The sequence below is a fragment of the Synechococcus sp. NB0720_010 genome (assembly GCF_023078835.1).
Classification (GTDB): Bacteria; Cyanobacteriota; Cyanobacteriia; order PCC-6307; family Cyanobiaceae; genus Vulcanococcus.
The window spans coordinates 1,329,912-1,386,324 of the sequence record NZ_CP090898.1; the positions used below are offsets into that span (position 1 = coordinate 1,329,912).

Consider the following 56,413-nt stretch of genomic DNA (forward strand, 5'->3'; position numbering starts at 1 on the left):
TCTATCGCTCCTCACCAGCCGACTGCCGCCGCTGGCAGCTGCTGGCGCTGAAAGAACTGGCGGAGATGGCCTGAGTTAGATCGGCTCCGGCAGGGTCATACAGATGTTGGCCTGCTCAACGCACTGCTCGATCAGATCAGCCAGCAGCAGGGCCCGCGACGCCTGAGGGCCGTCAACGGCGGGCTTCTCCTCACCGCGAACGCACTGGAGGAAGTGCTCCAGCTCAGCGACAAGGGGGTCCACCGGCGAGGTGCTGACCTCTTCGATGAATCCGTCGTTGCGATACAGCAATTCACCGTGGTCAGCGCTGAAGGACTGGTGGGTCCGCCGGTGAATCTGCAGGCTGCGGTTGAGGAAATCGGTCTCCACCAGGGCGCTGCGGCAGTGAGCAGAAAGGCTGCGGATCTTGCGATGCGCCATCTTGCTGGCGGTCAGGCTGGCGACCACACCATTGGCAAAGCCCAAGGTGGCATTGACGTAATCGATCGGTCCGTCGGCGCTGCGGCCGCCGGCGGCTGCAAGGCGAATGACGGGAGCCTGCGCCAGTTCCAGTACCAAATCGATGTCATGGATCATGAGGTCCAGCACCACCGAGACGTCATTGGCGCGGTCCGGATTGGGGCTATGGCGGCGAGCCTCCAGCACCACCACCTCCTCGCCAGCCACCACCTTGACCAACTCGCGGAAGGCCGGGTTAAAGCGCTCGATGTGCCCCACCTGCAGCAGACGGCCGGAGGATTTCGCCGCTCGAATCAGATCGGAGGCCTCATCTTGGGTGGCTGCGATCGGCTTCTCGATCAGGACGTGGACGCCCGCGTCAAAGCAGGCCATGCCGACGCGGTGGTGCAGGAGCGTCGGTACCGCGATGCAAACCGCCTCGACTTCCTTCAGCAGCTCGGTGTAATCCCCAAACCAGCGGCAGCCAAACTGCTCGACCGCAAGCTGACCGCGATGGGGGTCGGGATCAGCTACCCCGACAAGCTCTGCATCCTTGAGCAGGCTGAGCACCCGGGCGTGGTGCCAGCCCATGTTTCCGATTCCGATGACCCCAACGCGGACTGGCTTCATGGCGTTGGTGTTCCGGCGCAGTAATTATCAGGGATCAAAGGTCGTCATCGCTGACGGGCTCTGCCAAACGGCGACTGATCTCTACACGGTCAATCCGGGGACCATCCATCGCGAGGACCTCAAATTGATGCCCCTTCCAGAACACACTTTCTCCGGGTGAAGGGATGTGCTGCAGGCGCTCCAAGAGAAAGCCGGCGAGGGTGTGATGTTCGTCGGATTCAGGCAACTGGAGGTTGAGCTCCCGGTTCAGCTCATAAATCTCCAGATCTCCGGCCACCAACCAGCTGTCGTCCTGGAGCTGCTGGAGATCCTCCTCGGGATTTTCGGGATCCTCCTCTTCGCCGACGATCTCGCTGGTGAAGTCGGAGATCGTGACCAGACCCTCGGTGCCTCCGTGCTCATCCACCACCAGCAGTAGCGGTTGACCACTGCGAATCAAGGGCAGCAATTCAGCGACTGGCGTGGTCTCTTGAACCTTGGTGACAGGGGTGACATAGGGAGCCAACGGTGTGTCGCGCTGGAGAAGTCCCTTGGCAATGGGTTCCGCCAAACGCCTGAGGTCCAGCACCCCGCGCACGTCATCGAGGGAGCTGCCCAAGACAGGGAAGCGGGCGTGGTGGGTCGTATGGACGGCCTCCATCAGCTCACCAAAGCGCACCTCCAAAGACAGGGTGACCATGCCCGAGCGGGGGACCATCACCTCCCGAACCTGGGTATCGCGCAGAGAAAAGAGACCCTCCAACATGTCGCGCTCATCGGGCATCAAGCCGGTGACGCTGTTGGACTCAATCAGGGTTTCGAGCTCACCCGCTGAGAGGGCCGGCACCAACTGATCCCAGTTGCGCGGCAAACCCAGTAGGCGCAGCACCCCATCACCCAGACGCTCCACCACCGCCAAAAACGGCGCCAGGGTCCGAATCAGGTTCTCCAACACCGGCGCCAGCCGCAGTGCGGTGGCTTCCGGGCGATGCAAGACCCAGGCCTTCGGCACCAAGCCGCCCAAAAGAGTGGCCAAGAGCACGAGGACCGCAAACACAGCGATGTCCCACCAGACCTGCTGACCGGAGGCAGCGGAGAGCCGTTCCGCCAGGGCGCGGCCACTCCAGCCCAGCGCCAACAGGGCCATGGCCATGCCGAGCTGCGTCGCCACCAGGGCCCGGCGCAAACGCCGCTGCAGGCGTGCCACCGCGGTCGCGCCGGCGTGGCCGTCCTCCTCGAGCAACTGCACCCGGGTCGGGCGCAGGCGAATCAGGGAAAATTCGGAGGCGGCGAAAAAGGCCAGCAGGATCAGCAGTGCCGCCGGAGCCAGAAATCGCATCGCCAAAGAATGGGGGTCGCGAGGATCGAACTCGCCTAAGGCGGATTATGAGTCCGCTGCATTCACCAGATTGCTAGACCCCCAGCGGGTGTGGTTTACCACAGGCCCCGCACGGGAGCAGAGAGGTTGCTGCAGCCGCCCTGGGGCAACCCTTGGCAGAAGCCATTCGAGACATCGGCCGTGCGCCAAGGCAGGGGGGTGCTCTGCTGATCCAGCAGCACTTGATAGGTGTTCTCGACCGCCGAGCCGTCCCAGACGATCGTCTGATCGGGGAAGCCCAAGCCCATCACCCGGTTGCCCTCGCGGCCGCCCATGGCAATGCCGAGAACATCGGTGATCTGATTCACGACGCTGACTCCACGGGCATAGGGCGCGGTGTAGCTGAAGAAGCGCTGCTCCATCAGCTCAGCCGTGGTCGTCACTGGCCCGCAGCGACTCACCTCCACCAGCGGAGAACCATCGAGGGGCGCCTCGATGCTGGTGCGACAGACAACGGGGCCCGCTGACGCAGCAGGGATCAGTGATCCCGCCGCAGCGGCAGCGATGGCGAGTGAGCGGAGCAGCTGCATCCCTTAGGGCTCTGGGCTCTAGGCGCAAACTAGACAAACCGAGAGCTCGACGCCAGCGGAGTGACTACCACCGTTTCCCTGCCTTCCACCAGCACCGAACAGCGGCAACTGCTGCTGGAGCTGCTGGCCACGCGGGCCTACCGCCACGGCAACTTCACCCTGGCCTCCGGTCGCACCAGCTCTCACTACGTCAACTGCAAGCCCGTCAGCCTCAGCGGATTGGGCCTGGCGCTGCTGTCGGCCCAAATGCTGGAACTCGTCGAGCCCGGCGCCGTGGCCGTCGCGGGCCTCACCCTCGGCGCCGACCCCCTGGTCAGCGGCGTAGCCCAAGCCGCGGCCTTGGCCGGTCAAGCCCTGGATGCCCTGATCGTCCGCAAGGAAGCCAAAGGCCATGGCACCGGTGCCTGGCTGGAAGGGCCCCTGCCGGAAGCGGGCAGCCGGATCACCGTGCTCGAGGACGTGGTCACCACCGGTGGCTCCTCCCTCAAAGCGGTCAAGCAGTTACGGGAAGCGGGGTATGTGGTCGAGCGCGTCGTGACGATCGTTGATCGCCAGGAAGGCGGCCTGGCTGCCATGCAGGAGGCCGGCCTGGAGCTGCGCAGCCTGTTCCAGCTGGATGAAATCGCAGCCGCACATCAGGCATGAGCGCAGCCAGCCGCTGGGGCACTCCCGTCAGCTTGATCCGCCTGGAGGGCAGCGACACCCGCCGCTTTCTCCACGGCCAGAGCAGTCAGGCGATTGAACTGGCCAAACCCGGAGACTGCCTGCCGACCTGCCTGATCAGCCCTACGGCCCGAATGCGCGGCCTGGCGCTGGTCTGCGTCGATGACACAGGTGCTGACTTGATCGTCATCGCCGGCAATGGTGAGGCCATCCGCGCCGGCCTGGATCGGGTCCTTTTCCCCGCCGACAACGTGCGGCTGGGTGCGGCTGAGCCGGCCACCCTCTGGAAGTGGCAGGGCGACGCCCAAGCCGAGGACAGCGTGCAGCTACGCCCCGGCGTCGACCTCGGCAGCGGTGCCGATGCCGGCGTTGTCTTGCAGCGGTCCGGCGAAGCGCTGCAGCCTTGGCTCGCTGACCTGCCGGAATGGTCTGACGACCAAGTGGAAGCCAACCGCCTGCGCCATGGCCTGCCCGCCGAACCGAGCGAACTCAACGACGACACCAATCCCTTTGAACTAGGGCTGGCGAACTGGGTGAGCCTGAACAAGGGTTGCTACGTGGGCCAGGAGACCCTGGCAAAACTCGCCACCTATGACGGGGTCAAGCAACAGCTGCGCTACTGGGAAAGCAGCAGCGCCCTCGAGCCCGGCACAACCCTGAATAGCGCCGGCGGCGAGCGCGCAGGAGTGGTGACCTCCTCTCAGGGTTGCCGGGGGCTGGCGCTGATCCGCCGCTCTCAGCTCGAGGCCCGCACCCTGCAGGCAGGCGGCACCGAGCTGACCATCAGCACACCCCTGGCCTTTATCGCTCCTCCGATCGGCGCTGGCGGTCAGGGCTGATCGAGAAGCCAACGGGCGACCACCCAGGTCGCCAGGGCATCGTCGTGGTTGTAGCGGAAGATCCGGCGCAGGTTCTGGCGGGAGCCACGGCCATCGGCGCCGGCTCCGCCGAGGCGCCATCGGCGCCACCAGAGCAGAGCCCGAGCCCCATCGACACCCTGCTGGCTCCAACGGAAGCCGAGCCAACTGGCCACCGCCTTGAGCCCGTAGCTGTTGGTGGGCATCCACCAGTGCTGGCGCAGGCGCTGGTGCACATCCAGCATCCGGGCCCGCAAAGCCTTGAGCTCCCGCTCTCGCACGCCCAAGCGCTGGCCCATCTTCACCAGGGCCAAGACCTCCGTTTCGCCGAAGTGCAACACCGGCCAATCGGGATAGGCCTCGAGCAGACGCATCAGGCGCTGCCAGAGCCGCTCTTCACCGTGTTCCAGCAGGGCCAAAACCGGGTGGTAAGGCGCAGCGGAGGCCTGGGCTAGATCCGGCCAAGTGCCGTCGGGATTGCGCGGCAGCCGCACAAAGCCATGCAGGAAATCGTCCCGGGCATCGGGATCCGATTCGATGTCGTAGATGAGCACCCCAGGTGCCTTCGCCAACTCCGGCAGGGCCGCCAGAGGGTCGCGCCGCAGCGGTTCGCCCCTGGCCTGCACCTGGGCTTGGGTGACCAGCTGCGGCGCAATCTCGGCGTGCTGCTCGCCATAGGTCATCAGGCGATCCGCCAGGTCGTCTGGATCGGCCTCAGCCAAGGAACCGAGACGATCGATCCCCAGCTCCATCAACATGTCGCGCCGCTTGGCGCCGATCCCACTGACTTCGCTGAGGTGTCCCTCGGCCGCGGCCACTTGGTCACAGCTGGCCTTCCAGCTGCAGAGCACGCACTTCTTGCGATCGGCCACCAAAGGAGGCGGCGTGGGCCGGCGCAGATCCTCGGCCAGGCGCTCCAGCGCCTCATCCAGCTGTCGCGGCAGGCTGCCGGCCAAGGGGACGGTCTCCTGCTGCAACCCCCGACCTGATCCCGAGAGCACCAAGGCGGTTCGAACCGGTGCCTGTTGCGCCTCCGCCAGCAACCGCCCCCAGAGGGCCAGGACGTAGCGGTGCTCGCGCGTCGTCCGCCGGCCCGGCCGAAACAACACCGGCCGATAGCTGTGAGGCCCCCAACGGCTTTCGCCTTTGACCTTCTGGAGCAGGGGCGGGTGGGCCTCGACGCCTTCACCCTTCAGCCGCAGGCCCACCACCGCCGGCGCTCCGGCCTGGGCTGCCGCCTCACCATGGCCGGGGCGGTCAGGGAACAAGGTCGCGAAACTGCGGCGCTGCTCATCGAGCTGCAGTTCACGGTGGGATGTCCAGAGCCGCTGGTCGCTATCGCCATGGCAATCCAGCCAGGCGCGGCGCTTGCAGCGCAACCAACTGCGCAAGAGCCGGTCGTTGAGCAGGATCTGAGCTGGCACCCCCTGACGCTAGGTGGCCGCCGCAGGCTGCTAGCACGTGGATGTCGCCCCTACCCTGCTCCGATGGCTTCAGCGCCCCTGCCCCTGGAGGCCAGCCCCATTGCCTTCGGCACCGACGGTTGGCGCGGCATCCTCGGCGTGGACATCACGGTCGAGAGGCTCCTGCCGGTTGCTGCCGCGTCCGCCCGGGAACTGGAGGCCTCAGCACCCGCAGGACTGAACAGCCGCGAGATTGTGATCGGCTATGACCGCCGCTTCCTCGCGCCGGAACTCGCTGAAGCGATCTGCAGCGCGGTGCGCGGCGCCGATTTGGTGCCGGTGTTGGCGGAAGCGCCCATCCCCACTCCAGCCGCCAGCTGGGCCGTGGTGGAACGCCAGGCCCTCGGTGCATTGGTGATCACCGCCAGCCACAACCCCCCGGAATGGCTGGGCCTGAAGATCAAAGGCCCCTTTGGTGGGTCGGTGGAAGGGGACTTCACCAAGCGGGTGGAGCAGCGGCTGCAGGCCGGCGGCATCTCCGTGCCGATCCAAGGCGAGACCCTGCGCTTTGACGCCATGGGGACCTACCTCGCGGGCCTCAAAGCCAAGGTGGACACCGCAGCTCTAAGCGCCGGACTCGAGCGCCTAGGCCTGCAGGTGATCGTCGATCCGATGCATGGCTCCGCGGCCGGTGGACTGAGCCGCCTACTCGAAGGTGCCGCGAAAAGCGATCACCTGCGCGAAATCCGCTCCAACCGCGATCCTCTCTTCGGCGGCAACCCGCCCGAACCCCTGGCCCCCTACCTGCAGCAACTGATCGCAGAGGTGCGGGCCTCGACCCTGGCCGGCCGGCCGGCCGTGGGCATCGTCTTTGACGGTGATGGCGATCGCATTGCCGCGGTGGATGAACACGGACGCTTCTGCAGCACCCAGCTGCTGATGCCCCTGTTCATTGATCACTTGGCCCGGTCCAAGGGGATGAGCGGTTCGGTGGTGAAAACCGTGAGCGGATCTGATCTGATGCAACTGGTGGCCGAAGACCTTGGCCGGCCGGTGCTCGAGAAGGCGGTGGGCTTCAAATACATCGCCGCTGAGATGCTCAGCAGTGACGTGCTGGTGGGCGGCGAGGAATCAGGCGGTGTTGGCTTCGGAAGCCACCTGCCGGAGCGCGATGCCCTCTACGCGGCCTTGCTCTTAATCGAGGCGCTGGTGGAGGGGAGCCAACCCTTGGGCGTTCGCGTCAGTGCCTTGCAGGAGCGCTGCGGCGGTGCCGCGGCCTACGACCGCCTGGACCTACGCCTCAAAGACATGGCCACCCGGCAGCGGCTGGAGGACTTCTTAGCCAGCACCCCGCCAAAGGAGGTCGCCGGATCCCCTGTTCAAGAGGTGATCACCACCGACGGAGTGAAACTGCGCCTCGGCCCCAGCCACTGGCTGATGCTGCGCTTCTCCGGCACCGAACCCCTACTGCGGCTCTATTGCGAAGCCCCGAGCGAGGCGCGTGTCGCTGAAGTTCTCGCCTGGGCCCGCCAACTGGCCGAAGCAATCTGATGACTACTCTGGTGATCGCCAGCGGCAACGCCGGCAAGGTGCGTGAGTTCGCTCAACTCCTGGAGGACCTGGGCCTCGACACCCAAGCCCAGCCCGAGGGAATTGAGGTGGAGGAGACCGGCAACACGTTTGCGGCCAACGCCCGCCTCAAGGCCGAGGCCGTGGCACAAGCGACAGGTCAGTGGGCCCTGGCCGACGATTCCGGCCTCAGCGTCGATGCCCTCGGCGGCGTCCCCGGAGTGCACTCAGCCCGCTACGCCGCCACCGATGCAGCACGCATTGAACGGCTCCTACAGGAGCTGAATGAAGCGGGCGCCATCGACCCGGAGGCCCGTTCCGCACGCTTCACCGCCGCCTTGGCCCTCGCTGACCCCAGTGGTCGAGTGGTCCTTGAAGTGGAAGGTCACTGCCCAGGCCAAATCCTGATGGCATGCCGAGGCGATGGCGGCTTTGGTTACGACCCCGTCTTCTATGTGCCGGAAGTACAGCTCAGCTTTGCGGAGATGCCCAAAGCGCTCAAGGCCGAAGTGGGGCATCGGGGCCGCGCCTTCGCAGCCCTAAAACCCCAACTGCAGGCCCTGCTGGCTCAAGAGAGGCAGTAATCCAACGCCAGGCTTACCGAATTGTGAGGAGCCGGGGCTTCCTCTGGGTTGAAGCTGGCCGAGAGGGCGCGGTTGTAGGGCATCGGCCTTGGCCCATAGCCGCCACGCTGATTAATCCGCAGCAACTGAACCCTGCGCAGCCCAAGGGCATCGGCCGTGGCCTGGGCCTGGCGCTTGCCGTCGGCCAAGGCCTGGCGCATCAACTGAGCCTGCACTGTTTCCGCACTACCGCTCGCAGCCAGTGACGTGAAGCCACGCAGGCTCACCCCAGGCAACGTGCCTGCTGCCTTGATCAGGGCGTCATAGTTCGCCTTGCTGACCTCTCCCGAAACACTGGTGCTGGCCCGCTGCCGCCGAGGTCCAGCGCTGCCGCCGCCAATCGCGTAGGTGCGCGGTGCAGGAATCGTCATCCGCCCACTCACCAGTGGAGTCAAGGCTTTGCGCAGCTGCTCGAGTCGGGCACTCATCTGCGCCATCGCCTCGGCCTTCGTGGCTGCCTCGGCATCGAGGCCGAGGTTGAAGCGAAAACGGTCAAAGGCGGTGGTGCCGCTTTGGCTGACCTGCAGTTGATAAACGGTGCCGCCGCAGCGATCACCGCCCCCGGCCTGGGCGGGTTGGATCAGCGCCAGGGGCGAGAGGGCAGGAACCAGGCAGAAGCCCAGGGCGGCGGATCGAAGGCTGAACATGGCTCAGAGGGCTAATCACTCCTGTCTACGGGCAATCCAAGAGGCAGCAACAACCGGATCAAGCCACACCTGCGACCAAATCCAACTGGCCGCTCAGATCACCCCCAGATCACCCACCGCAGGACGCCATTGCTGCAGGGTCCACTCCACCCCGCCACTGAGCACCATCGGGTCCTGCTGAATCAACGCTTCGGCTTCGCTGTAGTCACCGGCCTGCAGCAGCAACATCCCGCCGCCGCCGGGCTGACCCTCGCCATCCACCAAGTAGCCGCTGCTGAGCACCTGACCTTCGCCACGCAGCTGCTCGATCCAACGACGATGGGCCTCGAGATGGGGCTTCATCTCGACGTAGGACCGCAGGAAGCGCTCGGTTTTGACAAACCAAGGCATCAGGCCTGGGCCCAACTCCCATGCAGGCCGTGGGGCACCGCCAGCGGGAGCTCCAGCACAGCCACCTCCGCCAAGCTGGTTGCATCAAGGATCACCAGATCACTGGCACAGCGGGCGCCGTTCCAGACCAGGCAGAGCACCCAGCCGTCGTCCTCGGCCGTGGCACCGGGGCGGGGCACCATCAATGGCTCGCTGACAAAGCCACGGGGCGCCGCGCTCCAGACCCGGCCCGCTCCGGTGCTGAGATCCAGCTTCTTGATCGCCTGCAGCGGATCATTGCCGCACTCCCGCTCCGCCACGGCCATCCAGCAATAGCGGGCCTCCAGGCCCTGCCGCTCGGGGTTGACCATCGCGAACTCGCAGGTGCGCGATTCGAGTACTTCGGTGCTGACAGCACCGCTCTCGAGATGGATACGGCAACGCACCAGTTGCCCCTCTGGAATCGACTCAAAATCGACCTGGCGGAAGTCCACATCCGGACCGATCGAGGGGAAGTCGTCGTAGTAGATCGAATCCACCACCAGCTCCTCGCCGTCTTCAAAGGCATTGAGGTGGTGGAAGACAAAGCCCTCAGGAGCAGGGATCTGCAGCGGTTTGCCCTCTCCGCTGCGGGGAATCAGCCAAAACTGCCCTTTTTCGCCAGGCTTTGAGCTGAGGCACTGGGCGGCACCCTTCTGGCCGATGACAAAGCCCGTCGGGTTGAAGGCGACGGCGTTCTGCAGGAAGACCGCCCAGTTCGGGGTGATCGCGAAGTCATGCAGAAAAGCAAAGCCCTTGAAGCTGTGGCGGCTATCGGCCAGGAGCGCTCCGGTGCTGGAGAACTCCATCAGCCGAATCGTGCTGCGGGGACCGGCCTTCACGCCAAAGGTCACCATCCGAGGCTCGCCATGGTGGCCTGGGTCAAAGCGGGGATGGGCACTGAAGGCCTCACCGGGCTTGAGCAACCCATCCAGCCGGCTTAGGCCGCGGGTTTCCAGGGTCTCAGGGTCCAGCGCATGGGGTTCGGCTGCCTCCCACAGAGCCAATAGCTGATCCCCCAGCCGCACCACATGGGTGTTGCCGATGTTTTTCAGACGCAGGTCAAAGGCATTGGCGGCAATGCCGCCGGGCTTCTGGGTGCCAAAGACACCTCGGTAGAGGAATTTGTCCGCCTGCTCCTCGGCCTCAAAGCCCTCGGTGCGCACAAAGCGATTGCGCAGCTGGACCTGACCTCCCTCAAACCGCAGGGCGGTGATCATGCCGTCCCCGTCAAAGGGGTGATGCACCCACTGACCACCCCGCTCCAACCGACCGGGACCATTCCGATACAAGGTGCCCTCGAGCTCAGCTGGAATCGCGCCCCGGGCTGCGGTCAGCGCGACGCCATCAAGCTCGACGCCAACATTGCGGAAGGCGCTGGCCCAATCGGAGCGGTCGTAGCCGAGAGCGGGGGCGACGGTCATGGGCAAAGACGCTGAGCGACGCCGCCATCATCGCGTAACGGAGTGTTAAGCGGGCCTAGGCGCCCGCGCGCTCCAGCACGCCCTTGCTGCTGGGCACCGCTCCGGCGCGGCGCGGATCCACCTCCGTGGCCTGGCGCAGCGCCCTTGCAAACGCCTTGAAGCAGGCCTCAACGATGTGGTGTGAATTCACCCCATCCAGCTGCCGGATGTGCAGGGTGAGGCCGGAGTTATTCACCACGGCCACAAAGAACTCTTTAACCAGCTCGGTGTCGTAGCTGCCGATCTTCTGAGCGGGGATCTGCAGGCCAAAGCTCAGGTGCGGGCGGCCGCTGCAATCGAGGGCCACCTGCACCAAGGCCTCATCCAGGGGCGCCACAAAGTGACCGAAGCGATGAATCCCACGCCGGTCACCGAGGGCCTTGGCCAGGGCCTGACCCACGGCGATCCCCACGTCCTCATTGGTGTGGTGATCGTCGATGTGGGTGTCACCCACGGCATTGATCTCCAGATCCACCAGCCCGTGGCTGCTGATCTGATGAAGCATGTGATCGAGGAAGGGCACGCCCGTGCTGGCGCTGCACTGGCCCGTGCCATCGAGGTTCAACTTGACGCGCACATCGGTTTCACCGGTGACGCGATGGATCTCGCCCGTGCGCATGGTCATGCCCTCCTCAGCTCAGTCTGCCGCTCACATGCCGGTGATGCAGTACCCGGCGTCGACATAGATGGTCTGGCCGGTGATGCCGGAGGCCAGGTTGCTGGCGAGGAAAGCCGCGGTCCCGCCCACTTCGTCCTGGGTGACGGTGCGGTGCAGGGGAGCCTTCTCTTCGACGTTGTGGATCATGTCGAGGATGCCGCCGATGGCCGAGCTGGCCAGGGTGCGGATCGGGCCGGCGCTGATGGCGTTCACGCGCACCTGCTTCTCGCCCAGCTCAGCGGCCAGGTAGCGCACTGAGGCTTCCAGGGCGGCCTTGGCCACGCCCATGACGTTGTAGTTGGGGATCGCGCGCTCAGCACCGAGGTAGCTGAGGGTGATCACACTGCCGCCTTCGCTGAAGAGAGGCTTGGCGTGCTTACACAGCGGTGCCAGGGAGTAGGCGCTGACTTCCAGGGCACGGGCAAAGCCCTCGGGAGAGATGTTCGAGTAGTCACCGATCAGCTCGTCCTTACCGGCGAAGGCCAGGCAGTGCACCAGGACATCGATCTGGCCCCACTGCTCCTTGACCTTGGCGAAGACCGCTTCGATCTGAGCGGGGTCCTGCACGTTCAGGGGCTCGAACAGGGTGGGGGCCAGGGGAGCGGTCAGCTCACGCACCTTGCCTTCAAAGCGCCCCTTGTCATCAGGCAGATAAGTGACCCCGAGCTCGGCGCCTGCGGCGTGCAGCTGCTGGGCGATGCCCCAGGCGATCGACTTGTTATTGGCGATGCCGGTGACCAGGGCCTTCTTACCGCGCAGATCGAGGAGCATGAAACGGGCGCTTGCGTTGCGGTGATTCTCACCCAGAAGGCGCCAGACGCCAGGATCACTGGACCCCAAGTCGCCGCCGTTGGCCAGCCCCACCCCATGCGGAGTGCCCCTGAACTGGGAGGAGCACCCCGGCGATCTCCCCCGCAAATTCAGCGACCGCAGCGCGCTTGAGCACACGCTGCAGCAGCTCTTCCCCGAGGCCAGCGGCAGCCTCAGCCCGATCCAGGGCGGACGCAGCCAGGCGGATGCTCTCCTGAACAAGGTCCAACCCGAGCGCTACGCCAAGGCCCGCAACTTCCTCAGCGGCCCCGTCACCCGGCTCTCGCCCTACATCCGCCACGGGGCCATCAGCCTGGCGGAGGTGCGCGATGCCGTTTTCGCCCGCACCAAGCAGCGGCAGGCCAGCGAGAAGCTGATCAATGAGCTGGGCTGGCGGGACTACTGGCAGCGGCTCTGGGAGCAACTGGGCGATGGGATCTGGAGCGACCAGGAACCGCTCAAGACCGGCCATCACCCCGGGGCCTATGCACCGGAACTCCCCGCCGACATCACCGAAGGCCGCACGGGGCTGGCCTGCATGGATGGCTTCAGCCAGGAGCTGCAGCAGACGGGCTGGCTGCACAACCACGCCCGGATGTGGCTGGCGGCCTACGTCGTCCACTGGCGGCGCATCCGCTGGCAGGCGGGCGCCCAGTGGTTCCTGCGCCACCTGCTGGATGGGGACCCGGCCAGCAACAACCTCAGTTGGCAATGGGTGGCTAGCAGCTTCAGCCACAAGCCCTACTTCTTCAACCGCTCCAACCTGGAGCGCTACAGCGATGGCCGCTACTGCCAGGACTGCAGCCTGAGCGCCAAAGGCTGTCCGTTTGAAGCCAGCTACGAGCAGCTCGAGCAGCGCCTGTTCCAGCAACCACCCGCGATCCGCGAGACGGGTGATCGCACGAGCCGCAGACAGCGCCCCTCGAGCTCCAAAGCCTCCGCCTTCAGCCGCCCTGCCAAGCCCAACCGATGAAGAACCCGATCCTTTGGCTACACGGGGACGCCCTGGGCCCCAGCAACCCTGCCCTGTTGGCCCACCCCGGCCAGCCGGCGGTGTTCGTCTTCGACCGAGAACTGCTGCGGGGCAACAGTCCCACCACCGCCGATCCCCAGGGGACGGCCGAGCCGGTCAGCCTCAAACGCATCGGCTTTCTGTATGAGTGCCTGCTGGAGCTGCCCGTGACCCTGCGCCAGGGGGATGTGGCCAGCGAGGTGCTGCGCTTTGCCCAAGCCCATGGCGCCGATGGCATCGTCACCAGCTCCAGCGTGGATCCCCGCGTGGGAAGCATCTGCCGCACGCTCGAGCAATCCCTGCCGGTGGTACAGCTCGAACCCACAGCCTTCGTCGAGCTGGAGGAGGGAGTGAATCTGGGGCGCTTTAGCCGCTACTGGCGGCAAGCCGAACGGGAGGTCTGGGCCGACTGGGCGCCGCAGGCTTAAGAAGCTGCGTTCTCCTCTGGGGGACTGAGCAGGTCCCGCTCCTCGAGCATCGGGAAGGTTGGAGCCGAGACCTCAGCGGCGCTGCGGGGCGGGGCCACCCACTGCCAGCGGGCCTTGGGAGCGCGCTGACGGCAGAGCGCTTTCAGCTCCTGCCGCAGGGCCCGCTGCACGTCCTGGCGGTTGGCCGCTTCAAAAAACTCCTGACGGCTCGCCAGGCCCGTGCTGAAGGGCCTGCTGCCATTGCCGTTAAACAATCGAGCCGGATCCACCAGCCAGCGGGGTTTGCAGACACCGGCCTCACGGGTGTCGGTGGAGAGCCAGATGTGCAGCCCATAGCCGTCGGGCTGATTCACCACCGCCAAGCCGTCATGGGGCTGGGAGCGCTGCAGGGGATAGATCGTCCAGGTGGCGCTGCGGTGGGCGGGCACACAACCCAGGAGAGCCAGGGACAGGAGAGCCGCTGCGGGACGGGGCCAACCCAAGGCAGTTCAGGGCACAATCAGCCCCATTCTGGTGGCGTTGTCATGGTGCTCACCCCGTCTGAAATGTTGCCCCTGGGAACGCCCCTGCCGGCGTTCGCGCTGGAGCGGGCCGCAGGCGGCAGCTGGAGCACAGCATCGCTGGAAGCCCAACCGGTGTTGGTGCTGTTCATCTGCGCCCACTGCCCCTACGTGATCCACATCGAGCCGGAACTGGGCCGCCTGGAGCGCGACTACGGCCAGCAGCTGCAGATCGTGGCGATCTCCAGCAACAGCACCATCACCCACCCCCAGGACGGCCCCCAAGGCTTAAGCGCGCAGGCCCAACGACAAGGCTGGGGCTTCCCCTATCTCTTTGATGCCAGCCAAGCGGTCGCCAAGGCCTTCCAGGCGGCCTGCACCCCCGATCTCTTCCTGTTCGATAGCGAGCACCAGCTCGTCTATCGCGGCCAGCTCGATGCCAGCCGCCCCGGCAACGACCAACCGCTCAATGGCGCCGACCTAAGGGCGGCCATCGACGCCCTGTTGAGCGGTCAAGCGATCAGCCTCGAGCAAATGCCATCGATCGGCTGCAACATCAAGTGGCACCCGCAGGAGCCCTAGAGGGCCGAGAACCGAGTGGGGGCCTTAAGGTTCCCTTCATGCAGGTGCCCCCCTTCAGCCTCACGGAACAGCTGGCGCAGCTCGGACCTGAGCTGGATGCAGCGGTTTTGGAGGTTCTCCGTAGCGGTCAATACATCGGTGGCGGGGTCATCGCTGCTTTCGAGAAGGCCTTTGCCGAGAGCGTGCAGAGCCCCTTTGCCGTGGGCTGCAACAGCGGCACCGACGCGCTGATCCTGGCCCTGCGTGGCCTGGGCATCGGTCCAGGTGATGAGGTCATCACCGCCTCCTTCAGCTTCTTTGCCACCGCAGAAGCGATCAGCGCCGTGGGCGCCACACCGGTCTTCGTTGATGTCGAGGAGAGCTCCTATCTGATCGACCTGGATCAGGTGGAAGCCGCGATCACCCCGTCAACTAAAGCGCTGATTCCGGTCCACCTGTTCGGCCGGCCAGTGGACATGGAGCGCGTCTGCACCGTCGCCACGCGCCACAACCTCAAGGTGGTCGAGGACTGCGCCCAGGCCAGTGGCGCCAGCTGGGCTGGAGTCCCCGTGGGCAGCTGGGGCGATGTGGGCTGCTTCAGCTTCTTCCCCACCAAAAATCTCGGTGGCGCCGGTGACGGCGGTGCCGTGACCTGCAAAGACGAGGCGCTGGCCCAACGGATGCGGGAGCTGGCGGTGCACGGGATGCCCCGCCGCTACCTCCACAGCGAGCTCGGCTACAACAGCCGCCTCGATGCGATCCAGGCCGCCGTTCTGGGCGTCAAGCTGCCGCACCTGAGCAGCTGGGTGGAGAAGCGCACGGCCATCGCGCAGCGCTATCGCACCGAACTCTCAGGCACTAACGGCTTCGCCTTGCCCGAGGCCGGTCCCTCGGGCCACAGCTGGAACCAGTTCGTCGTACGCGTCCCCGCCTGCAGTCCCACGCCGGCCTGCGGCTCAAGCTGCACCCCGTCCGCTGACAGCGCCAACTTCGGCCTCCCGGAAGCCTGCTGCCGCGACTGGCTGAAACAGCAGCTCCAGGAGGCCGGCGTCACAACGATCATCTACTACCCGATTCCAATCCACCGCCAGCCGGCTTATGCCCACCTGAACTACGGGCCCGGCTCGCTGCCCATCACCGAGCGCCTCTGCTCCGAAGTCCTCAGCCTTCCGATCTTCCCGGAACTCAGCACTGAGCAGCAGAGCCGAGTTATCGAGGTGCTGCAGCAGGTGACGGCCAAAACACCTGCATCGGTTGCGGCCTAGGCCTTCGGCAGCGAGGCATAGAGCGCCTTGAAATGGGCCTGCTGCTTCTTGTGACTCACGATTGGCGCGGGGTAGCCGCGGCGCTCCATCGGGGTGATCTCGCCACTCAACAAGTCTTTGGTGTTGACGTGACTGAGCTCCGGTAGCCAGCGGCGGATGTAATCACCCTCCGGATCAAACTTGCTGGCCTGGGTGGCTGGATTAAAGATCCGCAGGGGCTTGGGGTCCATCCCGCTACTAGCACTCCACTGCCAACCGCCGTTGTTAGCTGCCAGATCACCATCCACCAGGCGGGCCATGAAAGCGGTCTCGCCTAGGCGCCAATCGCAGATCAGGTCCTTCACTAAATAGGAGGCGACGATCATGCGGCAGCGGTTGTGCATCCAGCCGCTCTCATTGAGTTGGCGCATCGCCGCATCAATGATCGGCATGCCTGTCAGCCCATCGCACCAGGCCTGGTAGCGATCAGGGTCGTTCTCCCAGGGGAAGAGCTTCCACTGGGGCCGATACGGACCATCGGCGAGTTCCGGGAAGTGAAAAAGCGCCTGTTGATAGAACTCCCGCCAAGCCAGCTCCTGCTCCCAGACCTGAATCGACTCGCGCTGCTCATCGCTGCGCGCCAGGGCCTTGGCCTGCTGCGCCGCATCCCAGGCCTGGCGCGGGCTGAGGGTCCCAAACTTCAACGCTGCCGAAAGGCTCGATGTCCCCGCCTCTCCCGGCATGTTCCGGCCGGGCTCATAGGCCAAGAGCGGACCGCCATCACAGAAGGCCTCCAGCTGCTGCTTGGCCGCGGCCTCTCCTGGACGGCAGGGACAGACGTCTGCACCTGAGAAGGTTTTACCGAGGGACTCCAGGCTGGGCAGCTCGGCGAGAACTGGCAGCTCGCCGTCATAGGCCAGCAAGCCCTGGGGGGCAGGTCTCAGAGCCAGCTCTCCGGCATCAGCCCTCCGCTCTACCTGGCCGAACCAGTTGCGCTTAAACGGTCCGTACACCCTGTACGGATCTCCGCCGCCGGTCTTGAGAGCCTCTGGAGCCACCAGGAGCTGATCCCAGTCCACTAGGACCTTTTGGCCCTGGGCCTGCAGCGCCGCGGCCACCCGGCGATCACGCTCGCGTCCGTAGGGCTCAACATCACGGTTCCAGGCGACCACGCCCGCTCCGATGGCCTTGGCCAGCTGCGGCAAGACCTCAGCGGGATCCCCCTGGAGCAGCAGCAACTGACTGCCGGCCTTGCGCCAGCTGGCCTGGAGTTCCTTCAGGCTCTCGAGCAGAAACCAGACCCGCGCCGGAGCCATATCCGCCGCCGAGAGGATCACCGGATCCAGCACGAACACCCCCGTGACCGCCGGGGTCGCTGCAGCGGCGGCCGCCAGACCCAGGTTGTCGACCAGACGCAGATCTCGGCGATGCCAAAACAGCCAACGCTCCGCTGCCATCAGATCCCCAGCACCTGCTTGGCGCGGAACCAGGCCGTCACGCTCTTGGCATCGAGGTACTCATCGCCGCTGGCGATCAGCTGATCGAGTGCCGCCGGCGTCATCAGGACCACCTCCAGGTCCTCATCGTCATCCCCTGGCGGACGCTCGCTCAGCTCCGTGAGATCACGGGCCAAGAAAAGGTGAATCACCTCATCGGAATAGCCCGGGCAGGGCAACAGCGATCCGAGTTCGTCCCAACGGGTGGCCGAGTAGCCGGCTTCTTCTTGCAGTTCCCGCTGCATCGTGCTCAGCGGGGTCTCGCCTGGATCCAGGGTCCCGGCCGGGAACTCCAGCAACCGGGTCGCCACAGCAAAGCGGTATTGGCGCAGGACCACCACCCGGCCATCGGCAAGCACCGGCACCGCCAGGGATGCGCCCGGGTGCTTGACCATCCCGAAGGTGCCCTCGACACCCATCGGCAACAGCATGCGATTGACCTCGAAGCGCAGCTTGCGCACATCCAGGCTGGCGGTGGTCTCAAGCTGGCGCGCGGGCTCGGGAGAGGGCAGTGGCGCCATGGAATCTGATCACCGATCGATGGCAATCAGCATGGCAGTTGCAACTACTCAAGCCATCCGGCCCTAGGCGCCAACCGCAACGGCGGCGGCTGTCCAGCCAAGACCTGCCGGAGTTCCAGCTCGAAGCGTGCATCCAAAGCGGCCAAGGGCGCCAAGACAAAGGCCCGTTCCGCCCAACGGGGGTGGGGGAGCTCCAACTCGGAGCTCTGGAGCTGCAATGTCCCCCACCAGAGCAGATCCAGATCCAACGTCCGCGGCCCCCAGCGCTCCTTGCGCAGGCGGCCGAATTGCGACTCCAGAGCCTGCAGCCGTCGCAACAGCTCCATCGCCGCAGCAGCAGTGGGCTCAGGTGGCTGATCCAAGACCACCACAGCATTGATGTAGTCCGGCTGATCCGGCGGGCCGCCAACGGGAGCCGTTCGAAAGAGCGGGGACCAGCGCAGCTCAGCTGCGCCCAAACAAACCTGAAGTTCTGGCCGCAGAGCGATCAGGGTCTCAATCGGACCGCCCACTGCGCTGGGCAAATTGGCCCCAAGCCCAATTGCCAGGCCCTGATCAGCGAGACTGGCGCCCACGACAAACTTCTCCGGCGTTTCCATGGTTGCAAGTGGTACAGCCGCTCGGGCCTTCCCCCTTGCCGCCATCACCGGCCACGGAACCCTGAAGCTGGCCCTGCTGTTGGCAGCCGTCGACCCCGGCCTGGGTGGTGTGGTGATCGCCGGCGGGCGCGGCACTGGCAAATCCGTTCTGGCACGGGGTCTGCATGCCCTGCTGCCGCCGATCGACGTCCTCGATGTCGGCGGCCATGGCCTCAACACCGACCCCCAGGCACCGGAAGACTGGGATGCGCCGACGCGGGCGCGGCTGACGGAACTCGGGGCGGACCCCACAGGCGCCGACAAGCAAGCCCTACTGCCCACCAAGGTCATCCCGGCACCGTTTGTGCAGGTCCCACTGGGCATCACCGAAGACCGCCTGGTGGGCTCGGTCGATGTCACGGCATCCCTCGCCAGCGGTGAAGCGGTCTTTCAACCGGGCCTGCTAGCCGAGGCCCACCGCGGCGTGCTCTACGTCGATGAGCTGAACCTGCTCGATGACAACGTCACCAACCTGCTGCTGGCCGCCATTGGCAGCGGTGAGAACCGGGTCGAGCGGGAGGGCCTGAGCCTCTCGCACCCCTGCCGCTGCCTGCTGATCGCCACCTACAACCCCGAAGAGGGGGCCATCCGCGATCACCTGCTGGATCGCTTCGCCATTGCTCTCTCGGCCAACCAGGTCCTGGAGCTCGATCAACGGGTCGAGATCACCCGCAGTGCCATCGGCCACGCCGAATCCAGCGAAGCCTTCCGCCAGCGCTGGCAAGAGGAAACAGACGCCCTCTCCACCCAGCTGCTGCTGGCCCGCCAGTGGCTGCCCGATGTCCAGATCACGCGGGAGCAGATCGCCTATCTGGTGAACGAGGCCCTGCGCGGCGGCGTGGAAGGCCACCGCAGCGAGCTCTATGCCGTGCGGGTTGCCCGCGCCCATGCCGCCCTCAGTGGCCGTGACCGGGTGGAAGCCGAGGACCTGCAGGTCGCAGTGCGGCTGGTGATCGCGCCGCGGGCCATGCAACTGCCGCCCCAGGATCCCGACCAACAGATGGATCCCCCTCCGCCGCCACCGCCGCCGCAGGGAGAAGACAACCAAGAGCAAGAACCGGAGGAGCCCGAGGACAACGAAAACGACAAGGAGGACGAACAGGACGAAGAAGACACCCCGGAAGATCAGGCGCCGCCCTCGATCCCCGAGGAGTTCATGCTCGATCCAGAGGCGATCGCCATCGACCCAGACCTGCTGCTCTTCAACGCCGGCAAGGCCAAGAGCGGCGGCAGCGGCAGCCGAGCCGTGGTCTTCAGTGACTCCCGCGGCCGCTACGTCAAACCGATGCTCCCCCGGGGCCCTGTCAAGCGCATCGCCGTTGACGCCACCCTGCGGGCCGCAGCGCCCTACCAAAAAACCCGGCGTGAGCGGGAACCGCACCGCAAGGTCGTGGTGGAAGACGGAGACCTGCGGGCCAAGCAACTGCAGCGCAAGGCCGGTGCCCTGGTGATCTTCCTGGTGGATGCCAGCGGATCGATGGCCCTCAACCGAATGCAGAGCGCCAAGGGCGCCGTGATCCGCTTGCTGACCGAGGCCTATGAGAACCGCGACGAGGTGGCGCTGATTCCCTTCCGCGGCGAGGCCGCCGAAGTGCTGCTGCCCCCGACCCGCTCGATCACCGCCGCACGGCGGCGGCTGGAGTCCATGCCCTGCGGCGGTGGCTCGCCCCTGGCCCATGGCCTCTCCCAGGCTGCTCGGGTGGGTGCCAATGCCATGGCTACCGGGGAACTGGGCCAGGTCGTGGTTGTCGCCATCACCGATGGCCGGGGCAACGTGCCCCTCAGCCGCTCCCTCGGTCAGCCCCAGTTGGACGGGGAAGAGCCTGTGGATCTCAAGGAAGAGGTCAAGCAGGTGGCCAGCAAGTACCGGTCCCTTGGCATCAAGCTGCTGGTGATCGACACCGAGCGCAAGTTCATCGGCAGCGGCATGGGCAAGGACCTGGCCGACTCCGCCGGCGGCAAATACGTCCAGCTGCCCAAGGCCAGCGATCAGGCGATTGCCGCGATCGCGATGGAAGCAATCAGCGGGGTCTGATCAGCGGTTGGCTTCGGTCTTCTCGGGGTAGACCTCATCGAAGAAGGCCCCCAGGCCAATCGCCACGCTGCGCAGGCCATCCATGAAGCGCTTGTCGGAAGTGAGCTTGTTGATGTCACCCCCCACGCGATCCAAGGTCGCGGTCAGGTCCTCCAGGTTGGCAACTGTGCCCTTGAGCTCGCTCAGGGTCTTGGGGTTATCCAGGACCCGGACGAAGTTCAGGATGTGGGCCGTGGAGTCGTTGAGGTTGTTGATCGTCGGCTGGACATCGCGAACGGTGGTCCGAAGGTCACCGATTAAGGCCTGACCGTCCTTCATGAACGCCGTTGCTTCCTTGGCCGTGGTGTCGATGCTGCTGATCGTGGTGCCGAGCTTGGGAATCAGCTTTTCCTTCTCCGCCTGATCCAGCAACTGCTGCAGCGTGGCCGTCACCTGGCTCAAGGTGGCCGCGCTCTTGCCCTGAATCACCGAGCCATTGCAGACCGTCAAGGCGCGGTTGCAGTTCATCGCTTTCGGGCCCGGAGTCCCCTTCGGCAGGGGCTTAATCGGTGCCGTGAGGGCCACAACAGCATCCCCGCCGAGCAGCGAAGCCGCCTCCACCCGCGCATCCAGAGGTTGGGGCAGCTGAAGATTGGGTTGGTTGATATCGATCTGCACTTCCACGGCCGTGGCCGTGGCGGTGACCTCCTGAACATGACCGACGGTGACCCCGCGATAGGTCACAGCCGAGCGGGGGGCCAATCCGGCGGCATCCGCAAAGTTCGCCTGGAAGCGCCAGGTGCGATTGCTCACCGAGACCCCTTTGAGCCAGAGCCAAAACAATCCAGCCGAGCTCACTGCCGCCAGCAGCGTGAAGCCGACGATCGCTTCTTTCACACTGCGGCGCATGGGGTCTAGAGCTCCGCAGGTTGCATCGGCCCGCTGAGACTAGCCGTGCGGAACTGAAGAACATAGGGATTGGTTGTGGTCCGAAAATCCTCCACAGTTCCCTGCCAGCGGAATAGGCCGTCGTAGAGCAAGACCACCCGATCGGCGGTGCGCTCAATCGTGCTCATCACGTGGCTGACCACCACAGAACTGCCGCCCGCGATTTGAGTCGTGTGAACGATCAAATCTTCAATCCGCGTGCAGGCCACTGGATCCAGGCCTGCCGTCGGCTCATCAAAGAGCAGCAAGGGGACCTTCCCCACGGGCTGACTTGGATCACTGATGACCGCGCGGGCAAAGCTGACCCGCTTCTGCATACCGCCACTGAGCTCCCCTGGATAAAGATCCTCCGTACCGGAGAGCCCCACGGCCTCCAGGGCCTCGGCCACCCGCTGGCGGATCTCCCGTTCGTTCAAGCGACTGAAGCGATCCAGCAAAAAGCCCACGTTCTGGCGCACGGTCAAGGACGCCAGAAGCGCCGGGTTCTGGAACACCGTGCGGACATCGGGGGGGTTGCGCTGATCCAGCCGCAGATAGGTCTGCTGCACCCCATGGATCTTCAAACGACCGCTGCTGGGCAAAAGCAAACCCGATAGCAGGCGGAGGATTGTCGATTTACCGGCACCCGAGGGACCTACCACCGCCAGGCGCTCGCCCGCATTCAGGGTCAAATCGACGTCGCTCAGCACGGTGTTGCGGCCCCACCGCACGCTGACGTCGTCCATCTGGACCACTGGGGTGGATTGCACCGGATCCTTCACGAATGGGGGCATCTTGGCGGTTTCTCCCTAACCTGGCCCCATGCCGGCTCGAGGACACCGCAGGGGGAATCGCTCGAGACCTCGCCCGAGCTGGGTCGGCAAGGGAGATCTGCGCCAGAAGGACCTGGTCAGCCGCTCCAAGCGCGCCGCCCGCTGGCTGCAGCCCGGGCTGGTGGTCAAGCGCTGGATGCTGACCTCCGGGATTGGTCTGTTCCTGCTGTTTCTGGGAGGAGCAGTTTGGGCCGATCTGCAGCCGATCTACTGGCTGCTGGAGTTCATCCGCTGGTCCCTGGCCAACATCACCACGGTCCTCCCCCGCGAGATCACCGGACCACTGGTGCTGGTGGTAGGCGGCGGACTGATCTGGCTCGGACAAAGCCGCAGCTTTGGGGCGATCCAGCAGGCGCTGGCCCCTGATCGGGACACCCTTCTGGTCGATGCGCTGGCCGCCAAGAGCCGCCTGAACCGCGGCCCCTCGATCGTGGCCATCGGCGGCGGTACAGGGCTCTCCACCCTGCTGAGCGGGCTGAAGCGCTACAGCAGCAACCTGACCGCGATCGTCACCGTCGCCGATGACGGCGGCAGCTCAGGGGTCCTGCGCCGCGAACTTGGGGTGCAACCCCCCGGAGACATCCGCAACTGCCTGGCGGCCCTGGCTACGGAAGAACCGCTGCTCACGCGCCTGTTCCAGTACCGCTTCCGCGCGGGCACTGGCCTGGAAGGCCATAGCTTCGGCAACCTCTTTCTCTCCGCCCTGACGGCGATCACCGGCAGCCTGGAGGGCGCGATAACCGCAAGCAGCCGGGTTCTGGCGGTGCAGGGAACAGTGGTTCCAGCCACCAACGCCGACGTCAAACTCTGGGCCGAGCTGGCCGATGGACGGCGCATCGAAGGCGAATCCCAGATCGGCCATGCCACCAGCCCGATCGTGCGGGTGGGTTGCATTCCCGAGCGACCGCCGGCTCTGCCGAAGGCCCTCGAAGCCATCGCCAATGCCGATCTGATCGTGCTCGGCCCAGGGAGCCTCTACACCTCGCTACTGCCCAATCTTCTGGTGCCCGAGCTCGTGCAGGCGATCAGCCGCAGCAAAGCGCCGCGCCTGTACATCTGCAACCTGATGACCCAGCCCGGCGAGACCGATGGATTGGATGTCGAGGGACACCTGCGGGCAATCGAATCACAGCTCGCCAGCCTTGGCATTCAGCAGCGACTCTTCTCTTCGGTCCTGGCCCAAGAGGACCTGGGGGAATCCAGCCTGCTGGAGTACTACCGCCAGCGCGGCGCGAGTCCGGTGACCTGCGACAGCCGCCACCTACGCAGCCAGGGCTACGACGTCACCATTGCCCCGCTGCAGGGAGCACGGCCCACATCAACACTGCGGCACGATCCCCGCAGTGTTGGCTTGGCGGTCATGCGCTTCTACAAAAAGCAGCGCAAAGAAAAAGAGAAGCCTTAGTAGGCGTCCTGCATCTCGTAGAAGTCCGGCTGCACGTAGTCCTTGCGCAGCGGGAAGCCCTTCCAGTCCTCTGGCATCAGCAGACGCTTGGGTTGGGGGTGGCCCTCAAAGCCGATGCCGAACATGTCGAAGGTCTCGCGCTCGGGCCAGTCGGCACCGCGATAGAGCGGATAGAGGCTGGGGATCGTCAGGTCGCCGTCGCGGGAAAGGAAGACCTTCAGGCGCACCTCCTCCGGCGGCTGGTGCTTGGAGATTGCGGATTGCTCCGCCATAGCACCCAGCTTGAGCAGGTGATAAAAGCTGACGAGACGGCCGCCCGGGCCCTCGTCATAGCCGCCCTGCACCTGCAGGTAATCGAAGCCCGAGGCCTTCAGGGCAGCGGCGATCACTGGCAGGAAGGGCCCTTCGATGCCAAGGACCTCGACTCCGAGGTGATCAGGCTCAAGCTGCTCGTGCTCAAAGCCCTGGCCGGTGAGCCACTGGCTGACGGGACCCGGCTGGGGAGCGGGGGCAACGGCGGTGTCTTCAGGCATCGAACTCAGGCTTGCTCAGCGGGAACAGAAGCTTTGGCCGTTGCAGCGACCGGAAGACCAGCGACAGCTTTCAAGGCCGCCTGCTGGGTTTCGGCGCGCAGATAGCGGCCGTCGACGATCGGCTCCACCTGCTTCATCGCATGGGAAACCGTGAAGTAACGGTGGGTCGGAAGCAGGTTGCCGCGCTCCGACAGGGCCTCATTACCCACCTTCTTGCGCAGCTTGACCACCGCATCGAAGATCGCCTCGGGCCGGGGAGGGCAGCCGGGGAGATAGAGATCAACGGGGATGAGCTTGTCGACACCGCGCACGGCGGTGGTGGAGTCCGCTGAGAACATGCCGCCGGTGATCGTGCAGGCGCCCATGGCGATGACGTACTTGGGCTCGGGCATCTGCTCATAGAGACGGACCAGGGCAGGTGCCATCTTCATGGTCACAGTGCCGGCCACGATCAGCAGGTCCGCCTGGCGCGGGCTGGAGCGGGGCACCAAGCCGAAACGGTCGAAGTCGAAACGCGAGCCAATCAGGGCGGCGAACTCGATGAAGCAGCAGGCGGTTCCGTAGAGCAGCGGCCAGAGGCTGCTCAAACGCGCCCAGTTGTGCAGGTCATCCAGGGTGGTGAGGATGACATTCTCGGAGAGATCCGAGGTCACGCTGGGGGCGCCGACCGGGTTGCAGCTGGATTCCCGCTGATCGCGGAGGGCGCTCAGGGAGAGGGCTTCAGCCATGCCAGAGGTGGCAGAGGAGGGGTTCATCTCAGATCAGCTCCACTCGAGGGCGCCCTTGCGCCAGGCATAGGCCAGGGCCACCACCAGGATGGCGATAAAGACCAAGGCTTCGATAAACGCCAACAGCCCCAGGCGGTGGAACGCCACGGCCCAGGGATAGAGAAAGACGGTCTCCACGTCGAAGATCACGAAGACCAGGGCAAACATGTAGTAGCGGATGTTGAACTGAATCCACGCCCCACCGATGGGCTCCATACCCGATTCGTAGGTGAGATCACGTTCACCAACCCGCGACTTCGGCGAGACGATCTTGTTGGTGACGAGGGCCAGTACGGGCACGGCTGCTGCGATCAGCAGAAACCCGAGGAAGGCGTCGTAACCGGAGAGAACGAACACAGGGCGAAAGCGGCCCAACCTGCGGGGCAGTCTGGCATCCGCCTCTGGGCACTGCCTGACACGCTGCAATCCCAGATGGGATTGGGGGCTCCTTAAAGTTCGGGACTGTCTGTGGGCACCCACCCCATGAGCGAGGAGACCCTTCCCGACGAGGTCCAAGAGCTGCCCGGGGTGACTGAGACACCAGTCGATGATCCCGATACACACCGCTTCGAATGCCGAAGCTGCGGCTTCGTCTATGACCCGGGCGAGGGCGTGAAAAAGCTGGCGATCGAGCCCGGCACCCCCTTCAGCGCCCTGGATCCGGTGAGCTTCCGCTGCCCGGTCTGCCGGAGCAAGACCCTGGCCTTCAAGGACATCGGCCCCCGCAACAAGCCCAGCGGCTTCGAGGAAAATCTCGGCTACGGGCTTGGAGTGAACACGCTCACGCCCGGGCAGAAAAACGTGCTGATCTTCGGCGGCTTTGCCCTGGCCATCGCCTTCTTCCTTTCTCTCTATTCCCTGCGCTGAGATCGATCGATGAAACGCCTGCTCTCTTCTCTCTGCGCGTTGCTCGCCGCTGTGGTGCTGACGGGCTGCGTCAGCACCAGCCTGCCCACGGCCCAGAGCAGCCCGTGGCAGCCCGTGGACATCCACACCAAATCCAACCCCCTGGATCTGGCCTTCACAGACAGCAGCCACGGCTTCCTGGTGGGCAGCAACCGGCTGATCCTCGAGACCAATGACGCCGGTGCCTCCTGGACCGAGATGGCCCTGGATTTGCCCGAAGAGGAAAACTTCCGCTTGATCAGCGTCGATTTCTCGGGCGACGAGGGCTGGATCGTCGGTCAACCCGGCCTACTTCTCCACAGCGAAGACGCTGGTCAGAACTGGAGCCGCCTCTTCCTCGACACCAAGCTTCCCGGTGAGCCCTACATGGTGACGGCCCTGGGCAAGCGCAGCGCTGAATTGGCCACCAACGTGGGCGCCGTCTACCGCACCAACGACGCGGGCGGCTCCTGGCAGGCCCAAGTCGAAGACGCCGTCGGCGCTGTGCGCGACCTGCGCCGCAGCCCGGAGGGCAACTACATCAGCGTCAGCAGCCTGGGCAACTTCTTTGCCACCTGGTCTCCAGGGGAGCCCCGCTGGACCCCGCACCAGCGGGAAAGCAGCCAGCGCCTGCAATCCATGGGCTTCCAACCCAATGGCAACCTCTGGATGCTGGCCCGCGGCGCCCAACTGCGCTTCAACGAGGACGCATCGACTCCTGAGGAGTGGAGCAAGCCGGTGGTGCCAATCACCAATGGCTACGGCTACCTGGACATGGCCTGGGATGCAAGCGGCACGATCTGGGCCGGCGGTGGCAGCGGCACCTTGCTTGTGAGCAGCGACAACGGCCAGAGCTGGCAGAAGGATCCGGTGGGCGAAAAGCAACCGACGAACTTCAGCCACATCGCCTTTTTCAGTGATGGCAAGGGTTTTGTGCTTGGTGAGCGGGGATCCCTGCTGCGCTGGGTGGGCTAACAACGCTCTGTAACCAAGCGGGCCGCCCGGCATCGGCGGCACAAGCCTTCCCCTTAAGATCCACAGACTGAACGCTCGCTGCTCATGGCTGCCGGCTCAACGGGTGAACGCCCGTTCTTTGAAATCATCACGAGCATCCGGTACTGGGTGATCCATGCCGTGACCCTGCCTTCGATCTTCCTGGCCGGGTTCCTGTTCGTGAACACCGGACTGGCCTACGACGCCTTCGGCACCCCCCGCCCGGACGCTTACTTCCAGGCTCAGGACGCCAAGGCTCCTGTGGTGAGCCAGCGCTATGACGCCAAGTCTTCGCTCGACCAGCGCCTGAAATAAGCCATGACCCAAGTTCCAGCTAGCACCACCCCTCGCAACTACCCGATCTTCACGGTCCGGTGGCTTGCAGTCCACGCCCTTGGCATCCCCACGGTCTTTTTCCTGGGCGCCCTGGCTGCCATGCAGTTCGTTCGCCGCTGACACCATGCAACGCTCCCCCAACCCGAACAACCTGCCGGTTGAACTGAACCGCACCAGCCTGTACCTGGGCCTGCTGTTCGTCTTCACCTGCGGGATTCTGTTCTCCAGCTACTTCTTCAACTGATCAGGAGGATCTGAGATGAGCGGCAAGAAATCCGGTCTTCCCGACGGAAGAATTCCCGACCGTCTTCCAGACGGTCGCCCTGCGGTGGCCTGGAAATCCCGTTGGACTGAAGGTGTGCTTCCCCTCTGGCTCGTTGCGACCGCTGGCGGCATGGCCGTGATCTTTGTGGTGGGCCTCTTCTTCTACGGCTCCTACACCGGTGTGGGTTCCGCCTGATCTGCTACATCGAGAATTTACTTTCACGAGCCCTGCCAACACGGCGGGGTTTTTTAGTCGTGGACGCCGCCCGCGCACTAGTACGCTCTCTAGAGAAAGACTCACCTGACAAATCCCACAAAACAGACAAAGAGAGACCAAGACTCAATCCAAGAACTGTTATGTAGCCAGCTTAAGTTGCCCAATACAGACAATTAGAGTGAGCACCACAAGACGCAGCCGCTATTATAGATATTCATCCAAGAAAGAGTTGGGCATCTTTTAAGAACTGATTGCAATTAAACGATCGAGAGATCAGGGGGAGTACGTACAGCCGATCTACTACCTGCTGCAATTCATCCGCTGGTCGCGGCAAACTATCACCCAGGTGTTGCCCCGCGAGATCACCAGGAAGCTCGTACTGCTGGTCGGCGGCGTGCTGATCTGGCTGGGCCTAAGCCGCCTGAAGCGGGGTCCCACGATCGTGGCAATCGGCAGCGGCACCGGACAGTTCACCTTGCTGAGCGGCCTGAAGCGCTACACCAGCAACATCACCGCCATCCTGACGGTGGCCGATGACGGGGGCAGCCCAGGGATGCTGCGCCGGGAGCTCGGGGTGCCGCCCCCAGGCGATATCCGCAACTGCCTGGCGGCCCTGGCCTCCAGAAAGGCTTCGGCCAGGGCTTCGCGCTGCCAGGCTGCGTTGAGCACCGCGGACTTGGCTGGGCCAAACGCCTGCTCGGCATCGAAGGCAGCCAAGAGCCGCCAAACCTGAACGAACGGAGCGAGCATGGAGCCTGCGATGCCAGATCGATGCGCCGCTCGGTGTCTGCAGAGCAGGGCGGCTCGCTTACCCAGCACCCCCCGTTAGTGACGCACCTAGGTCCTTTGCCTCGGCAACAGCAACCACGGTGGCACCAGGCCCGTTCACACCACCATCCCGCTGCCACTCCGGCACCAACCCCGCCAACACCTCAAGCGCGCAAGTCGTATCCTGCCGCTGAATCGCCACCTCGAGTGCGTCAATCTGCGGCCACAGCTCTGCCGGAGGCACCGCCCGTTCATGGGCCCGGTAGATCAACGGGTGCTCCGTGGGCTCTGATTCCGCATCAATCAGCAGCTCCTCAAAGAGCTTCTCGCCAGGCCGCAGCCCGGTGCAGACGATCTCTATGTCGCCGCCAGGGTTGCGGGCATCCCGCAGCGAGAGGCCACTGAGGCGCACCATCTGCTCAGCCAGATCTTTGATACGCACCGGTTCGCCCATATCGAGCAAAAACACATCGGCACCCTTGGCCAGCACCGCGGCCTGGAGCACCAGCTGAGCGGCCTCGGGGATGGTCATGAAATAGCGGATGATCTCCGGGTGAGTGAGGGTGATCGGTCCGCCCTCCGCGATCTGCCTGCGAAATAGAGGCACCACCGAGCCGGAGGAACCGAGCACGTTGCCAAAACGCACCATCGCCAGGCGTGTGGCGGGTTGAGAACCCCGCTCAAGGGCTCGCGCGGCCAGCTCCTGGGCCTGGGCTTGCACCACTAGTTCAGCTACGCGTTTGCTGGCGCCCATCACATTCGTAGGACGCACCGCTTTATCAGTGGAAATCAAAACCACCTCGTTCACGCAGGCGGCGGCGGCAGCGCGACACACCACACGGGTGGAGAGCACGTTGTTGGCCAAGCCCGCCAGGGGGTTGGCTTCCACCAGCGGCACGTGTTTGTAGGCGGCGGCGTGGAAGACCACAGTCACCCCCTGCTGGCGGAGCAGGCGCTCCACCAGGGCTGCATCGGTCGCGCTACCGAGCACCGGTTCTAGATCCACACCCGCCGGAAGGAGACCTTGCAACTCCTGGTGCATCGCATACAAACTTGGTTCGCTGTGCTCAAGCAACACCAGCCGGCGGGGCCGTAGCCGCAGGATCTGGCGGCACAGCTCACTGCCGATCGAACCGCCGGCGCCGGTGACGCACACGCAAGCGCCAGCGATTCCAAGGCCAAGCAAATCCGGGTTGGGAGCCACGGCATCGCGCCCGAGCAATTCCTCGATCGCGATCGGGCGCAGAGCATCGATTCGGGCGCGGCCGCTGGTGATGTCGTCCATCGAGGGCACCTGCAGCAACGGGATGCCCAGCTCCTGTAGATCGGCAGTGATGCGGCGCCGGCGGCTGCGACTCAGCGAGGGAATCGCCATCAGCACCTGATCGATCTCGGCAGCCCGCTCGCGCAGCAACTGCGGCGGCTGAATAGGTACACCGTTTATGTCGCGGCGCCAGAGATGGGGCGCATCATCCACAAACAGCTCCACAATGTGGCTACCCGCCAGGCGCAACGCGGCGGCGAGCTGAACGCCCGCAGCACCAGCGCCGTAGATCGCCACGCGGGTGAGTGCATGGCGCGGCTTGTTCTGCATGCTGAGCAACACATCGCGCAGCGCGAAGCGCACAGTACCGGTGAAGCCGGTGAGCAACACCCACAGCAACAGCCAACTACTGCGAGGCGGTAGCGGTAAGCGCAGTACCAATCCGGTGAGCGCGAGCAACAGCACCAACAGGCCGTTTCGGCCGGCGAGCCGATACAGCGCGAGGCTGCCCACATAGCGGGTGAGGCCCTTGTATTGGCCGCTGAGGGCATAGAAGGGCAAGCCGAGGAGCCATATCGCCGGCAGAAGCCACAGCCCTTCCATCAAATTGGGCGTAAACGGATCCGCCAACCGAAGCCAGAAACTAAGCCACACCGCCAACGGCAGTAGGAGCGCATCAGCGACAATCAGGAGTAGCCGGCGGTTCAGCGGACCTAGGCGCACCAGGGTTGTGGTCAAGGTGCGGAAGGCGAAGATAGATGCTGACATGACCCCCTTCATTGGTCCAGTACTTATTAGAGTGGTCAGTTGTGATCATGGTGCAGCTCCTGATTGAGCTGCACCTAGGGTTCGTATGCCGCTGGAGTGCCGAATGGGGCTTGCATGCTTTGTACTCCAAGCGCCAGCGATCAGCCACAGCAAGTGCCGCGGAACTATATCTGCAATTTGATGACCAAACGGGGCTCAGAAATGGTTTGGAGATGGAAGGCCAACTACGATCGATGGGACCGCAACTGCGAATCCTGAACGTGCAGTATAAGAACTGGGAGGAACAGCGAAAGCATACTAAGAATGTATTTTGGCAAAGGTTTATGTCCGAAAGAGTCCACGGCAGACGGAGCCGAGAGCAACCTACGTTGAGTTAATCAAGAGCGACTTGCTTCGGCAAAGGGGACAGCAAGGTGTTGATCCAGCCATAATCCAATCAAAATGATGATGGCCGAAAGGGTGCCAACCCATTGCAAGCCACCGAATAATGATGCTGAGGCGAGAACAGATGTTGCAAGGATATAGAGGCTGGAGACTCGGGCATGGGGCCAACCGGCTTGTTGTAGACGCTGGAACAAATGCAGACGATGCGCCTGGAATACTCGCTGTCCAGCTACCAGACGGCGTAGGACACAGATGAAGGCATCGCCTAAAAGCGGTGTTGCAACAAGAAAAAGTGCAAGCGCTTCAAGCCAGGATGATGACTGAAGAACGAGCAAGGAAAACACGGCTCCGAGGAAAGTGCTGCCAACATCGCCCATGAAAACCTTCGCGGGACTCCAGTTCAAAAGCAAAAAACCAAGCAAGGCGCCTACCAGCGCCCATATGGTCAGGGGAGCAGACAGCTGAATTGCCGCCGAAGTCAGGGCAACAGACATACAGCCAGCTACAAGGCCATCCAGGCCGTCCATGAAATTAGTAAAGTTGATAACCGCAGTGACTCCGATCACCAACAAGAACAAAAGGGGCAGCCCCCTCATGGAGGGGACCAAGAGGGGGCTTAGCAAAATAAGAACGAGAGCGGTAACAAGCTGAACAACATATCGCCAGCTAGCGGGAAGGTGAAAGCGATCGTCAAGTAAACCCACTAGGGCCAGAGGGAATGCAAGCAAGGGGGCAGCCTGGATGGGAAACGGGGCGGAGAAAGGAATGGAAGGAAACAACAATGAATAGGCACTAACACCTGAGGTAATCAACACAAACACCAGACCACCACCGCGGGGGATGGGGTGAATGTGGGAGCTACGAGAATTGGGAAGATCGAGCAGGGACCGTTGGAGATGGGGGATAAGGGCAGCGAGGAATAGCCATGAGAAGGCGCAGAAGCAAAGGACGACAAGGACTACAGGGGCCAGCAAGAAAGACATCACATAAATGGTCAAGGCATCATAAGAGGCAAATGGCAATACAACAGGAGACGAGATGAAGGTTTCAGACTTATTTAGCAAGGCTAAACGGAGTCGGCTTCTATTAATAGTTAAAGATAGGTTCTCGCTAGTGGAGAGTCGAGAACAGGCTAGAAACACGAGAAGGGGATATGGGAAGAGATAAGAGTGACATATAAGAAAAGAAAAAGGATAGGAAGTACAGTCGGCAGATTGGACAGTAGAGAAAAGATGTCAGAGATTAATGAAACGGATGCAAAGACGTCGAAGTTGCAAGTAGAGAAATGAAAAATAGAGAGACAGGCTTCAAAACAACTCGAGAGAGCCCAGGAAAGAAAAGATGCGAAGAAGATATCGGAGAATGAACGGCAGGATCCAGACGATGCCAAATGCTGAGAAATAAGCTCGAAAGACCTCGTAAGTTCTGCGGAAGTTATGCTTTGCACTAACACCACCGCTTGACATGAAGACAACGTCAAGATCTATAGACTTAACATGAAGCTGAGAAAAGGCTGAGATGCGGAGAAAGAAATCGAGATCGGCAGCAAGTTTATAGGTTTGGTCATATGAAGAAACGAACTTGCGTGCACCAGGGGCAAATAGCGTGGCCTGATGAGGTGGTGTTCGACCATTAAGGAGATAACGACGAAAAGTACCAGCAGAAAGAGACAAAGGTGGACAAAACGAAACAAGTCGTCCCCTACGAGAAGAAGCATGAATATAGGAACCTCTAGCTATTAGGAGGTCAGGCCTTGGAAAGGAACTGTCATAAGTGGACATAATATGACTAAAGACAGTGGGAGAAGGAGCCCAATCGTCGGAGCCCCAGAACAGGATACATTCATCATGATAAGCAAGATCAAAGCCAGAATTCATGGCGCCATAAATACCATGAGACAATGGCCTTTGTTCAATCCAGTTAAAACGAGGATCGAGTGTGGAGCAGTTTTCCAGCCAGGCGCGATGAGCGGAAGTGGATGGACCATCTACAAAGATGAGGCGCCAATCCTGAAAGTCCTGATTCAATACGGACTTAACAAGATTATTCAGAACCGCAAAGGAGTTAAGGGTCGGTACGACAACGAGTAACCTAGCCATAAGAGAGTGAGCCCAAAAGAGAAGGAAGAGAGTGATTTAGTTGATCAAGGGAAGAACTATAAGAAGAGATTCTATCCTCAATTGAGATATTGTGGTCAATAGAATTCTTCGAGAGCATGCCAATTGGAACATAACTGATGGAGGGATGATTCAATACATATGCAAGCGGTAAAGATCTGGCACTAGCGGGATCTGTTCTCCTGAGATATCGACGAATTGGAGATGCAGAAGAAGAGAGTTGACGAGTAGGAGCGTTAAACAGGTAACGAAGAAGATAGCTGATGCTTCGCGTACGGATGTAGCGCTCAAAAGGGGACTCTAAAAGAAATCCTTGCGCAAGAGAAGTACCAGCCCAAACTTTTACGCCGAGAGAAGAATACTTTAGAATGACAGGAGACCGATCAGGTTGTGCAAGGCTGAAGTCAATCATGAGATCAGAGACATATGGGAAACAGGCTGTTTGATCAAGGTCGCGCATCAGCCTGAGATCATGTGTGTTAACACCAAGGCGTCTGACGATGCCGCTGGATGTAATATGCTTAAGAAATAGTGCTAGATCCTGGTTATTAAGTTCTTCAAAGGTGGGGCCCCACAGAAAGATGAGATCGAGCGAGGCCAGAGCAAAAGCAGAACGACAAAGATCTAGGTAATAGGGAATATATAAAGGATCAGCAGGTATCTTAGTGGAAATTAGGCAAGACGGATGAGAGATACGATCGGACAAGCATTCCAAGAGAAGTGATTGACTACGACCATGGCAATACGACATACCAGTATCAAAGATGCGAATACCACGCTCCCAGGCGTGGTCAACAAGAGATTGTGCCAAAGAACGACTGAGTCGTCCAAAACGACCACCGGTACCAAAGACGAGGCGTGACATTAGTAAGATGGAGTAGATGAGAGAGACTACAGTAGTGAAGTTGATGGTGTAAAGAAAGAGAAGTGGCTTATCGGTGAGCTAGGCGCCTTTGGACACAAATGAAAAGAAGGAAAGGAAGGAAGACGTAAATAAAGAAGTTAAGGAAAAGATAAAGGTAGTGACCTCTGAGAATAGAAAAGGAGTTTACCAGGCAATAGATGTATAGAATCTGAGCAGGAGAGTGTTTGGGCTGAAGAATTGAAAGAAGGCTTAGATGTCGGGCCAAGATTCCAATCAATAGGAACTTTAACGTGGCCAATAGAAGGCCAGAGTAGGTGTAATAAGAATAGATAGAAGGCATATAGTATGGGGTGCGTGAATAATATGTATCCAGGGCAGCTAAATACCGGGATGTATAGTCAACCTTGCCGAAAGGCATAAGTTGCGAAGGAAGGTTATTAAGTACATCGGAGAAAACATCATAGAATGAATCAGGCATCAACTCGATAGGGTGCATCCTAAGAAGGTCTAGATTGCCTGCATGAACGACCGAAAATTCATGGGACAAGGTGAGAAAAGAAAGAGAACCACCCGAGTGCTTAAGATAATAAGCGATAATAAGAGTTGGATCTGCTCCACGGAAAAAACCTAGGATAAGAAATGAAGACAAAAGAATAAGGAGGGTAATAAAAAGGAGAGATACAGTACGAAGTGAGCGAAGACTAGGGGTTAGGAGACATAAGATAGAAAAGGAGGGACTTAAAGCGCGTGGGTTTGCAGAGACAGATCGGTAGTAGTTCTTGGAAAGAAAGTACGAAAGGACTAAAGCAAAGAGAAGTGTACGCGAAGAGTTAAGCGAGGTAAGTACTATATACAATAGTGAAGCAATTGAAAAGAGAGTAGAAAGGCGAAATGATAGGTTTATGGAGATGCGGCTTAGGGAAAAAGAGATAGGGCGAAAAGCGATTGTACTTAAATAAAAGCCGAGTATGATGACTGAGAAGACTGAGCTACGGAGAAGCACGCCAGTAACCTGGCCCATAAGTCCAGGACCGAGTTGAATAAGAGATTGATTGTTATCATAAAGAGACAAGACATTAATATCAAACAAAGAAGGAAGGATGAAAAAGATACACAAAAGAATGGGAGAACAGTAGGATATAATTACAGAAGGAGTTAGCTTGGGCCAGGCTGCTACTATAGATTTAATAATTGAAGGGAGTCGAATGGGTAAATGCGTTCCTAGAAGAATAGATATCTGGGCTAAAGCTGAAAGGAAAAGAAGCATGAGATGTTCAGCTGTTCCAGGCGTATGAACATAGTTCTGAACAGGTGAAAAAAAGTTGCTGTACTCGTATTGGGCGAGGGTATTAAGTATCGATGGGATGGCAGAATAAGCAGCAATCCACGCAGTGAGCAAGGTGCTGAGCAAGAAGACAGAACGATAAGCAAAGAAATGAGTAAGGGGAAGAGCTAAGCAGAAAGCAGATAGTAAAAGAACTAACACAGGTGTGAAATATCAAGGATGGCGGAATGCAGGAGGGTTTGGAAGGTGTAGGGCTGAATAGCCTTGGGAGATCGTGAAGAAATAGAATGGGCGAGGACCGGATCGTCCATAAGCTTGTTGACACACTTTATAAGTGAGTGAGAATCAGTATAGGCATGCACAAGGGAAGAATATGGTGGGAATAGGTCGTTATCAGGAGGGGATTCACAAACCTGAACGACTCCATAGAAAGGAAGATCAAAAAAACGGGCGTTGCCGTAGGCGAGGTAGCCGTTGTTGTGGATATTAATGCCAATTCTTGAGCGATTATAGACAAAGGGAATTTGCATAAACGGCAAAGACCGGATTACTCGACGACCATTGAAGAGAAAGAAGAAAGCAAGTTTCTGCTTGATAGTAGACATTCCGTAAATAGAAAACTGCTGACCGTAGTAGCGAGACACGTCTGCCAACATTTGCATCTTTTCACGATGAAGAGAACCGACAAAGACTATGTCGATGTCTCTTTCTGTATAGTCCTTGAGTATAATGGGTTCACCTATGTGTTTAAGGTGGCCCAAAGGCTGTAGGCTAAACGACTGTATACCTAACTTGGAGAGCAGTGAAGAGGTTGAATACGTGGGAGAGAAATATGGACTATTGTAGAAGATATGGTCATATGCAAATCCAAGCGGTATAAAGGTCTTGTATGCAGTGAGCCAGCCATCACAAATACGCAATGCTTTAACACACGGAAGTGACGCAAGAAACTCCGGATGATAGGGGAAAGAATGATCTACATAAAGTAAATCAATTGAAAGGTCATGAATTTTTGAGACTAATAAGTTGTAAAGGGCAGTAAGAGACGGACTTCCTAGACGGTACGAGGAATCGAGATCAAAAGCGGTCGAATAACAGCTACGTGGACAAATGGAGGAATGGTTGAAAGGGGTAAAGTGTACGAGTTTAGAGGAAGAGATTTCTATGTTATGGCGCCAATAGAGATCCTCATCGCCAGATTTGTCGTAGGAATAAAGAACTCGCAGCATCTAGAGTCGCTTGAGAACGAAGTTGTAACTTGGAATCCAATCGAGATTTCGGTATTCTTTGAGAATCCGATGAGACTTAGAAATTTGTCTTCTAAGCTTGCGTAATGGGATGCAGAACGGTCCAATTTCCCAAAAGTGCTGACCATCGCAAAAACGCGGTGTCGTGTCGCTTGGATAGCGAAAGGGATTGGAAATATCAACAACAAGATCAAGACTAAAGAATGGGCGCTCGGAATGGATGCGGAAGGAATAGTGCTTGCCTGCGACAGGTAGATATAGGATTGTGTACTTTGACAAGGATGAAAGGTCTGCCAATAATGTAGGAAACGCAGAATACTCAATATGTTCTGCGACGTGAGAGAGGATAGAGATGTCGTATTGTTCGCCTGAAATGAGACTGAGCTTTCTGATATCAAGAAGTATGTCAGGGTTGTTAGACGGTACAACATCTACTGTGGTCAGATTATAGCCACAGTTACGAAGAATGAGTGGCTCAAGTCCTGTCGAGATGCCAATATTTAGAACAGAAGGCGAATGAGAGTCATGATGCTGCCACAAGAATCTAAGATCATCTAATATATACGATACATTAGTAAAGTTAGCCGTCGTGGCATCATGAAGTCGAGTGATGTTCATAGTTTAGTATCCTTGTGGACACAAACGATATTAAATGACTCCTCGGGATAGAGTTCGGGACCCCAATGAGTTGGCGGAAATTGAAAGGTTAGAGGTCTAAGAGACGTGTCGTAGAAGTAATAGCCGAGATCTTCAAGGAGCGTAAAGATATGCTCAGTACCCTGACTAATGGTTTTGCTCCACGCTTCGGCAACTACAATGGGCTTAAATTGTTGAAGGAGGGTCAAGCCGCTAGATAGAGCCTCTAACTCATAACCATCAACATCAATCTTAATTAAATCTACTTTTCGCATAGGTGGATCGAGATACCTCAAGACTTCATCAAGGGGTAACAGAAAGGCTCCATCGGTGGTGCTCTGATTGGTGGAGGATGGATGGTTAGAAGAGGAAGGCCAAATACTCTGCACAGAAGGTGGCAAAAGGCTATTTGCACGAGCGACAAAAGCCTTAATAGGATGGATTTTAAGTGAGGGGTTTTTGGAAATGTTTCGGGTAAGACGCTCAAAAGCCACAGAAGTTGGTTCTATTGCAATGACGCACCCAGAAGTACCAACGAGGGAAGCCATTGAAAGGGTGTGTGCTCCGATATTTGCACCAATATCAATGGCAACGTCGGAGGGCTTAAGAAGCTTGGCCAGGGCTTGCCGCGTGTCAGGCTCATATCTATCGAGAAATATTAATAGTTCAATAAGAGAGGAAAGATCCAGGCAATAGGTTAGGCCATTACGTGAGATAGTAATTTGCTTAAAGGGTCGCAGAGATAAAGCCACCAGCTTGAAGGCAACTCTGCGCAGGCTTGCGGGCAACGAGTAATACAGAGAATTGATCATGGGGATAAGTGATTTCAGGTTCTAGAGTGCCGACCAGGAGTATTACGAGCAAAGTCGCTGACGCATCTCCAGGATTGAGTCCGCCATAGCCGTCGAGTTGAAAGGGGTCATGCTGTTGGGGTAGACGGCTACGACCTGTTCGATTGTGGAAATCAGATCTTTGGCGCTGGCACTTGCAGGGCGTATCGCTCGCTGCGAGATGATCCAGTACCGGCGTTCAACCAGGTTGAACCAGGAAGCAAACGTGGACGTGAAATGCACGGGGGAACGGGGGGGCAGCGCCAGCCAGCCAAGGGCTTTGGCGTGCTTGTTGGTGAAGGAACTGACCGCCAGAAGATGGATGTCAGGGTCCTTGGGGATGGGCGTGTGTATTTGCATAAGAATGGTACTACTGGGGACCGTAGCAGTACTTGCAATGGGTGATCACCTCGCCAGTCGCTACATCCAAGGTGGGGGACAAGGTGATATGGCAGTGGCGGATGTAGTCCTCGGTAACGCCCTCCGCAAGACCAAGGCGTATGGGCGTGAGCGAGTGGATGCACTCCATCGTGTTGTGCTGCTGGTTGAGGTATGCGCCAGCGATGTGGCGGGCCAACTCCACAAACAACGGGTGAGTGCAGAGCTTGAAATACTTCTGACAATTGGACTGCTGCAAGAAGGTCTGCAGGCAGCGATAAAAGATGGATTTAAAGCTGCTGCTAGCACCTGCCAGGGGAGGGGCGTTCCAATGGCTGGCATCAGTGGTATTGCTCTGCAGAGCCTGGTAGATGGGCTGAGAGATATTGACATCCTCAAAGATACGGGGCCGAACGGTCCTGGGGTCGTCTTGCAGTCCGTGGATGGGCGGAACGATGTAGCGCTGGCGCAACTTGCCACGGTTGAACTCGTGACGCGAGAGCGATTTGCTACGACAGCATTGCTCTCACAAGCCCTGCAGGGAAGGGTCCGAGCGCCATTAACGATCGATTGCAGCAAGGTCAGCGATACAGCGAGGCTATGGAGCTGACTGACTGCGTCTGGCGACAGTTCCAGTGGAGCCATGGGTTGAACCAAAGACGTGGAGGTCTACAAGAAACCACGAATTCCACTAGCAATCTCCGGGAAGCCGCACTAGCATAAAGGAGAGATCTAAGGAAAAGTCTCACAGGAGGCGCTGCAATATGAATAGAAGGCATAAGATTGTAGTGATGTTGACCAGGCTCTCGAACGGTGGGGCTGAGTTGCAGGCAAAACACCAGATTAACGCTCTAGCTGAGCTTGGGCATCAGGTAACTGTAATAACGCTTGACAAAAGCGATGAGGTGGTCAAGGCCAAGATCCGTGTCTTGTCAGTAGCGTCATTTAAGAATCCGTTATACATAGTAGAGTCACTATACTGGATATGGAAGTCAAGGTGCGACTATGTATATACGTTCTTTCGACAGTCGGATGTAGCTGGATTTTTAAGCAAATATATTTTGTTTAAGAAATGGATAATGGCAGAGAGGAGCTCAAGGCAATGCTATAAGGACTCCAAGCTTGATAAGCTAAGGAGCTGGATTGGATTGAGTGCAGACATAATAATCTGCAACTCCAATGCAGGTCATGAGTATTGGGTTGAAAATGGCAAGGACTCGGGGAAGGTAAAGATACTAAGTAACTGCTACCCAAACGAGATCGAGCCGAGGAGAGGCGTGGACGGTGATGATAAAGGTAGGAAACAGATTTCACGGCAGAGATTACTGTACATAGGCAGGTGTGAAAATGAGAAGAATATTTGGCTGCTGCTTTTATGCATGATGGAAAGCTTCCTTAGAAATGTTGATCTGGTGATAATTGGAACGGGCAGTGAGCTAAGGAAGCTGAAAGACTATGTGCAGGAAAAGGGCGTCGCGAACGTAAAAATACTTGGGCACATGAGTAGTGAGGAAATCAGGCAAGAGCTGGGCGCAGGAGATGTGCTGGTTAGCCTTAGCAGGTACGAAGGGATGTCGAATTCGGTGGCAGAGGCAATCATCAGACGAATGCCACTGATACTATCGGATATAGAAGGGCACCGAGAAATTACAGGTAATAAGCTGCAATACGTAGATTGTGCGGCTTCAATACAAGAATGCAGCTGGCAGATTAGAAAGATATATGACGGTGCAAAAGATGGCTCTCAGTACAGAATGGGGCTCAACGAGATTAGATCGGGCCTGCTAAGTAGAGGAAGCTTGAATAATCACAAAGAGAGCTTGGGTAGAATCCTACAAGACGTACAAGCATGGGATAGTCAGTAGACACCTAGCAAGAAGCGCTATCAATAATGATAACGCGTCGCTCATTTACAATTAACGAATATTACCTAGGAAAGCAAAAGCCTGAAAATGAGAGTTGGCAAAAGACTCATACGGCTAAGAAGAAGAGAAAACCTGATTGTACGAGTTCAAATTATCTGAGTCTTGGTCTGATGATGCAGGTCAGCACTTGGGGAATCGCATCAGGGATAAATGGATTAAGAGTTTAGAAGCGGAGGTCAACAAGTAGTAGAAAGAGTTCTGCAAGTATCCGGCCCACAGAGAAATCAAACCTGAAGATTAACTAGTATAGCGACTCATAACAGACAGGGCGATCAAATGGATATATCGCTAGCCATCGGTTCTCGAGACAGTGGTTGTAGTTGGATGTGAGACTGAGTTGGGTTAGATCCTATTGCGCACATTGATATCAGCCTTTTCTAAAAGAAACAAGGTGATCAGGAAAGGTCAAAGAGAACGATTGATTATGCCACCGAACAAAAGCGACTGAGAGCGAAAGGGATGGGTAGAAGGCAGTGTGGAGATATAGGGGGGCTAGCATTTCTGCACAGGCCCCGTCGGTAACCTCAGAGGAAGCTAACGCTGCTAGTGGGGGCTCGTCCCATGAGGAAGCGTCGTGCCAACAGTAAAGAATGCAGGGCCGAGTGGCCATGCAACCGATCACCGGACACAAGACGGTGCCAGATTTCGCCAGTGATCACGCGATGCACTCCAACCGTGTCGGAGAGTGGGAATAGCAGCTGCTGGACGGAGCCAGCGAGCTGCATAGAATGGGCAAATAAAACAAGAACAAGGAGGAGACTCAGGCAAAGAAAGCTGAGCTTTTCCAGCAGGTGGGTAGCTCTAGATAGAGCTGGAGTGCCACAGAAGATATCTCAGGTGCTCTACGCCTATGAGCCGCGCAAAGGAGTCAATCAAGACCGCGCTGAGATCAGCGTTGGTCGACAGTGCGCTCTGCTGGTCTTGCTGCGAACGACGATCTACTACCGGAAGGTGCCGGTGTGTCAATCCACGCTGCGATCATGGCAAGGATTGATGGACTCTACCTGGATGATCCCTGCAGTGGCAGCAATGGATTGCGCGAATAGATGGCAAGAGATGGAATCTCAATGAGCACTGACCATTTTTTCCTACACGTTGTGCAGCGGAAGGGTATACGGGCGATATTGCAGAAAACCCGAACAACGGATCAAGACACTACATCCTGAGATTCCCCTACCCAGTGGATCTAAGGGAGGTCACAACGGTGAATCAGGAGTCAGCGGCATCATACATCTACATCCGACTGCACGAAAAGGCTCCTGGACCTGGTGGCGATCATGGTTCTCCATTCCAGGCATGTTCTTAGACCGAAGCTTCCCGACAGCCTTGAATCGAAGCTATGCCTGAAGCGTCTGGGAATAGCCCTCAGCAGTTGAAGGAGACGACAGATCGCCAATAAAACCGGGGGACAAAGTCACCTCAATTGATTTCATGGGACGATTGGAAGCCGGAAAGATAGGGAACAACGGGTAAGGAAGAAAGTGCTGCTACGACGTCATGATTGAAAAGCTTTGGCGCACCGTCGATTACAAGGAAGTGTCGATCCATGCCTCAAGCGATGGTTGGGGTGGCTGAGATCAACTTGCAACACTTACCAGGGTATTACTGCCTTATGAGACCAGTCTGGTCGCTGAAAGGAAAGATGCAGCATAAAATGTTGCCGTAAACCTTTGTTCCCACCTGAAGTCAACGATCTGAGGGGCGAGAAATGTCAAATCAAAGGGACCAGGCTCAGAAAGGGCAGCCTGCCAGGGCACTAGTGCGTACTATTCATCTCCCCAAAAGAATAGCATATGGAATGATTGGATAGAAAGGCTCAGTGCAAAGAAGAGTAGATACGCAAGACAGAAACAGCATAGTGTCCGCGCCACACGTGAACTTGAAGAGCAATCTGCTTTAAAACTAGAGCTTGAGACTAGTAACTGGTAGGAAACCGTGGAGAAAAAGCGGTAGAGGCTTAAGCCCCAGAATGCTACTGCGCGGCGGGGTAGAGCACTCTATGTACTCTCGCGAAAACTAGGAGGACAGCTTCCAGGTGAGCCAGGTTAGATCGATTACTCTTAAATAAGTCGCTCAGTAGCGAGAGGACTCCTGATGCAGGCATCGAGGTATATCCGGAGCAAGAACAACTTTGAGGCATAAGAGTTCGGGAAAAGAATGCCGCAGCATTTAAAAATACAGATATTCAAGAAGAAAGGTCTACATAGGAGGTGGAAGGCTTGACTTGTTCAGACAAGACATAGCGACGCTGAAGGAGAAAACGGGAAATACTTAAGACGCTAGATGGAAGACGGAGAAACGCTACAAGGATTAAGATAAACCTACAAAGTGCTGGGTTTCGGGTCAAGGCAAAATAGGCAAGCGAGTTAACAGACGAGTTGAAATAGAAAACAAAGCTCATGGGTACTAGGGCGCCTGAAACAGTCTTGTTGAGAGAGTCTGGAGTATGATAATTGCGACCTCTGGGGATGTAGGTACCAAGGAACTCTGCATATTCAATAACACTGGGCTTCCATTTGGACTTTTCGACAAAGTGGTCATAGGAAAAGACTGGTGATGAATACTCAGCGAATAGAAATGGCATGAGATTGGCAGCTTGGGACAACTTTGCTTCGAAAGCCCAGGGAGATAACGGGATGGAAGCGAGATACGCCAAAGTAGATGACTTCCAAAGGGATACCTGAGTATTGACTCTGTATGGTAAAAATCGGGGGGTTAAACGAATGCGTGGGGAACGTGGGTGCTCTAGAGGGCTTGGGAGCGAAGGGCACGGCAAGCGACAAAGACGAAGCACGTCGATATTGAGAGCCAAGAAGTCATCAATAGCTAGACTCAGTTGAGAGTCATTAACGTGAGCGAGAAGAAAGAAGTCATCAAGAAAGAAGATGAGGTTATCGAAAGGTATCTGCGAGATGTAACAGCAAATGCACTCGGTCCAGGATAGAGATGGATCTGCAAGAATGAAATCAAAGAGGGGAAATTCACTCTTGTCAATATGGGAAGGGAAGGTGTCCGTTCCCAGGAAGACCTTAAATGGCAAGAATGGCCAATAGTACTGGAAAGATCGATGTATAAGCGGCCAGGTATCAGAATAAGAAATGCAGCTAGATATAAGAATAGCGGCACGACTGTCATATTTCACAGGAATAAGAGCGACTAAGAAGGCTTCGAGATCGTAACAAAGTAGCCGTTTGTTGACTCACCTAGCGCAGAAGACGGAATATATTTAAGAATAACGATAACAAGATAAGTCACAGCAATCAAGAAATATCTTAATAGGCCAAAGACTTGCTTGCATTGAAGGTACACGATTAGACGACGAAGATCTTGAGCGATATTATCGGCGTATGTTCCGTTGGGCTGAATAGACAAGGACTCGAGCGGAAAAGAGTTCTTCTCAATAAAGGTACTGAAGAAGCATGAACTAAATCCTGAATAGTAATAGTGAGGATACATATGATAAAGAGATCTAAACGGTACTGTAATTATAAGCAGACCGCCTGGCTTTAATAAGCGAAGCATCTCAGTGATCGCTTCAATGGGAGCGAATACGTGCTCAAGGACTTCCGTACAGAGGATAGCATCAAAACTCTGATCACGACAGGGAATAGAGGTGATATCAGAAATGATATCAATAGAAGAACCGTAGTCCCAGCTCTCAGACTGGTCGCCAAATGACGCCAAGGGTGAGTATTGACAGAAGTCTTGTGTAACGTATTTAAGGTGAGAAGTATATGGCCGGTATGGCTGACAGCCTGCGCCAACATCAAGCAAGGATGAGCCTTGACGAAGACTTTGCAATTGACCAATAACCCAGTCGTGCTGGTTCAAAGAGGGCTCGCGCCCTGGGAGGGTATTCAGGAAGGCTTTGAGAGAAATAGAGGAGATCATCACAGAGCGCGTTTTGTAAAAAAGAAGTTGAAGAGGCCAGTTTTCTCATAAGATGGATTTTGGCAAAGCATCTCATAATGGAGAATTGGATCTACCGCCGACAAGGTCTCGCCTACAAGGAAAGCACTAAAACCATTAGAGATAAACAGATCAAAAGTGGCAAGATAGTTAGGGTTGGGATAGTCTTTGGGATAGTTTTCAAAGAGAGTTATCTCAACGATAAAGTCAATATCGCTGCGCTGAAGGCTATGTGATGCACCGCGAAGAGCTTCGTACTCGAAACCCTCGATATCGATTTTTAAAAGTGCTGGAAAGAGTTCTAGATTTAGCAGAATCTCGTCAATAGTAGTAGTTCTTACAGATGCCGAAATGGAGTCTGAAGAACCAGACCAATTAGTGCAAAAAGATGCCGAGGTAGATGCACCATACAGTGAGCGGATCCCGGAGGTTGAATCTACACCTAGGTTAAGAGTTCGTATATTGTTAAAGCTGTTATAGCGGATGTTTGATGCAAGCATTTTATATGTATATTGGTTTGGCTCAACAGAGACAACATCACATCCAAATGATGCAGCCATGAGCGAATAAAATCCAACATTGGCTCCAACATCTAAGAAGGTGGCGTATTGGGGCAGAATTCTCGAAAGAAGTTCGTATTCACCCTGTTCTTGATGACCTGTTACAAGCACTCGAGGCCCATATACGCGGAAGCCCAGAGGATGCTTGTAGGATGTATAGGAACGCAGTTGAACCCAGAAGTAACGTAGCCTGTCGATCTGCAGCTTAGGCAGCTTGAAGAAGGTTGCAATAGTCATAGATTCTTATACCATGCAGCGGTGTCGTGTATAGCCTTATGATATGGTACCGGCAAGACTGGGACGTACTTATCTAGTAGTAGCTCTGTGAATTTGTATGGTGTAGAGATGTTTCTGAGGCGACGCATGGTCATGAGTGGGGGACGCCGAGTGAGAGGAAGAAGGGCAAATACTGAAGAAAACAAGGCGACTAACCAGAGAATGGGTACAGGCATAGGAATGGGCTTTTTAACGCCAAGTGATGACGAGAGATCTACTGCCCATTGATTTATGTCTATAGGCTTATAGTCACAGAGATAGAAGACATTCTGGTTAAGCTCAAGTCTTGAAAGAAGAAGGGCAACTTGTGATGTCTGGTAAACAAGGTTATCAATATATGAAAAGCTTTTGGGGATAAGTTGCTTCCCATACAAAGGATACAGGCGACGAGAAAGGAGTCCTAAAAAGGATCTATAATGCTGGGAACAGCCGGGCCCCCATACAGTGGTTGGGCGTAGAATGACATAGTCCATCGACTTACACAGAGAGTGTACAATATGCTCTCCGATGACTTTTGATGAACCATATATAGTATCTGGACAGTAGTCGCTAGAGGAGACAGGAATATACCCTAGTTTACAAACAAGTTGTGAGGAAAAGAATAGGCATGCTGCTTGGGGATGAAGGGAAGAAATGGCAGTACAAACATTACGGACGCCTATTGTGTTCGAAAGGTAGTCTTGAAGGGAAGAACCCTGGAGAATCCGAGTTTCGGCAGCGCAATGAATAAGTAAGTTGATCGAAATTTTCTGAATGGCTGAGTGCAATAGACTGTAGTCTGTAATATCTAGCTGAAAATGGTGTACGGTGTGCTGAGAAGGAGCTGGCTTTAAGTCAATGGTAAACACATTGCATCCTGAAGAAAGATAGTGACTTCGCAGGGCGTTACCTAGAAAGCCTTCGCTACCAGTGATAAGGACGTTGTAAGTCATGCAAGAGATTGAGTGTAGATTGATATCAGGCTAGAAACAACTTGAGAGGGATGGTAGTTCTCCTCAGAATACTGCCTAGCTAGGGCTTTTTGAGATTCTAGGAGTCCGCTTGGAATATTAATGGCATCAGCAATCGTAGATGCTATAGAATGAGGGTTAAGCGAGAAGTACTTGACGAAGTCAAGAGAAGCGGTATTGAGATTGTCAAGCTTACACATGTCGGATAGAAGAAGAAGGTTCCCGGAGACAAGTGCTTCAAGCATACTCATTGACAATCCTTCCGACCAAGAGGGTAAGATAAATGCATCGCTATTTAAGCAGAGATCCCATTTAGCGTCTGACTCAAGGTGACCAACGTACTTAATATTGTCTCTAATTAGCATAGGATACTTATTGAACAGGTTAGGGATCAGGCATTGTTCATCTGGACCAGCAATCGTCACTGACAGACTTGATAGAAGAGGGTCCGGTAAAAGTGATAATGCTTCAAAGAGCAATGGGGTGCCCTTAAGGGTGTGAATACGACCTAGATAAAAAAGCTTTAGAGTATGGTCGGTTCGGAGATCTGCGTCTTTAGTGGGATAAGAAAGCTGTGAAGGAAGGCAAACTGGGTTAGGAAGGATGCGAACCTTTGAGTTAAAGCTGCGATCGATCCTTAAATAGTCGATTACTTCTTTGTCCGTCAGGGCAATTAAAGCCTTGCTGGATGCCATAATAGATTTCTCAAAGAAAGCGATATATAGATGTTTCTTTAGCTTCTTATAAGAGAGTCTGACGGGATCAAGTTGACCGCGCTGATGATAGATGAGAGGCTTATTATGAAGGCGCGAGAATAGTGCGCCGATAAGACTTGGATAGATAAATGGTACGTGGATGTGGTAGATGTCGAACTTGTGGCCGTTAGCCATCAAGAATTTAATGATGCCTTTGCAAAGCATGAATCCCAGTGATCCATTTGGCTTAAATGCAAGAGGAAACCGATAGACAGTTACACCATTGCAGGAGTTAGTGGTAATGGCGGAGGATGAACCATAGATCTGATCAAGATTGCTGTTAGTGCACAAAACCGTAACGGTGTGTCCCATTTGGACGAGAGTATCCGCCAGTAGGCGAACGCTCTCTATTGGACCGCCAAGGCGGGTACAAGGATAATATCCATGTGTGATGAAAAGAATATTCTTATTTGGTTTAGCCATAGCTGACTTGTTCCCGCTCCAAGAAGCGTGCTATGGATAATAATAGAAACACTTTACCATATAACCTGGGAAATTTTTCGGCGTTCAGAAGGAGTGTCTCTATATAGGGTTTCGAGAATACACTTGGATCCAAGGAAGATAGATACTCTTTCACAATACTGTTGAGGCCATGCTTTAGCCATTGGTCAATTGGTGCTCCAAATCCACGCTTTGGAGCACCGGTGACTGATGAGGGCAAGTATTTGGTTGCAATCTTACGCAGAATGGGTTTTGAAGTGGAGGCTGATGGCAAAAGGCTCAAGGCGCGACTAGTATATGCTGAAGCAATGACATCCTTGGCAAGAAACGGAGATCTTAGTTCGAGAGAGTTGTACATAGATGCGCGGTCAGTTTTTGCTAGGATATCACAAGGCAAGTATGTCTGAAAGTCTGCCAACATCGCTGCTGTCATGACACCATAATGTGAATATTGCTCGAAAGGTTTTGACTTTTTAGCCAAGGATGCATTTGGACTAATCTGTATCTCGCTGAGAAAGTCTGGGGTTAGCAGTCGAAATATCTCGTGTGGTTCAAAGTATTGATTCACAACAGAATAGACCGTGGAGGGGGATTGGCCAAGACTTGCTAGGAAACGGCGGCCTCTGACGTGACCTGGGATAACTCTGGAGCAGGCAGAAATAAGCTTAGATGAACGCCTATGTTGGGAGGAAATGTGATTGATGCGGCGCAACCATGAGTAGTGTGTGTAACCTCCAAACAACTCGTCGCCTCCGTCGCCACTGAGAGCAACTTTTAGCTCTCTGGATATAGTCTGTGATACGAGTGTTGTGGGTATAAGTGAAGAGTCGGCGAGAGGTTCGTGATAGTAGTCAAGAATGCTGATTAGATGTTCAGCGGTGGGAGGAGAGGCTTGGATAACTGTGTGGTTAATCCCAAGGTGCTGAGCTATAGCGGATGCATGCTCAGACTCATCTAATGTCTTTTCTTGAAAAGATACAGTGAAAGATCGGATATCAGGCCGAGCCTGGCTAGCGTAAGCTGCCACTAAGCCAGAGTCAATGCCACCGCTGAGAAGTAGGCCAACTTCTACATCACTCTCTAGTCTTGAGTGAACACTGCTTTTTAGGGTAGAGTCAAGCGACGTGACAATATCACAGTTGGGATCGCTAAAAGGTTTGCTGGATGATGAGATAACTGGCTCCCAGTATGTTCGGATATCAGTATCATTGGTTTCCAGATCCAGGACAAGCGACCTCCCTGGTTCAAGTTCTTTAATTTCTTGATAAATAGATTCTCCCGGCATTGAATATCCATACATTAGGATAGAGGTGAAGGCTTCGGGATCAAGACGAAGACTCTGAGCACCGCAAAGAGAGGTTAAAGCTGAAAGCTCGGATGCAAAATAGAAGCAAGAATCTGTATGTAGATAGTAAAGAGGTTTTTCTCCAGCGATATCACGGGCGAGAGTAAGGCGGCGCTGGTTAGGGTCGTAGATTGCAAATGCATACATACCATCAAGATAGGAGAACATATCCATTCCATACACCGAGTAGGCTGACAAGAGGACTTCCGTATCGGATGATGTCGTGAAGTCCTGATGGGAAGACATCCGGTGCCTAAGCTCTTTGTAGTTATATATTTCTCCGTTAAAGACTATTGCATTATCTCTTTTTAAGAATGGTTGATTAGCATGCGACGAGAGATCAATAATTGATAGACGGGTGTGACCAAGCAATAAGTGAGAGGACATGAAGGCTTGATAACTGGAGTTATCGGGGCCCCTTCGCTCAAGTTTAGTTAATGCTCGCGCAAAGGAAGCATGGCTAATACTGGAGGTGGATGAAAAGGCGCCAATGATTCCACACATTTGATTTTAGGAAGCTTTAGTAGGTTGAGCAGATTTTAAGGCTAGGGCTTTGTCTAGACTCTTTGCGCAAGGATGTAAGAGGACGCAATACTTAGTGAAGACTTATCAATGTCGGGATATATCTCGGCGAGAGCCTCTATGTCAGATCTAGTGATATCTTCATAGTTAGTAGATTCAACGCATGCTGGTTTAAGCCCATATTTTGACATTAGCCGAAGATGTTCAGAAAGATGAACTCTATTAATATAATAAGGCCTTCTCCCTCTACAAATAGACCAGGTGAAGTCATCTATCAAGAAGTGGCCCCATGGTTTCTTCGTGATTCCATGCGACCGAAAATCAATCGTGACAGAGAGTAATCCATTGTGTGTAAGGCTTCTGGATACAAAGTTGTACATCTTATCAAGATCATCGACATGCTCAAAGGCCGCTTGCGAAAAAAGGATATCGAACTGATTGTGAGTTTCTACTGACTCGAATGGCGCATAATATTTAATCTTATTATTCAGATCTATTGGTTCGGATGACTGCAGATGTTTGCCTAGATAATGGAGAAGTTGAGTCCTTCGGTAATTGGGTATGTGTTTATTGTATGGGAAAAAGTCAATATCAGAGTCAGCTAGAAAGTCCTCTGTGGAAATGTAGTCGAGAAATGCTAATCGCCATTTCTCAAGATCAGGATCGACGGTCGCGAACTCTTTTGTATCAAATGCTGAATATGAACTGAAGCCGGTCAACAACCCCAAGTAACCGACACCTAGTGTATCGCCTGGTCCAATCTCACCAAAGGAATGAAATGACAAGTCAGGCTTATATTCTAAGGCTCGCGATAAATGCTTACAGTAGACGTTGATGCAATATTCAGGATCAGAGGTGCCTAGAGTATAGCGATTTAGCAGTCGGCGAAACAGAGGGACCAAGGAGATTAGACCCTTGACGATTTCGCGTTTTCTTAAAGTGGGTTTCTTTTTTAGATTAGGAACAGGCAGATAGATCTTGGGCATTGAATCAGTAACTCCTTTCGCGTAGAAGGCAGGAATGAAGGCAATGATAGTACTTATAAGGACTAATATCAATAGAACTTATTAGGCGTCTGGCGAGTTGATCACATGAGTAGTCTTTCTGAATAGATATGATATCTTAATATCGCCAGAACCGCAGACTTTGATGCCCATATCTTAGCTGACAGAGAAGCCGAACACTTACTGGGCTTCCATATATAGTGAACAAGAAACAGGAGGTCGTTAAGAGAAGGACACCGTCTTAATAGCCGATGTCTGGGATTGCAAAGTGATAACCACAATAAGGAGAATCTTTCAGCGTGACATTGACTAAAGCCATTCAAGCGAGACGCTTCGGACAGTGTTCTGCGGACACTGCTCATGTCATGAATACTATACGACTTTGACAGTTGTGTTCCGTGTATTCTATGTTTTACAAGTAGATTGTTGAGAAGAGATATTCTTTTATTATTCTGAAGAGCCCTGACTAATAGCTCATGATCCTGAGCAATACGGCAATTGACGTTATAACCTCCTATCTCCAATACGGAGCTCCGTCGATATGCAAATGAAGAATGAGTAAAGAGGGTATTGAATTGAAGCATATAGCCTATATCGCTTTCTTTATATGTAAGAGGAGGGGTAGTCCCAATAGTGTCGCCTTCTTCATTGATTAGAAGAGATCTGGTTCCACAAATGTCAATATCAGGATTTACTTGCATATAGTTAATCACCATTTGTATCCTGCCGCTACATTGTATGTCATCCGCATCTAGCCTTAAGACAATGTCTGAGGTGCATGCCTGCAGGCCAGTATTAAGTGAACGAGTCAAACCCATATTGTGATCATTTGTAATGACTCTTAGAGCAGGGTTCTGACGATAAGATGCAAGAATATTGGGTGTATTATCTGTGGAGCAGTCATTAACAACAATAACTTCAACATCGCTGAGTGGTGAGTTGAAGACAGAGTCAAGCGATTCCTTGAGATATAGTTCCCCATTGAAGACACATATAAGAAAAGAACAGCGGGGCTTCATTTTATTGAGGTGAACTCGGTAACGATGGAGTGATAGTAAAACAATACAATTGCGGGGGCAGAGAGTAGCAAAGCAAAGAAAGACAAAATCGTGCCTTGTGATGCAAGCATCCTTATAACCTTTTTAACATACGGAGCCCTTGACAACCTCTTACCTGTCGTCTTTACAATTCGTTTGTAACCAATAGTGCCGATAGCAAAGTCGATGGAGGGCAAAATGGCAATCCCGCCTTTTATTTCCTGATTCAAGACGAAGGCGCAGTCACTATAGTCATAAGTGAATGTAACGTCATTGATGTAGTCTAGGGAAGCTCTCCTGTGCAAGCCATAGATAATCGAAGGATTCATTAGATAGAGACGATATACTCCTCGTAAAAGGTCGTGGCTTGAAGGGCTATTAAAGATTGGAGGATGAGGACTTTCAAAGACCGTTTGGTCTACGTAATTAACATTCTTAGCCTGAGAGAAGACTGTTAGGTATTTGCTATTGTTATCGAGCACTCTCACCCACGACTCTAAGACAGTGTTGTTTGTCCAATAATCATCGCAAGCAAGCCAGCAGAAATATGTAGATGTTGACAGCGATAGTACATATCGGAAGTTCTCCTCCGCTGTAAGAGGCTTAGACGGAGAAGTAGTAATGATCCTGGTGTCGCGACGTGCATAGTCTTGGATGATCTGTGTTGTACGATCTGATGAGTAGTTATCCGATATAATTAGCTTCCAGCTTTGGTATGTTTGGTTGATTACATTCTCTATTGTGTACCGTATCGTTTTCTCGCCGTTACAGACAGGCATTCCAATAGTTACTTTAGAGGTGTGCCCATTAGAATAAGCCATCTAGGAAGAGCATCGAAGATGTTGGAGTAAGCAGAATATCAGGAAACTGTAGGTTTTTTCGGAAGAGTCACTTAACGATGCCACGTAACCATTGCACATGTCTGGCCGATGTCACCCGGTCTATATACTCAGCTTGCGAACATATGGGAGCCGATAGTCAAGAGCTGATACAGATGCATAGGCTCTCTGAGCCAAGGGTCGTGTTGCCCCATAATGCATTCTAAGTAAAACGAGTATCGTTCGTTGATCTAATCCAAGCAACTAGAGTGGATTTCCCGTGGTTCGTAAACGGCAACCCACTAGCAAAGCCGTCTTCGAGCTTATTAAGGCGGCATGAAATGTAGTCACGATGGTTAACCTTGACATTGTAGGCACTGCAAGTTGATGCAGCCTGAATAATGCAGATGTTGCATGAAAGCAGCAAGGCTAATCACAGGAGAGTATGAAAAGTATTCTGAAAATGCCGCCTCAGACGACTTGACGAAAGCAAGGAACAGGTTGTAGTCAGCAAAAGACCAACACTTAGCAACAGAAGCTGGTTAAGCATTGCGTGCTCAGGAGGCCATATGAGCCTGAGAAGGAGAGCTATCAATAGGCTAGATCCCAGAGGGAATAGAAGATCGTGAACATACCAGTTCCACCTTTCACCTCGAAGTATGCGTCTGTACATAAACTGAACAGCAATTAGTACATAGAAAAGATTGAGAATGGCCCAAGATAGTGCTGCCCCAAGAGCTCCGTAACGAGGAGTTAGAAATAGTATCGTTGGAACAAATATTGCAACGGCCACGAAGTTTACCTTGACAGTGAGACTAGTCCAGCCGTGTGCCAATTGTGTCTGATAAGGTATCCACATGATCCCGTTAAGCAGGTTTCCAATCATTAGCACGCTCAACAGGGGTGCTGTTCGTTGCGCCAGATCTGGATCTTGGGTCCAGAGGCGCAGGAAGACATCTGCAAAAACAATGATTAAGATGGCAGGACTACCAGCAAGCACACTAACTAATTGAGCGGATTTGTGATATGTGTCAGCAAGCACTGGCTGGTCGCCACATGCTTGGAGCTCACACAGACGTGGATAGACGGCCTGACTTATGGGCGTGATCATCATGTAAAGCACAGCGGCAACTGAAGCAGCCAGGGTGTAATAGCCAAAGTCAGTGAGACTAAGAAGTTTGGAGAGCAGAAGCTTGTCAACCTGAGTCAGCAGCAAAGCGAGAAAAGTGATACCGAGCAAGCCACCCGCAAAACGCCAGACGCGCCGCAATTCCTGCAACGAGAAACGGGCTCGTTTCCTGATTGGCGGCAGGCTGGCATAAGTGAGTGCGGCAAAGATGACGAGAGTCAGAACAGAGAGCAATCCCTGCCAAACGAAAAAGGCTTGGATGGAGGGCGAAAGCCAAGCGAGTACACACACAGCACCCAAGCCGCGCACAGTGGACAGACAGCTGTTGACAATGTTGAAAAGCACCTGCCGCTGCAGCCCCACGATGCTGCTGCGGTAGATACTCTCGGCAAAGCGCAGAGCTGTAACCAAGCCCATAATAGCGAAAGCCTGGCCGACAACCTCGATTGATAGCTCATCAGACCTGAGCCAGTAGGTAGCAATCCAGTTGGCTCCAAGTGAAACCCCAACGGCGATCACCAAGGCGATGCTGATGATGATCACTTCGATGGTACGAAGAAGATCGCGAATCGACTGGCCGCTACTGCTTCCACCGGTAAAGCGGGCCATCTCCCGGCTCAGAGTCGGCGTCATTCCCATATCAAGCAGACTGAGCCAGGCCGTAAGCACAGCAAATAAACCAATCAGGCCATAGGATTCAATTCCGAGGTATTTAATGTAGATCGGCACAAAAGCCAAACCCATCAGTGCACTCCAGGCCTGCCCGATGTAATTAGCAATGAGATTTCGCTTTAGCATCGAATGATCGTCCCCACTGACAGATTAAGATAGTACTTGGAGCAACAGCATAAGAACGATTATCTCATGAAATGAGTCCATGAGATTTCAGAACCTCATGCCCATTTAGGGCTTCCTGAACATGAGAGATGCACTGCGGTGCAATGGATATCAGCTTTTTTGACGCTGGAATGTGCAAGAGAGAATCGATTGGAGCCGAAAAGCGGCAAGGAGAATCTATGTCTCCAGTTCTTCATCGGCCTGGAAGCATTACACTACTCGTTGCCCAATGATCCATCGTTGATCGTGTATTTCCGTTGGCGCCTACCCGAAGCTGTGGTGAATGACTGTATGAACGGATTGTGAGCTATGACCTGAAACTGATTCGCTCATCCGATCCCCAGGGCCCAGGCGAAGAAGAATGCGGCGGATCTACCAGTACCACCACACAGTTAAAATGGTCCTGTCAGAAGCAGACAAACCAGATTTCTTTCTTGATCGATGCTACCTCTTCACCGGTGGATATACGTCATCCCACCGATCTATCGCCGCTCAATGATGGCAAAGAGGTGACTGAAATCCTGATTGATACGATGCATGCTCAATGAAGGGAGTGCTTTGGCCACAAGACGCGTACACACCGCAAAAATGCGAAGCAGCAGTTTCTTGCTTTAGGCAAGAAGATGAGTCCCCGTATCAGCAAACTCCGCAAGAAGATGAAGAGCAGCTCGGCCACGTCAAGTGAAATCTCTCGCGCATTGACGGTCTGATCGCGTGCGGTGGGGTCCTTCTGGACGCCAGACGGCACATCTATCAGAAATTTCTTGTTGTTAGTGAGCTGGTGAGTCTGTATACCATTCTCTATCTCGCATGGAGCAGAAGTATCCCTCCTCGCATCGTCCACATCTGCCACGCACATGTCAGACTGATTGTCAGAGGAAAATGCCGTCTTAATGTTAGACTCTGAGCCAAGATCTCAATCTCTTTTACTTTTCAGGGATTCACCTTCCTAGATCAGCTCAGCTACCACCCCTACAACTATGGAGAAGACCTCAAGTCGCAGGCGGTGACCTATCGTGGCGGCAAGGTCATTATCTAGCAGTGATTTGTGCCGAGCAGATCTACCGGACAAGATCGAACCACGCATTCTGGCGGCGCCACGGAATTCATTTAAGCGGTCCGCATTTGGGACTACCGAAGAATGATACTGAGTTGGTGGCCGCAGACAAGCAGCAGTTCATCGATGATCAGCACAAAAGATGCCGTTGAAGGTAAGATTGGACTAGGCAATTGGCGTTTTCGTCTGGGACTGATTCGTGAGACGCTCCCTGCTACACAGGGTTCAACCATTGCAGTGAATGTTCTGGTGATGAACCTCGAGAAGCTGCTGAAGCTTCTTTTTGTGATTTTTGCATCCTGGCTCGACCTTCTCCTCTCCAACCAACCAGATAAGAGGTCAAGATTTGCTCGCCCGGGCACGCAGTTCAGCCTCGCATGAATGGTCAGGTACCGGCTAGATAAAGCTCGTCTTTTTGGCGTATTGGGCTCGAACTCGCTTTTTCGGCAAGCTCCACTTAACGCGACCCACCGTACATCAGGCCTCTTCGTCCCTAGGCGTTCTATCGCGGCTGATGGAGACCCAATGTTTGACTCATCCAAAATCCTCAGAAGAGCTTTTGGCGTGAGCTTGACGGCATCTCGGCTAACAGCTTCTCCAGGTTGAAGTAACTCAGAAGCAAGCCTAAGCTCCAATCAAATTCTCAAAGAAGATTCATGAATTGGGATCGACAGAAATTGATCATCCACAACTGCTTAACAATTGAACAACATGCTCATCAATTGAGCTACACTCTCAAAATCTCTTAAGGGTGGCTTGCGCAATGCAAGATCCGACCGATACGCATTAGCGCTTGTGAGTGAGAGGCGAAGGCCAACGACAATACCAACCGTTTCTCCACTTAAGACGCCAGCATCAATCGCTGCCAGGAGAACTTTGAGCTCCAACTCTCATTTACTCTGGTTCCCGAAAGGAGATTCAAGTAAGATCTGATAACACCTACGTCCAAACTGCACGAAAGATTCAGGCATTGATCACTTCACCCTCTTCAAATACCCATCCGGCGCCACACTAATCAATAGCTTGTTGTCAATATCCTTATCGATCTCAAATTCAGGATGGCTCATCAGCCATTCATGCACAGCGGTTTTGGGGTTGTTGCCTACATCCCAGGGGCGATCAGGGAAGGATCCAGCCGGCAGGTCTTCCACAACCGTGTCGAACACGATGCAGTAGCTGCCCACGGAAACCAGATCGGCGTAGGCATTCAGCTCAGCCAACACATGTTCATGGGTGTGGTTGGAATCCAACGACACCAGCACGCGTTCAACGCCATCGGCATCGCTACGCACTTGCTTGATGATGCCGGGATCGATCGAGGAACCCTCAATCAGCTCCATTTTGAAGCGCAGGGGATGCTCATCGAGAGCTTTCCGATTGTGGGGGCGGATATCGATATCAACGCCGACGACTTTGCGGGGAGATTGGCGAGGATCCCGGCCTTCCATTACATCGAGCAGACACAACAGCGAAGCCGACAGAACCAGTGATCCGCCGTGTGCAATGCCGGTTTCAAGAATGAGATCAGGCTTTGCCTGTGAAACGATTTCCTGGAACGCAGCGATATCTTGTGGATATTGGATGATTGGCCGGGTCAGCCACGAAAAGTTGTATGAATAGCGATCGTTAATAGATTGCAGCAGAAAGTCTGACGCCGTCTTGAACTTGGGTTCGTT

Annotated in this window: 54 protein-coding genes, 1 tRNA gene and 1 pseudogene (2 of these 56 only partly in view); 21 read left to right on the forward strand and 35 right to left on the reverse strand. The window is 56.3% G+C overall.

Annotated features, from left to right (window positions below; all coding sequences use genetic code 11):
* On the forward strand, window positions 1–74 hold the final stretch of the coding sequence (locus LY254_RS07130; protein ID WP_247476349.1) for a glycoside hydrolase family 15 protein. 3,118 nt of this gene lie to the left of the window's left edge; the window shows 74 of its 3,192 coding nt (coding positions 3,119–3,192); its start codon lies off the left edge, out of view; its stop codon occupies window positions 72–74.
* Window position 75: 1 nt separating this feature from the next.
* On the opposite strand, the gene LY254_RS07135 is transcribed toward LY254_RS07130, so the two are convergent.
* The 4 genes from LY254_RS07135 to LY254_RS07150 form a co-directional block, all read right to left on the reverse strand.
* A complete protein-coding gene (locus tag LY254_RS07135; protein WP_247476351.1) occupies window positions 76–1,068 on the reverse strand; it encodes a Gfo/Idh/MocA family protein in 993 nt (330 codons plus the stop codon).
* 34 nt (window positions 1,069–1,102) lie between these two features.
* Window positions 1,103–2,386, reverse strand: a complete 1,284-nt coding sequence (locus LY254_RS07140; protein ID WP_247476353.1) for a hemolysin family protein — start codon at window positions 2,384–2,386, stop codon at window positions 1,103–1,105.
* A gap of 10 nt (window positions 2,387–2,396) precedes the next feature.
* A tRNA-Ile gene (locus LY254_RS07145) sits at window positions 2,397–2,469 on the reverse strand.
* 12 nt (window positions 2,470–2,481) lie between these two features.
* On the reverse strand, window positions 2,482–2,955 hold the full coding sequence (locus LY254_RS07150) for an Occludin/ELL family protein (protein WP_247476355.1): 474 nt from the start codon (window positions 2,953–2,955) through the stop codon (window positions 2,482–2,484).
* A 60-nt stretch (window positions 2,956–3,015) separates the two neighbouring features.
* Between LY254_RS07150 and pyrE the strand changes: the two genes are divergently transcribed.
* Together pyrE and LY254_RS07160 are read left to right on the forward strand one after the other, a co-directional pair.
* On the forward strand, window positions 3,016–3,600 hold the full coding sequence (gene pyrE / locus LY254_RS07155; protein ID WP_247476357.1) for an orotate phosphoribosyltransferase: 585 nt from the start codon (window positions 3,016–3,018) through the stop codon (window positions 3,598–3,600).
* A complete protein-coding gene (locus LY254_RS07160; protein WP_247476359.1) occupies window positions 3,597–4,457 on the forward strand; it encodes a folate-binding protein YgfZ in 861 nt (286 codons plus the stop codon). Before pyrE ends, LY254_RS07160 begins: the two co-directional genes overlap by 4 nt.
* Here the strand turns inward: LY254_RS07160 and LY254_RS07165 are convergent.
* Window positions 4,448–5,899 carry a TM0106 family RecB-like putative nuclease gene (locus LY254_RS07165; RefSeq protein WP_247476361.1) on the reverse strand — a complete coding sequence of 484 codons (1,452 nt, stop codon included), beginning with the start codon at window positions 5,897–5,899 and terminating at the stop codon, window positions 4,448–4,450. The two genes, LY254_RS07160 and LY254_RS07165, sit on opposite strands and share 10 nt — an antisense overlap.
* A 63-nt stretch (window positions 5,900–5,962) precedes the next feature.
* Here LY254_RS07165 and LY254_RS07170 point away from each other — a divergent pair, with 63 nt between their 5' ends.
* Window positions 5,963–7,429 (forward strand): phosphoglucomutase/phosphomannomutase family protein, encoded by a 1,467-nt coding sequence (locus tag LY254_RS07170; protein ID WP_247476363.1) that lies wholly within the window; start codon window positions 5,963–5,965, stop codon window positions 7,427–7,429.
* Window positions 7,429–8,031 carry an RdgB/HAM1 family non-canonical purine NTP pyrophosphatase gene (gene rdgB, locus LY254_RS07175; protein WP_247476364.1) on the forward strand — a complete coding sequence of 201 codons (603 nt, stop codon included), beginning with the start codon at window positions 7,429–7,431 and terminating at the stop codon, window positions 8,029–8,031. Before LY254_RS07170 ends, rdgB begins: the two co-directional genes overlap by 1 nt.
* On the opposite strand, the gene LY254_RS07180 is transcribed toward rdgB, so the two are convergent.
* From LY254_RS07180 to fabI, 5 genes are all read right to left on the reverse strand, one after another.
* Window positions 8,016–8,717 carry an SIMPL domain-containing protein gene (locus tag LY254_RS07180; protein WP_247476366.1) on the reverse strand — a complete coding sequence of 234 codons (702 nt, stop codon included), beginning with the start codon at window positions 8,715–8,717 and terminating at the stop codon, window positions 8,016–8,018. The genes rdgB and LY254_RS07180 overlap by 16 nt on opposite strands.
* 93 nt (window positions 8,718–8,810) lie before the next feature.
* Window positions 8,811–9,107 (reverse strand): YciI family protein, encoded by a 297-nt coding sequence (locus tag LY254_RS07185; protein ID WP_247476368.1) that lies wholly within the window; start codon window positions 9,105–9,107, stop codon window positions 8,811–8,813.
* Window positions 9,107–10,549 carry a carotenoid oxygenase family protein gene (locus LY254_RS07190; protein ID WP_247476370.1) on the reverse strand — a complete coding sequence of 481 codons (1,443 nt, stop codon included), beginning with the start codon at window positions 10,547–10,549 and terminating at the stop codon, window positions 9,107–9,109. Before LY254_RS07190 ends, LY254_RS07185 begins: the two co-directional genes overlap by 1 nt.
* Before the next feature lie 55 nt (window positions 10,550–10,604).
* Window positions 10,605–11,213 carry an imidazoleglycerol-phosphate dehydratase HisB gene (gene hisB, locus LY254_RS07195; protein ID WP_247476372.1) on the reverse strand — a complete coding sequence of 203 codons (609 nt, stop codon included), beginning with the start codon at window positions 11,211–11,213 and terminating at the stop codon, window positions 10,605–10,607.
* A 24-nt stretch (window positions 11,214–11,237) separates the two neighbouring features.
* On the reverse strand, window positions 11,238–12,017 hold the full coding sequence (gene fabI / locus LY254_RS07200) for an enoyl-ACP reductase FabI (RefSeq protein WP_010314422.1): 780 nt from the start codon (window positions 12,015–12,017) through the stop codon (window positions 11,238–11,240).
* A 79-nt stretch (window positions 12,018–12,096) separates the two neighbouring features.
* On the opposite strand from fabI, the gene LY254_RS07205 reads away from it, so the two are divergent.
* Window positions 12,097–13,029: an FAD-binding domain-containing protein gene (locus LY254_RS07205; protein ID WP_247476374.1), complete on the forward strand. Its 933-nt coding sequence runs from the start codon at window positions 12,097–12,099 to the stop codon at window positions 13,027–13,029.
* Complete coding sequence (locus tag LY254_RS07210) at window positions 13,026–13,496, forward strand: deoxyribodipyrimidine photo-lyase (protein ID WP_247476376.1); 471 nt, start codon at window positions 13,026–13,028, stop codon at window positions 13,494–13,496. Before LY254_RS07205 ends, LY254_RS07210 begins: the two co-directional genes overlap by 4 nt.
* On the opposite strand, the gene LY254_RS07215 is transcribed toward LY254_RS07210, so the two are convergent.
* Entirely contained in the window at window positions 13,493–13,978 is a 486-nt protein-coding gene (locus tag LY254_RS07215) for a hypothetical protein (protein WP_247476378.1), read from the reverse strand. The genes LY254_RS07210 and LY254_RS07215 overlap by 4 nt on opposite strands.
* Before the next feature lie 42 nt (window positions 13,979–14,020).
* Here LY254_RS07215 and LY254_RS07220 point away from each other — a divergent pair, with 42 nt between their 5' ends.
* Window positions 14,021–14,578, forward strand: coding sequence for a thioredoxin family protein (locus LY254_RS07220; protein WP_247476380.1), 558 nt, complete (start codon window positions 14,021–14,023; stop codon window positions 14,576–14,578).
* 38 nt (window positions 14,579–14,616) lie between these two features.
* Window positions 14,617–15,822, forward strand: a complete 1,206-nt coding sequence (locus LY254_RS07225) for a DegT/DnrJ/EryC1/StrS aminotransferase family protein (protein ID WP_247476382.1) — start codon at window positions 14,617–14,619, stop codon at window positions 15,820–15,822.
* Here LY254_RS07225 and LY254_RS07230 read toward each other — a convergent pair.
* The 3 genes from LY254_RS07230 to folK are packed head-to-tail and all read right to left on the reverse strand — an operon-like array spanning window position 15,819 to window position 18,417.
* Entirely contained in the window at window positions 15,819–17,258 is a 1,440-nt protein-coding gene (locus LY254_RS07230) for an FAD-binding domain-containing protein (RefSeq protein WP_247476383.1), read from the reverse strand. The two genes, LY254_RS07225 and LY254_RS07230, sit on opposite strands and share 4 nt — an antisense overlap.
* Window positions 17,258–17,818, reverse strand: a complete 561-nt coding sequence (locus tag LY254_RS07235) for an NUDIX hydrolase (RefSeq protein WP_247476384.1) — start codon at window positions 17,816–17,818, stop codon at window positions 17,258–17,260. The genes LY254_RS07230 and LY254_RS07235 overlap by 1 nt, the downstream gene beginning before the upstream one ends.
* A 44-nt stretch (window positions 17,819–17,862) precedes the next feature.
* On the reverse strand, window positions 17,863–18,417 hold the full coding sequence (gene folK / locus LY254_RS07240) for a 2-amino-4-hydroxy-6-hydroxymethyldihydropteridine diphosphokinase (RefSeq protein WP_247476385.1): 555 nt from the start codon (window positions 18,415–18,417) through the stop codon (window positions 17,863–17,865).
* On the opposite strand from folK, the gene bchD reads away from it, so the two are divergent.
* Complete coding sequence (bchD, locus tag LY254_RS07245; RefSeq protein WP_247476386.1) at window positions 18,416–20,491, forward strand: magnesium chelatase ATPase subunit D; 2,076 nt, start codon at window positions 18,416–18,418, stop codon at window positions 20,489–20,491. The genes folK and bchD overlap by 2 nt on opposite strands.
* Here the strand turns inward: bchD and LY254_RS07250 are convergent, their stop codons facing one another.
* Together LY254_RS07250 and LY254_RS07255 are read right to left on the reverse strand one after the other, a co-directional pair.
* Window positions 20,492–21,379, reverse strand: a complete 888-nt coding sequence (locus LY254_RS07250; protein ID WP_247476387.1) for an MlaD family protein — start codon at window positions 21,377–21,379, stop codon at window positions 20,492–20,494.
* A gap of 5 nt (window positions 21,380–21,384) precedes the next feature.
* Window positions 21,385–22,191 (reverse strand): ABC transporter ATP-binding protein, encoded by an 807-nt coding sequence (locus tag LY254_RS07255; RefSeq protein WP_010314400.1) that lies wholly within the window; start codon window positions 22,189–22,191, stop codon window positions 21,385–21,387.
* Window positions 22,192–22,219: 28 nt separating this feature from the next.
* Between LY254_RS07255 and yvcK the strand changes: the two genes are divergently transcribed.
* Window positions 22,220–23,635, forward strand: a complete 1,416-nt coding sequence (gene yvcK / locus LY254_RS07260) for a gluconeogenesis factor YvcK family protein (RefSeq protein ID WP_247476388.1) — start codon at window positions 22,220–22,222, stop codon at window positions 23,633–23,635.
* Here the strand turns inward: yvcK and LY254_RS07265 are convergent.
* Genes LY254_RS07265 through LY254_RS07275 form a run of 3 tightly spaced genes read right to left on the reverse strand, consistent with a single transcriptional unit; the run spans window position 23,632 to window position 25,292 of the window.
* Window positions 23,632–24,177 carry an NAD(P)H-quinone oxidoreductase subunit J gene (locus LY254_RS07265; RefSeq protein ID WP_371820537.1) on the reverse strand — a complete coding sequence of 182 codons (546 nt, stop codon included), beginning with the start codon at window positions 24,175–24,177 and terminating at the stop codon, window positions 23,632–23,634. The genes yvcK and LY254_RS07265 overlap by 4 nt on opposite strands.
* Window positions 24,174–24,896, reverse strand: a complete 723-nt coding sequence (locus LY254_RS07270) for an NADH dehydrogenase subunit K (protein ID WP_247479789.1) — start codon at window positions 24,894–24,896, stop codon at window positions 24,174–24,176. Before LY254_RS07270 ends, LY254_RS07265 begins: the two co-directional genes overlap by 4 nt.
* Window positions 24,897–24,929: 33 nt before the next feature.
* Window positions 24,930–25,292 carry an NAD(P)H-quinone oxidoreductase subunit 3 gene (locus LY254_RS07275; protein ID WP_010314389.1) on the reverse strand — a complete coding sequence of 121 codons (363 nt, stop codon included), beginning with the start codon at window positions 25,290–25,292 and terminating at the stop codon, window positions 24,930–24,932.
* Window positions 25,293–25,418: 126 nt separating this feature from the next.
* Here LY254_RS07275 and LY254_RS07280 point away from each other — a divergent pair, with 126 nt between their 5' ends.
* The 7 genes and pseudogenes from LY254_RS07280 to LY254_RS07310 all read left to right on the forward strand — a co-directional run.
* Window positions 25,419–25,802 carry a rubredoxin gene (locus tag LY254_RS07280; protein ID WP_247476390.1) on the forward strand — a complete coding sequence of 128 codons (384 nt, stop codon included), beginning with the start codon at window positions 25,419–25,421 and terminating at the stop codon, window positions 25,800–25,802.
* 9 nt (window positions 25,803–25,811) lie between these two features.
* A complete protein-coding gene (locus LY254_RS07285; protein ID WP_247476391.1) occupies window positions 25,812–26,795 on the forward strand; it encodes a photosynthesis system II assembly factor Ycf48 in 984 nt (327 codons plus the stop codon).
* 84 nt (window positions 26,796–26,879) lie between these two features.
* Window positions 26,880–27,128: a cytochrome b559 subunit alpha gene (psbE, locus tag LY254_RS07290; RefSeq protein ID WP_247476392.1), complete on the forward strand. Its 249-nt coding sequence runs from the start codon at window positions 26,880–26,882 to the stop codon at window positions 27,126–27,128.
* 3 nt (window positions 27,129–27,131) lie between these two features.
* Complete coding sequence (gene psbF, locus LY254_RS07295; protein ID WP_010314382.1) at window positions 27,132–27,269, forward strand: cytochrome b559 subunit beta; 138 nt, start codon at window positions 27,132–27,134, stop codon at window positions 27,267–27,269.
* A 4-nt stretch (window positions 27,270–27,273) separates the two neighbouring features.
* The gene (locus LY254_RS07300) at window positions 27,274–27,393 is read left to right on the forward strand and encodes a photosystem II reaction center protein L (protein ID WP_010314380.1); all 120 of its coding nucleotides are present in this window, start codon (window positions 27,274–27,276) and stop codon (window positions 27,391–27,393) included.
* A 15-nt stretch (window positions 27,394–27,408) separates the two neighbouring features.
* Window positions 27,409–27,609, forward strand: coding sequence for a photosystem II reaction center protein J (locus tag LY254_RS07305; protein ID WP_010314377.1), 201 nt, complete (start codon window positions 27,409–27,411; stop codon window positions 27,607–27,609).
* Between the two features lie 307 nt (window positions 27,610–27,916).
* A pseudogene (locus tag LY254_RS07310) lies at window positions 27,917–28,258 on the forward strand (2-phospho-L-lactate transferase CofD family protein); the annotation flags it as partial.
* A 180-nt stretch (window positions 28,259–28,438) separates the two neighbouring features.
* Here the strand turns inward: LY254_RS07310 and LY254_RS07315 are convergent.
* The 7 genes from LY254_RS07315 to LY254_RS07345 form a co-directional block, all read right to left on the reverse strand.
* Complete coding sequence (locus tag LY254_RS07315) at window positions 28,439–30,430, reverse strand: nucleoside-diphosphate sugar epimerase/dehydratase (protein ID WP_247476393.1); 1,992 nt, start codon at window positions 30,428–30,430, stop codon at window positions 28,439–28,441.
* Between the two features lie 377 nt (window positions 30,431–30,807).
* A complete protein-coding gene (locus tag LY254_RS07320; RefSeq protein ID WP_247476394.1) occupies window positions 30,808–31,635 on the reverse strand; it encodes a glycosyl transferase in 828 nt (275 codons plus the stop codon).
* Between the two features lie 486 nt (window positions 31,636–32,121).
* A complete protein-coding gene (locus LY254_RS07325) occupies window positions 32,122–32,913 on the reverse strand; it encodes a glycosyltransferase (RefSeq protein WP_247476396.1) in 792 nt (263 codons plus the stop codon).
* Entirely contained in the window at window positions 32,906–33,796 is an 891-nt protein-coding gene (locus LY254_RS07330; protein WP_247476397.1) for an aldo/keto reductase, read from the reverse strand. Before LY254_RS07330 ends, LY254_RS07325 begins: the two co-directional genes overlap by 8 nt.
* A gap of 1,479 nt (window positions 33,797–35,275) precedes the next feature.
* Window positions 35,276–36,310: a glycosyltransferase gene (locus tag LY254_RS07335; protein WP_247476398.1), complete on the reverse strand. Its 1,035-nt coding sequence runs from the start codon at window positions 36,308–36,310 to the stop codon at window positions 35,276–35,278.
* A 632-nt stretch (window positions 36,311–36,942) separates the two neighbouring features.
* Complete coding sequence (locus LY254_RS07340) at window positions 36,943–37,776, reverse strand: FkbM family methyltransferase (protein WP_247476400.1); 834 nt, start codon at window positions 37,774–37,776, stop codon at window positions 36,943–36,945.
* Between the two features lie 388 nt (window positions 37,777–38,164).
* A complete protein-coding gene (locus LY254_RS07345; protein WP_247476402.1) occupies window positions 38,165–38,644 on the reverse strand; it encodes a hypothetical protein in 480 nt (159 codons plus the stop codon).
* A 319-nt stretch (window positions 38,645–38,963) separates the two neighbouring features.
* On the opposite strand from LY254_RS07345, the gene LY254_RS07350 reads away from it, so the two are divergent.
* Window positions 38,964–40,037, forward strand: a complete 1,074-nt coding sequence (locus LY254_RS07350) for a glycosyltransferase family 4 protein (protein ID WP_247476404.1) — start codon at window positions 38,964–38,966, stop codon at window positions 40,035–40,037.
* A 3,216-nt stretch (window positions 40,038–43,253) separates the two neighbouring features.
* Here the strand turns inward: LY254_RS07350 and LY254_RS07355 are convergent.
* The 8 genes from LY254_RS07355 to LY254_RS07375 form a co-directional block, all read right to left on the reverse strand.
* The gene (locus tag LY254_RS07355; protein ID WP_247476406.1) at window positions 43,254–43,988 is read right to left on the reverse strand and encodes a class I SAM-dependent methyltransferase; all 735 of its coding nucleotides are present in this window, start codon (window positions 43,986–43,988) and stop codon (window positions 43,254–43,256) included.
* A complete protein-coding gene (locus LY254_RS07360) occupies window positions 43,988–44,803 on the reverse strand; it encodes an FkbM family methyltransferase (RefSeq protein ID WP_247476408.1) in 816 nt (271 codons plus the stop codon). Before LY254_RS07360 ends, LY254_RS07355 begins: the two co-directional genes overlap by 1 nt.
* A complete protein-coding gene (locus LY254_RS13060) occupies window positions 44,800–45,774 on the reverse strand; it encodes an NAD-dependent epimerase/dehydratase family protein (protein WP_371820436.1) in 975 nt (324 codons plus the stop codon). Before LY254_RS13060 ends, LY254_RS07360 begins: the two co-directional genes overlap by 4 nt.
* Window positions 45,771–46,970 carry a glycosyltransferase gene (locus tag LY254_RS07365; protein WP_247476410.1) on the reverse strand — a complete coding sequence of 400 codons (1,200 nt, stop codon included), beginning with the start codon at window positions 46,968–46,970 and terminating at the stop codon, window positions 45,771–45,773. The genes LY254_RS13060 and LY254_RS07365 overlap by 4 nt, the downstream gene beginning before the upstream one ends.
* Entirely contained in the window at window positions 46,963–48,837 is a 1,875-nt protein-coding gene (gene asnB, locus LY254_RS07370; RefSeq protein ID WP_247476411.1) for an asparagine synthase (glutamine-hydrolyzing), read from the reverse strand. The genes LY254_RS07365 and asnB overlap by 8 nt, the downstream gene beginning before the upstream one ends.
* 1,105 nt (window positions 48,838–49,942) lie before the next feature.
* Window positions 49,943–50,878 (reverse strand): glycosyltransferase, encoded by a 936-nt coding sequence (locus LY254_RS13065; protein ID WP_371820437.1) that lies wholly within the window; start codon window positions 50,876–50,878, stop codon window positions 49,943–49,945.
* Window positions 50,875–51,717, reverse strand: coding sequence for a glycosyltransferase family 2 protein (locus tag LY254_RS13070; RefSeq protein WP_371820438.1), 843 nt, complete (start codon window positions 51,715–51,717; stop codon window positions 50,875–50,877). Before LY254_RS13070 ends, LY254_RS13065 begins: the two co-directional genes overlap by 4 nt.
* A gap of 430 nt (window positions 51,718–52,147) precedes the next feature.
* Window positions 52,148–53,587, reverse strand: coding sequence for a lipopolysaccharide biosynthesis protein (locus LY254_RS07375; protein WP_247476413.1), 1,440 nt, complete (start codon window positions 53,585–53,587; stop codon window positions 52,148–52,150).
* 395 nt (window positions 53,588–53,982) lie between these two features.
* Between LY254_RS07375 and LY254_RS07380 the strand changes: the two genes are divergently transcribed.
* Window positions 53,983–54,228 (forward strand): hypothetical protein, encoded by a 246-nt coding sequence (locus LY254_RS07380; protein WP_247476414.1) that lies wholly within the window; start codon window positions 53,983–53,985, stop codon window positions 54,226–54,228.
* Window positions 54,229–54,863: 635 nt separating this feature from the next.
* Entirely contained in the window at window positions 54,864–55,118 is a 255-nt protein-coding gene (locus LY254_RS07385; protein WP_247476415.1) for a hypothetical protein, read from the forward strand.
* A gap of 593 nt (window positions 55,119–55,711) precedes the next feature.
* Here LY254_RS07385 and LY254_RS07390 read toward each other — a convergent pair.
* Window positions 55,712–56,413, reverse strand: the 3' portion of a protein-coding gene (locus LY254_RS07390; RefSeq protein WP_247476417.1) for a cephalosporin hydroxylase family protein. 9 nt of this gene lie beyond the right edge of the window; only the last 702 of its 711 coding nucleotides appear in the window; the start codon falls outside the window, past its right edge; the stop codon is at window positions 55,712–55,714.

What these genes read in the sequence shown, in the direction of transcription:
- LY254_RS07135 (WP_247476351.1), bottom strand. Translation starts at nt 1,068, where the DNA reads ATGAAGCCAGTCCGCGTTGGGGTCATCGGAATCGGAAACATGGGCTGG.
- LY254_RS07140 (WP_247476353.1), bottom strand. Translation starts at nt 2,386, where the DNA reads ATGCGATTTCTGGCTCCGGCGGCACTGCTGATCCTGCTGGCCTTTTTC.
- LY254_RS07150 (WP_247476355.1), bottom strand. Translation starts at nt 2,955, where the DNA reads ATGCAGCTGCTCCGCTCACTCGCCATCGCTGCCGCTGCGGCGGGATCA.
- LY254_RS07160 (WP_247476359.1), top strand. Translation starts at nt 3,597, where the DNA reads ATGAGCGCAGCCAGCCGCTGGGGCACTCCCGTCAGCTTGATCCGCCTG.
- LY254_RS07170 (WP_247476363.1), top strand. Translation starts at nt 5,963, where the DNA reads ATGGCTTCAGCGCCCCTGCCCCTGGAGGCCAGCCCCATTGCCTTCGGC.
- rdgB (WP_247476364.1), top strand. Translation starts at nt 7,429, where the DNA reads ATGACTACTCTGGTGATCGCCAGCGGCAACGCCGGCAAGGTGCGTGAG.
- LY254_RS07180 (WP_247476366.1), bottom strand. Translation starts at nt 8,717, where the DNA reads ATGTTCAGCCTTCGATCCGCCGCCCTGGGCTTCTGCCTGGTTCCTGCC.
- LY254_RS07185 (WP_247476368.1), bottom strand. Translation starts at nt 9,107, where the DNA reads ATGCCTTGGTTTGTCAAAACCGAGCGCTTCCTGCGGTCCTACGTCGAG.
- LY254_RS07190 (WP_247476370.1), bottom strand. Translation starts at nt 10,549, where the DNA reads ATGACCGTCGCCCCCGCTCTCGGCTACGACCGCTCCGATTGGGCCAGC.
- hisB (WP_247476372.1), bottom strand. Translation starts at nt 11,213, where the DNA reads ATGACCATGCGCACGGGCGAGATCCATCGCGTCACCGGTGAAACCGAT.
- fabI (WP_010314422.1), bottom strand. Translation starts at nt 12,017, where the DNA reads ATGCTCCTCGATCTGCGCGGTAAGAAGGCCCTGGTCACCGGCATCGCC.
- LY254_RS07210 (WP_247476376.1), top strand. Translation starts at nt 13,026, where the DNA reads ATGAAGAACCCGATCCTTTGGCTACACGGGGACGCCCTGGGCCCCAGC.
- LY254_RS07220 (WP_247476380.1), top strand. Translation starts at nt 14,021, where the DNA reads ATGGTGCTCACCCCGTCTGAAATGTTGCCCCTGGGAACGCCCCTGCCG.
- LY254_RS07225 (WP_247476382.1), top strand. Translation starts at nt 14,617, where the DNA reads ATGCAGGTGCCCCCCTTCAGCCTCACGGAACAGCTGGCGCAGCTCGGA.
- LY254_RS07230 (WP_247476383.1), bottom strand. Translation starts at nt 17,258, where the DNA reads ATGGCAGCGGAGCGTTGGCTGTTTTGGCATCGCCGAGATCTGCGTCTG.
- LY254_RS07235 (WP_247476384.1), bottom strand. Translation starts at nt 17,818, where the DNA reads ATGGCGCCACTGCCCTCTCCCGAGCCCGCGCGCCAGCTTGAGACCACC.
- bchD (WP_247476386.1), top strand. Translation starts at nt 18,416, where the DNA reads ATGGTTGCAAGTGGTACAGCCGCTCGGGCCTTCCCCCTTGCCGCCATC.
- folK (WP_247476385.1), bottom strand. Translation starts at nt 18,417, where the DNA reads ATGGAAACGCCGGAGAAGTTTGTCGTGGGCGCCAGTCTCGCTGATCAG.
- LY254_RS07250 (WP_247476387.1), bottom strand. Translation starts at nt 21,379, where the DNA reads ATGCGCCGCAGTGTGAAAGAAGCGATCGTCGGCTTCACGCTGCTGGCG.
- LY254_RS07255 (WP_010314400.1), bottom strand. Translation starts at nt 22,191, where the DNA reads ATGCCCCCATTCGTGAAGGATCCGGTGCAATCCACCCCAGTGGTCCAG.
- yvcK (WP_247476388.1), top strand. Translation starts at nt 22,220, where the DNA reads ATGCCGGCTCGAGGACACCGCAGGGGGAATCGCTCGAGACCTCGCCCG.
- LY254_RS07270 (WP_247479789.1), bottom strand. Translation starts at nt 24,896, where the DNA reads ATGGCTGAAGCCCTCTCCCTGAGCGCCCTCCGCGATCAGCGGGAATCC.
- LY254_RS07280 (WP_247476390.1), top strand. Translation starts at nt 25,419, where the DNA reads ATGAGCGAGGAGACCCTTCCCGACGAGGTCCAAGAGCTGCCCGGGGTG.
- LY254_RS07285 (WP_247476391.1), top strand. Translation starts at nt 25,812, where the DNA reads ATGAAACGCCTGCTCTCTTCTCTCTGCGCGTTGCTCGCCGCTGTGGTG.
- psbE (WP_247476392.1), top strand. Translation starts at nt 26,880, where the DNA reads ATGGCTGCCGGCTCAACGGGTGAACGCCCGTTCTTTGAAATCATCACG.
- psbF (WP_010314382.1), top strand. Translation starts at nt 27,132, where the DNA reads ATGACCCAAGTTCCAGCTAGCACCACCCCTCGCAACTACCCGATCTTC.
- LY254_RS07300 (WP_010314380.1), top strand. Translation starts at nt 27,274, where the DNA reads ATGCAACGCTCCCCCAACCCGAACAACCTGCCGGTTGAACTGAACCGC.
- LY254_RS07305 (WP_010314377.1), top strand. Translation starts at nt 27,409, where the DNA reads ATGAGCGGCAAGAAATCCGGTCTTCCCGACGGAAGAATTCCCGACCGT.
- LY254_RS07315 (WP_247476393.1), bottom strand. Translation starts at nt 30,430, where the DNA reads ATGTCAGCATCTATCTTCGCCTTCCGCACCTTGACCACAACCCTGGTG.
- LY254_RS07325 (WP_247476396.1), bottom strand. Translation starts at nt 32,913, where the DNA reads ATGGCTAGGTTACTCGTTGTCGTACCGACCCTTAACTCCTTTGCGGTT.
- LY254_RS07330 (WP_247476397.1), bottom strand. Translation starts at nt 33,796, where the DNA reads ATGTCACGCCTCGTCTTTGGTACCGGTGGTCGTTTTGGACGACTCAGT.
- LY254_RS07335 (WP_247476398.1), bottom strand. Translation starts at nt 36,310, where the DNA reads ATGCTGCGAGTTCTTTATTCCTACGACAAATCTGGCGATGAGGATCTC.
- LY254_RS07340 (WP_247476400.1), bottom strand. Translation starts at nt 37,776, where the DNA reads ATGATCAATTCTCTGTATTACTCGTTGCCCGCAAGCCTGCGCAGAGTT.
- LY254_RS07350 (WP_247476404.1), top strand. Translation starts at nt 38,964, where the DNA reads ATGTTGACCAGGCTCTCGAACGGTGGGGCTGAGTTGCAGGCAAAACAC.
- LY254_RS07355 (WP_247476406.1), bottom strand. Translation starts at nt 43,988, where the DNA reads ATGATCTCCTCTATTTCTCTCAAAGCCTTCCTGAATACCCTCCCAGGG.
- LY254_RS07360 (WP_247476408.1), bottom strand. Translation starts at nt 44,803, where the DNA reads ATGACTATTGCAACCTTCTTCAAGCTGCCTAAGCTGCAGATCGACAGG.
- LY254_RS13060 (WP_371820436.1), bottom strand. Translation starts at nt 45,774, where the DNA reads ATGACTTACAACGTCCTTATCACTGGTAGCGAAGGCTTTCTAGGTAAC.
- LY254_RS07365 (WP_247476410.1), bottom strand. Translation starts at nt 46,970, where the DNA reads ATGGCTAAACCAAATAAGAATATTCTTTTCATCACACATGGATATTAT.
- asnB (WP_247476411.1), bottom strand. Translation starts at nt 48,837, where the DNA reads ATGTGTGGAATCATTGGCGCCTTTTCATCCACCTCCAGTATTAGCCAT.
- LY254_RS13065 (WP_371820437.1), bottom strand. Translation starts at nt 50,878, where the DNA reads ATGAAGCCCCGCTGTTCTTTTCTTATATGTGTCTTCAATGGGGAACTA.
- LY254_RS13070 (WP_371820438.1), bottom strand. Translation starts at nt 51,717, where the DNA reads ATGGCTTATTCTAATGGGCACACCTCTAAAGTAACTATTGGAATGCCT.
- LY254_RS07375 (WP_247476413.1), bottom strand. Translation starts at nt 53,587, where the DNA reads ATGGGTTTGGCTTTTGTGCCGATCTACATTAAATACCTCGGAATTGAA.
- LY254_RS07385 (WP_247476415.1), top strand. Translation starts at nt 54,864, where the DNA reads ATGATCAGCACAAAAGATGCCGTTGAAGGTAAGATTGGACTAGGCAAT.